We start from the raw sequence: 55,268 nt of genomic DNA on the forward strand, positions 1-55,268 counted from the left end.
CAACGCGGTGAGGCGCTGGCCAGCCACTATGCGTCCGGAGATGTGTTTGTCTTTCCGAGCCTGACCGAAACCTTCGGCAACGTGGTGTTGGAGGCGCTGGCGTCCGGGCTGGGCGTGGTGGCCTATGACCAGGCCGCCGCCGCGCAGCACATTCGCCATGGGTACAACGGTGTGCTGGCAATGCCGGGGGATGAAGAAGCGTTCTGTGAGGGGGCCCGTTGGCTGTTGGAAGAGCGCGAGGCCTTGCGTTGCGTGAGGCTCAATGCGCGCCAACATGCCAGTCGCCAAGGTTGGGCGGCGGTGATCGAGCAATTCGAGGCGCAGTTGCGTGGGGTTTGTGTCGGCGAATCAGTGATACCCGCTGCGCCGACAGTGCGCTGAGTCTTCGGCGATATTGAGATCGCCATCGCGAGCAAGCTCGCTCCCACAGGGGATCTTAGTCGAACACCAGACTCATGTTCGCTGAAGATCAAAATGTGGGAGCGAGCTTGCTCGCGATAGCGTCAGATCAGGCGCCGCTTAAACCAGGGTCATCAACGCCTCGCGACTGAACGGCAAGATCTCCTGCTCCCGTCCTTCGCGCACTTTTTGTGCCCAGTCCGGATCCACCAGCAGCGCACGCCCCACCGCCACCAGGTCGAACTCGTCGTTATTCAGGCGCTCCAGCAGTTTCTCCAGGCTGGCCGGCTGCGCGACTTTGTCGGTGTTGACCATGAACTGCAGGAACTCGCCATCCAGGCCGACGCTGCCGACGGTGATGGTGGGCTTGCCGGTGAGCTTGCGGGTCCAGCCGGCCAGGTTCAGCTCGGAGCCTTCGAACTCCGGCTCCCAGAAGCGCCGCGTCGAGCAGTGGAAAATATCCACGCCCGCCTCGGACAATGGCTTGAGGAATTCGCCCAGGGCTTCAGGGGTCTGCACCAGACGCGCGGTGTAGTCCTGCTGTTTCCATTGGGAGAAGCGGAAAATGATCGGGAAACCCTCGCCCACCGCCGCGCGCACGGCACGAATCAATTCGATCGCAAAGCGCGAACGGTTGGCCAGGCTGCCGCCGTAACCGTCGGTGCGCTGGTTGCTGCCTTCCCAGAAGAACTGGTCCACCAGGTAGCCGTGGGCGCCGTGGATTTCCACGCCGTCCATGCCGATGCTTTGAGCGTCTTTTGCCGCCTGGGCGAACGCGGCGATAATCTCGTCAATGTCCGCCTGGGTCATGCCGTGGACCACCACCTGGCCGTCCTTGAGCTTTTCGCTCGGGCCATAGCCCGGCACGCTGGTGTCCGGCTCAGTGCCGATGCGTCGCACACTGCCCACATGCCACAGCTGTGGAACGATCTTGCCGCCTTCGGCGTGTACCGCATCAACCACTTTTTTCCAGCCGGCCAACGCGGCGTCACCATAGAAATGCGGCACGTTCGGGTAGCCGTTGGAAGCCTTGTGCCCCACCGTCGTGCCCTCGGTGATGATCAGGCCAACCCCGGCCGCCGCACGACGACGGTAATACTCGATCACCTTGCTGTTCGGCACGCCACCCGGCGAAAAGGAACGGGTCATCGGCGCCATCACCACGCGGGTCGGCAGCTCGAGCGTGCCGAGGTGGAAGGGTTTGAACAGGGCTTTTACAGGCATGGGGGCACTCCACGGGACAAGGTCGCAGGTCGATATGACGGCGATAATATGTGCCGTGCCTGGTGCTGGGTAGCACTATTGATTGGAATGATTAAGGATTAAAAGGGAGCCGAGCGGATCGCGATTGGGTGGACTGACCCGACCGCGCAGCCGGATGCAAAACCTGTGGCGAGGGGATTTATCCCCGCTGGGCTGCGCAGCAGCCCTAAAATCTGATATCTCGGTGTGTCAGCCTAATCAAGTTGCTTGCTCTTGGGGCTGCTTCGCTGCCCAGCGGGGATAAATCCCCTCGCCACAGGGGGGGCAGCGCCGGGCTTTCAAGCCAGCGCTTTTTCGATCGCCTGGATCACCGTGGGGTCATCCGGCGCCGTGCGCGGCGAGAAACGCGCCAGCACCCGACCATCCTTGCCGAGGAGGAACTTTTCGAAGTTCCAGGTAATGTCCCCGGGAAACTCGGCCCCCTCGCCCGCCAGCAGGCGGTACAACTGGTGACGATCATGGCCGTTCACGTCCAGCTTGCTGGACAGCGGGAACGTCACGCCGTAGTTGAGGCTGCAAAAGTCCTGGATTTCCTGCTCGGTTCCCGGTTCCTGCCCGGCGAACTGATTGCAGGGCAGGCCCAGCACGCTGAAGCCCTTGGCCTTGTATTGCTGATAGAGATTTTCCAGCGCCGCGTATTGAGGCGTCAGGCCACATTTGGAGGCGACGTTGACCACCAGCACGACTTGCCCCTTGAACGGCGCCAGAGCAAGCTCCTGACCATCCAGGGCTTTGAGTTTAAGGTCGTGGAAAGCACTCATGACGAACTCCAGGTTTGCGGATCTTTTCGAAACAGCCATGGTTGATGCTAACAGCAACCGACTAAAAAGGCGCCGTATGGCGCCTTTCCAGTTCACTGGTCATTTGAGCGTAGCGCACAAATCAGTGGTGATGGCCGCCTTCGCCATGGACGTGACCATGGGCAATTTCTTCTTGGCTGGCGTCACGGATGTCGACGATCTTGACTTTGAAGTTCAAACGCTGGCCGGCCAACGGGTGGTTGCCGTCAACGGTGACGTCGTCGCCTTCCAGGTCGCGAATGGTGACGATCTGCATCTGGCCATCGGGGGCGGAAGCGTGGAACTGCATGCCCACTTCCAGCTCATCAACGCCTTCGAACATGCTGCGGCTCAGGGTGCTGACCAGTTCGGCGGAGTACTCGCCATAGGCGTCTTCCGGCTCGACGGTAACGTCCAGGTCGTCACCGACCGTTTTGCCTTCCAGGGCTTTTTCCAAGCCCTGGATGATGTTGCCTGCGCCATGCAGGTAGACCAGCGGAGCGCCGCCGGCAGAGCTGTCGATGACCTCACCAGCGTCGTTGGTCAGGGTATAGTCGATGGAGACAGCCTTATTGGCGGCGATCAGCATGGGGCGAGACCTTTTGCATAAGAATGAAGAACGGACAAGTCTAAACAAGGATTTGCCCGAAAGCGAACGGAACCCGGACAAACGGACTTGCCCGAACAGACCGACGGTCACCGGTTTTCATCAGGACGAGGACGGGCACTGGGTGGCCGAGCTTTCCTGTGGCCATACCCAACACCTGCGCCACCAGCCACCCTGGCAGTCCCGGGCCTGGGTACTGGACCCTGCGCAACGCATTGAAAAAATAGGCCAGCCCTTTGACTGCGGCTGGTGCGCACAGGCCCCGGTTAGCGATAACCTTGGCGACTGGAATTGATGGTAGATGACCAGTCATAGGTCACACCCTTGCCATGCTCCCTTAGAGAATCCGCATGCAAACTTTTTTTATCGCGCCCACCGATTTTGGTGTGGGCCTGACCTCCATCAGCCTCGGGCTGGTGCGTACCCTTGAACGGGCCGGGCTGAAAGTCGGCTTTTTCAAACCCATTGCCCAACCTCACCCCGGCGACACCGGGCCGGAACGCTCCACCGAGCTGGTGGCCCGCACCCATGGCCTCAAGCCGCCGCAGCCCCTGGGCCTGGCGCACGTCGAGCGCATGCTCGGCGACGGCCAGCTCGATGAGCTGCTGGAGGAAATCATTACCCTTTATCAGCAGGCGGCCATCGGCAAGGACGTGCTGGTCGTCGAAGGCATGGTCCCGACCCGCAACGCCAGCTACGCCGCCCGGGTCAACCTGCACCTGGCCAAGAGCCTGGACGCCGAGGTCATCCTGGTGTCGGCACCGGAAAACGAAGTGCTGACCGAACTGTCTGGCCGGGTAGAGTTGCAAGCGCAGTTGTTTGGCGGGCCGAAGGACCCGAAGGTTCTCGGGGTGATCCTGAACAAGGTCCGCACCGACGAAAGCATGGAGGCGTTTTCCGCACGGCTCAAAGAGCACTCGCCCTTGCTGCGCAGCGGCGATTTCCGCCTGCTCGGTTGCATCCCGTTTCGCCCCGAACTCAATGCCCCGCGCACCCGCGACGTGGCCGACCTGATGGGCGCGCAGGTGCTCAATGCCGGCGACTACGAAACCCGGCGCATGAGCAACATCATCATTTGCGCCCGCACCATGCGCAACACCGTGGAACTGCTCAAGCCCGGCGTGCTGGTGGTGACCCCCGGCGATCGCGACGACATCATCCTGGCCGTGAGCCTGGCAGCGATCAACGGCGTGCCGCTGGCCGGGCTGCTGCTGACCAGCGACACCCTGCCCGACCCGCGCATCATGGACTTGTGCCGCGGCGCCTTGCAGGCGGGGTTGCCGGTTCTGTCGGTAAGCACCGGCTCCTATGACACCGCTAACCTGCTCAACGGCCTGAACAAGGAAATCCCCATTGATGACCGTGAACGTGCAGAGATCATCACCGATTTTGTCGCCAGCCACCTGGACGCCAAGTGGCTGCACCAGCGCTGCGGCACGCCACGGGAAATGCGCCTGTCGCCAGCGGTGTTCCGCTATCAGTTGATCCAGCGCGCCCAGGCCGCCAACAAACGTATCGTGCTGCCCGAGGGCAGCGAACCTTTGACCGTCCAGGCTGCCGCCATTTGCCAGGCCCGGGGCATTGCCCGCTGCGTGTTGCTGGCAAAACCGGCCGACGTCGAAGCGGTGGCCCGCGCCCAAGGCATCGAACTGCCGCCGGGGCTGGAGATTCTCGACCCGGATTCGATTCGCGAACGCTACGTCGAACCCATGGTGAGGTTGCGCAAGAGCAAGAGCCTGAACGCGCCGATGGCTGAGCAGCAATTGGAAGACACCGTGGTCATCGGCACCATGATGCTGGCGCTGGATGAGGTCGACGGGCTGGTGTCCGGGGTCATCCATTCCACCGCCAACACCATCCGCCCGGCCTTGCAACTGATCAAGACCGCACCGGGTTGCACCCTGGTGTCTTCGGTGTTTTTCATGCTGTTTCCCGAAGAAGTGCTGGTCTATGGCGACTGCGTGATGAACCCGCATCCCAGCGCTACGGAGCTGGCGGAGATTGCCCTGCAGAGTGCCGATTCGGCCGCCGCGTTCGGCATCACGCCGCGAGTGGCGATGCTCAGCTACTCCAGCGGTGAGTCGGCCAGCGGCGAAGAAGTGGAAAAAGTTCGCGAAGCCACCCTGCTCGCCCACGAGGCCCAGCACGGCCTGTTGATCGATGGTCCGCTGCAATACGACGCCGCCGCCAACGAAACCGTGGCACGGCAATTGGCGCCCAACAGCCAGGTGGCCGGTCGGGCGACGGTGTTCATCTTCCCGGACCTCAACACCGGCAACACCACCCACAAGGCCGTGCAGCGCAGCGCCGATTGCGTCAGCCTCGGACCGATGCTGCAAGGCTTGCGCAAACCGGTGAATGACTTGCCGCGCGGCGCCCAGGTCGACGACATCGTGTACACCATCGCCCTGACCGCGATCCAAGCCGCCAACCGACCTTTGGACATTTAAATGCTGGACTTTCTGCCTGCCCCCTTGCGCGGCGTCATTGCCTCGCTGCTGTTGGCGCTGAACACCATCGCCTGCTGCACACCGCTGTTCATCGTGGCGATCTTCAAGCTGTTGCTGCCCTTCCCCGCCGCCCAGCGCTTCACCGATTGGCTGATGGGCCACATCCACGAAGCCTGGATCAGCAACAACAAGGCCTGGATGAACCTGCTGCGTCGTACCCGTTGGCACCTCAGCGGCCTGGAGGGCCTGGACTACCAGCATTCGTACCTGATCACCAGCAACCATCAGAGCTGGGTCGATATCATGGTGTTGCAGTACGTGCTGAACCGACGCATCCGGCCGTTGAAGTTTTTTCTCAAGCAGGAACTGATCTGGGTACCGGTGATCGGCCTGGCCTGGTGGGCGCTGGGCTTCCCGTTCATGAAACGCTACTCCAAGGCTTACCTGGAAAAGCATCCGGAAAAGAAAGGCAAGGACCTGGAAACCACCCGCAAGACTTGCGCGAAGTTTCGCGACAATCCCGTGGGTATTTTCAATTTCGTCGAAGGCACTCGTTTCACCGAAGGCAAGCATGCCCAGCAGCAGTCACCGTTTCGCTACCTGCTCAAGCCCAAGGCCGGCGGCATCGCGTTTGTGCTCGACGCCATGGGTGAGCAACTGGAGTCGATCATCAACGTGACGATCCATTATCCGGGCGGGCGTCCGGGGTATTGGGATCTGCTGTGCGGCAAGATGGACGAGGTGGTGGTGCATTTCCAGGAACTGAAGATCCCACCGCAGTTCATTGGCAAGAACTACGATCAGGACGGCGTGTATCGCCTGGAGTTCCAGGGCTGGATCAACCAGTTGTGGCAGGACAAGGATGCGTTGCTTGCGCAGATGCACCGCGAATATCCCTCTAAGTCTTGAGGTGACTGCACTGGCCTCATCGCGAGCAAGCCCACGATAGCGTCCCTCCAGACAACAAAAAGCCCGCCGATGATCACTCACCTGCGGGCTTTTACTTGCCGCTTGCAGCTAAAAACTTAAAGCGGCACCTCTTTATATCGCCCCACGCTTGCGCAGTAGATCCAGCACCTGCTTGACGCTTTCTTCCAGTGTCAGCGACTGGGTGTCGATCACCAGGTCGGCATCCAGCGGCACGTCATACGGGAAGGATTCGCCTGGGATGTTGTCGCCAGCGGCGGCATACAACCCTTGCGGATCACGCTGGGCGCACACCGCTGGCGAGGCCTGGACGTAGACCGTCAACAGACGCTCCTTGCCGATCAGGTCCTTGGCCTGCTCACGCCCTTCGGCATTTGGCGCAACGAACGCGGCGAGGGTCAGCAGGCCGGCTTCGTTGAACTGACGGGCGACGTGAGCCGCACGGCGCCAGTTCTCGGTACGCCCGGCACGATCCTGCGGCAGGCCCTTGTTCAGGTCATGGCGCAGGTTCTGGCCATCGAGGACGAAGACCGCGCGCCCCATGTCGAACAACTTGCGCTCCACCGCATAGGCCAGGGTGCTTTTACCCGCGCCCGACAAGCCGCTGAACAACACCGTGGCCGGCTGCTGGCCAAAGCGCTGGGCACGCTCTTGCACCGACACATGGGCCAGTTTGCCGTGGTGCGTGCTGCTGCCGTGAGCCAGCGGCTGGGCGACGATCATGCCGGCACCGACGGTGCCGTTGGTCAGGCGATCGATGACGATGAACGCACCGGTGGTGCGGTTGCTCTCGTAACCGTCCAGGGCGATCGGCGCATCCAGGGCGATCTTCACTTTGCCGATTTCGTTGAGCTGCAACGCGCTGGCCGGACCCTCTTCAAGGGTGTTCACATCCACCTTGTTGACGATGCTGGCAATCGAGCCCGGCACGTAACTGGTGGCGCGCTTGATGTCGTATTTCTTGCCCGGCAACATCGGCTCTTCGGCCATCCACACCAGCATCGCTTCGAAGCTGTCGGTGACCGGCGGCACGTTGTCGGCATGCACCAACAGGTCGCCACGGGAGATGTCGATCTCGTCTTCCATGGTCAGCGTGACTGCCTGGCCAGGACCGGCGTGTTCCAGCTCGCCTTCGAAAGTGACGATGGATTTGACGCGGCTGCTCTTGCCCGACGGCAGCACCACCACTTCGTCGCCCTTGTGCACGATGCCGCTGGCGAGGGTTCCGGCGAAACCGCGGAAGTTCAGGTTCGGACGGTTGACGTACTGCACCGGGAAACGCAGGTCGGTGAAGTTACGGTCGCCCGCCACTTCCACCGTCTCGAGGATTTCCATCAGCGACTGGCCGGTGTACCACGGCGAGCGCTCGGATTTGTTCACCACGTTGTCGCCCTTGAGGGCCGACATCGGCACGAAGTGCATGCTGGTGGGCTTCATCTTCAAGCCTTCGGCGAACTTCAGATAGTCGGCCTTGATCGACTCGAACACGCCCTGGTCGAAGTCCTTGAGGTCCATCTTGTTGATGGCCACGACGATGTGCTTGATGCCCAGCAACGAGGCGATGAAGCTGTGGCGTCGGGTCTGGGTCTGCACGCCATAGCGCGCGTCCACCAGGATGATCGCCAGGTCACAGGTGGACGCACCGGTGGCCATGTTGCGAGTGTACTGCTCATGGCCCGGGGTATCGGCAATGATGAACTTGCGCTTGGCGGTGGAGAAATAGCGGTACGCGACATCAATGGTGATGCCTTGTTCGCGCTCGGCCTGCAGGCCGTCGACCAGCAACGCCAGGTCGATGTCGTCACCGGTGGTGCCGACTTTCTTCGAATCGCGGGTGATGGCTTCCAGGTGATCTTCGTAGATCATCTTGGAGTCGTGCAGCAGGCGCCCGATCAGGGTGCTCTTGCCGTCGTCGACGTTACCGCAGGTCAAAAAGCGCAGCAGCTCTTTACGCTCGTGCTGGCCCAGGTAGGCGAGGATGTCCTCGCTGATCAAATCAGATTGATGCGACATGACAGCCCCTTAGAAATAACCTTGACGTTTTTTATCTTCCATCGAGCCTGCGCCATCGTGGTCGATGACCCGGCCCTGGCGCTCGGAAGTTCGCGTCAGGAGCATTTCCTGGATGATGTCCGTCAGGCTTTCGGCCTCGGACTCCACCGCGCCCGTCAACGGGTAGCAGCCAAGGGTACGGAAACGCACTTTCTTCTTGACGATACGGGCTTTGTCTTCATCGGACAGGTGCTCGAGGATGCGCTCGTCGTCAATCATGATCAGCGTGCCGTTCTTCTCGATCACTTCACGCTCGGCGGCAAAGTACAGCGGCACGATCGGGATGCCTTCGAGGTAGATGTACTGCCAGATGTCCAGCTCGGTCCAGTTCGACAGCGGGAATACGCGGATCGACTCGCCTTTGTTGACCTTGCCGTTGTAGACGTTCCACAGCTCCGGGCGCTGGTTCTTCGGGTCCCAGCGGTGCTTACTGTCACGGAACGAGTACACGCGCTCCTTGGCACGGGATTTCTCTTCATCGCGACGGGCACCGCCGAACGCGGCGTCGAAACCATATTTGTCCAGGGCCTGCTTGAGGCCTTCGGTCTTCATGATGTCGGTGTGCTTGGCACTGCCGTGGGTGAACGGGTTGATGCCCTGCGCCACGCCGTCCGGGTTCACGTGGGTGATCAGGTCCAGGCCCAGTTCCTCGACCATGCGATCGCGAAACTTGTACATTTCCTGGAACTTCCAGCGGGTGTCGACGTGCATCACCGGAAACGGCAACTTGCCGGGGAAGAACGCCTTGCGTGCCAGGTGCAGCATCACGGCGGAGTCTTTACCGATGGAGTACAGCATCACCGGGTTATCGAACTCGGCGGCCACCTCGCGGATGATGTGGATGCTTTCCGCCTCCAGCTGTTTCAGATGCGTCAGTTTGTCGACCATGGCTACTCACGAAAACTTTCTTATGAACGGCCAGCGGGCCGTGTTCGAGCGGGGAATCCTAGCACAGCGACCTCTTCTAATCAGGGCGCCAACTAGATCGAAACAGCATATGGATATGCCTGGTGGTTCGGGCACTGCTACAGCTTTTTGTGGGGAGCGAGCTTGCTCGCTCCCACAATGGTTATAAGCAGTCAAATGGGATTCGGGCAATCGATGAAGATGTGCTCCAGGGCAAAGCGTCGCGCCAGGTAGTCTCCCAACGCCTGGACGCCATAGCGTTCAGTGGCATGATGCCCGGCGGCGATGAAGCTGATGCCGTTTTCCCGCGCACTGTGGAACGTCTGCTCCGACGCCTCGCCGCTGAGGTACAGGTCGACGCCGGCCAGCACCGCCTGATCGATATAGCCCTGGCCGCCACCGGTGCACCAGCCAACCCGACGGATCATCTGTTCGCCTTCGATCAACAACGGCTCACGCCCCATGACTTCCTGGACCTTGCGCGCGAAATCCCGGGCCGTCATCGGTTCGGACAGGGAGCCGACCAGGCCGACGATCTTGGGATTGTCCGGATCCAGCGGTCCCTCGACCGTGATGTCCAACTGGCGGGCCAGTTGCACGTTATTGCCCACCTCCGGGTGCAGGTCTAACGGCAAGTGATAGGCCAACAGGCTGATATCATGCTTGAGCAGGGTCTTGAGACGACGCTGTTTCATGCCGGTGATGCAAGGGTTTTCGCCCTTCCAGAAATAACCGTGATGCACCAGCACCAGGTCGGCCTCGGCCTCGACGGCAGCGTCAAGCAAGGCCTGGCTGGCGGTGACACCACTGACAATGCGCATCACCTGGGGTGCGCCTTCGACCTGCAGGCCGTTGGGGCAGTAATCGGCAATCCGGCTGCTGGCCAGGTAACGGTCCGCTTCTTCGACCAGGGTGTTCAGGGCTACTGCCATGAAAAGACTCCTAAATATCCCGTTCAGAGGCACGCGCGGCCTCGTATAATGCGCGACATTATGGGCGGTCTCATACCGCCTGCAACCTTTGTAGGACGTGCTTAATGCTCAAGGCGCTGCGTTTTTCCGGCTGGCCGCTGTTGGCCGGCGTGCTTGTCGCTCTACTGATTATCCAGCGCTACCCGGAATGGGTCGGCCTGCCAAGCCTTGATGTCAACCTGCAGCAGGCGCCGCAAACCAAGGCTGTGCAACAGGGGCCGGTGTCCTACGCCGACGCCGTGACCACCGCCGCGCCAGCCGTGGTGAACCTGTACACCACCAAGGTCATCAACAAGCCCAGCCATCCGCTGTTCGAAGACCCGCAATTCCGGCGGTTCTTCGGCGACAACTCGCCCAAGCAGAAGCGCATGGAGTCGAGCCTGGGGTCGGGCGTGATCATGAGCCCGGAAGGCTACATCCTGACCAACAACCACGTCACCAGCGGTGCCGACCAGATCGTGGTGGCCCTCAAGGACGGTCGTGAAACCCTGGCCCGGGTGATCGGCAGCGACCCGGAAACCGACCTCGCGGTGCTGAAGATCGACCTCAAGAACCTGCCGGCCATTACCATCGGCCGCTCCGACAGCATCCGCATCGGTGACGTCGCCCTGGCTATCGGTAACCCGTTCGGCGTCGGCCAGACCGTGACCATGGGCATCATCAGCGCCACCGGGCGCAATCAGCTGGGTCTGAACAACTACGAGGATTTCATCCAGACCGACGCCGCGATCAACCCCGGCAACTCCGGCGGCGCGCTGGTGGACGCCAACGGCAACCTCACCGGGATCAACACGGCGATCTTTTCCAAGTCCGGCGGCAGCCAGGGCATCGGTTTCGCCATTCCGGTGAAGCTGGCGATGGAGGTGATGAAGTCGATCATCGAACACGGCCAGGTGATCCGGGGCTGGCTGGGCATTGAAGTCCAGCCGCTGACCCAGGAGCTGGCGGAGTCGTTCGGCTTGTCCGGGCGGCCCGGCATCGTGGTGGCGGGGATTTTCCGCGACGGTCCGGCGCAGAAGGCCGGCCTGCAACTGGGCGATGTGATCCTGAGCATCGATGGCGAACCGGCCGGCGATGGCCGCCGCTCGATGAACCAGGTGGCGCGAATCAAGCCCACCGATAAGGTGACCATCCAGGTCATGCGCAATGGCAAGGAACTCAAGCTCACCGCTGAAATCGGCCTGCGCCCACCGCCGGCACCGGTAGTGCTCAAGGAAGAGCAGTAGCCGCGAAGCACATCCTGTGGCCTGGCAAAAACCTGTGGCGAGGGGATTTATCCCCGCTGGGTTGCGCAGCAACCCCAAAATCAGACACCGCGGTCCATCAGATGAACCGCACCAACTGGTCTACGGCTGCTGCGCAGCCGAACGGGGATAAATCCCCTCGCCACAAAGATTCCTACCTGCATTTCCAAGTGATCCCCTTGGCAACCCCATCCAGATTTCACTTGAAATTACAGATAGCATAAATTCTCATTAGTAGTGTTATATTGTTTCAATTCTAAGAATTGGAACAATATAACATGCCGCCTTTAAAACGGATTTCCCTCGCAGGCCTGGCCCTGGGCCTGCTGGGCGATCCGGCCTACGCCGAAGACCTCCAGCCTCTGGAGCTGGACGCCATCACCGTGACGTCCGACTACGAATCCCCCACCAGGCCCGTCACAGGCTATCGCGCCACCCGCTCCGCCAGCGCCACCAAAACCGACACCGCTCTGCGCGACATCCCGCAATCGATCAGCGTGATTCCCGCCAGCGTGCTCAAGGACCTGGGCAGCACCAACGTCGAACGGGCATTGGAATACGCCGGCGGTGTATCGAAGCAGAACAACTTCGGTGGCCTGACGCTCTACGAATACAGCGTGCGCGGCTTCACCACATCGGAATTCTACAAGGACGGCTTCAGCGCCAACCGTGGCTATCCGAGCACGCCGGACGCGGCGAACATCGAACGCATCGAAGTGCTCAAGGGCCCAGCCGCCAGCCTGTATGGACGGGGCGATCCAGGCGGTACGGTGAACATAGTCACCAAGAAACCCCAGCCCGAAGCCTTCACCACCTTGCAAACCAGCGCTGGCAGTTGGAATCGCTACCGCACTGCGCTGGACGTCAACACGCCACTGGACGCCGAAGGCAACGTGTTGTCGCGGGTCAATCTGGCGGTCGAGGACAACAATAGCTTTCGCGACCATGTCGGCAGCAAACGTGTTTTCGTTGCGCCTTCCATCAGTTGGCAACTGAACCCCGATACGCGGTTGCTGGTGGAAAGCGAAATCGTGCGCCACAGCTCGACGTTCGACCGCGGCATCGTCGCTCCGAACAATCGCTGGAGCGGCGTATCCCGCTCGACCTTTTTGGGCGAACCCAACGACGGCGACATCGACAATCACAACAACATGCTCCAGGCCGCCCTCGAGCATCAGCTCAACGACACCTGGCAACTGCGCCTGGCCAGCCATTACAAGCAGGGCGAACTCTGGGGCTTCGCTTCCGAGGCGCGCGCGCTGAACGCCGATGGCCACACGGTGAATCGCCGCTACCGCGAGCGTGACAACAATTGGCACGACAGCATCACTCAGTTGGAATTGCGCGGCCTGTTCGACTTCGGTCCCTGGCAGCACGAACTGTTGATCGGCAGCGAATACGAGGACTACCGCAAGAACGAACGCGTGACCAACATCGCCGGCGCTTACCCCATCGACATTTATCAGCCGGTCTACGGCCAGCCAAAACCCACTGGCACGCCCTCCGGCACAGACTTCTTCGAACATGTGCAAAGCCGCGCGCTGAACCTGCAAGACCAGATCGTCTTCACCGACAAACTGCGGGGCATCCTCGGCGTGCGCTATGAGCATTTCGAGCAAAGCATCGACGACCACAACACCCACCTCACCAGCCGCCAACGCCACGACGCCCTGACGCAACGGGCCGGCCTGCTGTATCAGTTGACGCCCGAGGTCGGCCTGTTTGCCAACGCCTCCACCTCGTTCAAACCCAACAATGGCCTGGATGCCAGCGGTAAAGCCTTCGACCCCGAGGAAGGCGTCGGCTATGAAGTGGGGATCAAGAGCGAGTTGTTAGACGATCGCCTGAGCACCACCCTGGCGGCGTTCCATATCGAGAAGGAAAACGTCCTGAACCCGGTCGCCGGCACCGACTTCAGCCGCGCCATCGGCAAGGCGCGGAGCCAGGGCATCGACTTGCAGTTGACCGGGCAGGTGACCGACGCCGTGCGGGTGATCGGCGCCTATGCCTACATCGACGCCGAAGTGACCAAGGGTGACCCGGGAAACCCCACAGGCAGCCGGATCCTCGGCGTCGCTAAACACAGCGGCAGCCTGCTGGGGGTCTACGAATTCCAGGATGGGCACCTGCGCGGCTCGGATGTTGGCGCGGCGTTCACTTACGTCGGCGATCGCTCGGGCGAAGCCGGCAAGGATTTCGAACTGCCGGCCTACCACACCGTGGACCTGCTGGCCCATTACAAGGCCAGCGATGACGTCACCGTGGGCCTGTACCTGAATAACGTCTTCGACGAAAAATACTACGAACGCTCCTACAGCAATTACTGGGTCACTCCCGGCGATCCGCGCAACTTCACTGTCAGCCTCACCCTCGATCTATAAGGAAGTCAGCATGAAATACCCCAAGACCTTCGCTCTGCTCGGCCTGTTCCTGGCCACACAGGCCTCGGCCCATGGCCTGTGGACCGAACAGCGTCGCGGCAACGTCGAAGTGATCTACGGCCACGGTGCCGAAGACAATGCCTTCAAGGCGCAGAAAATCAGCGGTACCTGGGCCTATGACCTGGGCGGCAAGATGATCCCCGTCACCGTAGAGCGCCTGCCGGACCACGCCCGCCTGCAACCACTCAAGCCGCCAGCGGTGCTGGCCGTGGCGATGGACAATGGCATGTGGTCCCAGACGGCCGACAAGAAGTGGATCAACGAAGGCCGCAGCAAAGTGCCCGGGGCGATCGAATCGACCCATACGTTCAAATACAGCCTGGCGATCTATGAACCGGGGGCGAAACTGCCGACGCTTGCACCGATCAAGTTCGTGATCCTGCCGGAAGTCGACCCGCTGACCGTTGGCCCGGGCCTGTCATTGCCGGTACGGGTGCTGCTGGACGGCAAACCGGCGGCTGGTGTGAAACTGGTGGGCGACTACCGCAGCATGCCGAACACCGTCTCGACTGAAACCGACGCAGAAGGCCGAGCCAAGGTACTGGTGCGCAACGAAGGCTTGAATGTGATCGCGGCGCAGATGGAAATTGCGCTCAAGGACAACAAGGACGTGGCCACCCGTGGCGTGTTCACCTCATTGACCTTCCTGGGTGAGCCGCATCACGAGTAACGTTCAGAACCTAATGTGGGAGCGAGCGTGCTCCGGGCGGCGATCCGACGATGAGACCGGCGCAATCACCCCAACGCTCAAGCCGGAGTCAAGCACTCCGGCCCATTGAGTTTCGGATCATTGACCATATTGGCCAATACCCGCTCGCGCAATGGCGCCGGCTCGCTTGCCAGCAGCCCTTGCAAAGCATGCAGTGGTGTCTCGGGGTCGAGCCACAGGCGCTGGCCTTCTTCGTCCAGAATCAACGGCCGGCGCTGACCCGCCGCCGGTTGAGTGATGACCGCCGTGCTCAGCCACACCTGTTCCTGCACCGGATACGCTTCCCAGATCGCGGCGAAAAACAGCGATGAACCCTCCCCCGGCGTCAACCAGTACGGACGCTTGCGCGTACCGCCGCGCCACTCATAGAAACCATTGGCCGGCAGCAGGCAACGGCGCAGGCGCAAGGCCTCGCGGAACATCGGCTGCTCGGCCACGGTTTCGGCCCGGGCATGGGCCGGCGTGCGGGACAGGTCGGTCAACCAAGGCGGCGTCAGGCCCCAGCGCGCCCGGGCCAGTTCACGCTGGCCCTCGGCGTCGGCCCGCAGTATCAGCACCGAATCGTTGGGCGAAATATTCCACTGGGCCTTCTGGTCGGCGGGAAAACCGGGCAGGGCCGCAAAGGAGGGGTTCCAGCGAAACAGGGCATAACGTCCACACATGGGGCAACACGACTCTTGATCGAACAAACGGCCGCCAGCCTAACAGACCAGCGTACCGGGATAGCTGTCCGGTTCATCGCCGGGCAACGGCAGTGCGGCATTGTACGCGGCGATCAACTCCCGGGCGTATTGCGCCTGGTCATCTTCCACTGCCAGTCCCAGCAAGCCCTGCATGGGCAACTCCCCTGCACCGCCCAGCAAATCGCGCCCCACCAGATGTGCCGTGATGCCTTCACTGGCAAGCATGCCTTGCAACAACTCGCCTTCCATCAGGTTTTCCAGCTCGTAGATTCGCCGCATCGGTGTCGCCCCCGTCAGTCGTTTTCGCTGAAGACCTCGAGATGCCATTCCTCGCCATGGACCTGCAACACAAAGGTGATTGGCCGGCAACAGACCTGACAATCCTCGATGTAGGTCTGATCGCCGCCGGACAAGTCCAGGGATGTCTCTACGTCCTCCCCACAATAGGGACATTCATAATGAGCGCTTTCCAGCATCGCGGTCTCCCAGGTGACTTGTGCGTATAATCGCCGGTCTATTTGCAGGGCTATTTTTGTCTGGCTTATCTTCCAGGCCGTGCCCTGTCGTTTTTTCGTCAGAACCTTTACTTACCCTAGCCGTTTCCAACAAGAGAGCATGATGGGCGAATTCGATGCCATCCGACCTTACGACGACAGCGAAGTCCCAGCGGTGCTGGCACGACTGCTCGGCGACAAGGCGTTTCTAGATATCCTCACCCACTTCCGCTTCCCACGCCTGGCCGGCGCCTTCGGCTGGGTGCTCAAACCCCTTATAGCGCAAAGATTGCGCCGTGAGTTCGCCGCAGTGACGTCGGTGGCCACGTTGCAGGACAAAGTGGAGTTCTATGTCGACCACACCATCGAGCGCGCCACCGACGGCGTGACCTATACCGGTGTGGAGCAGTTCAAGTCCGGCAGTGCGTATCTGTTCATCGCCAACCACCGCGATATCGTGATGGACCCGGCCTTCGTCAACTACGCCGTATACCACGCCGGCCTGCCGACGCCGCGCATCGCCATTGGCGACAACCTGCTGCAAAAGCCCTTTGTCAGCGACCTGATGCGCCTGAACAAGAGCTTCATCGTGCACCGCTCCATCACCGGGCGGCGGGAAAAAATGGCGGCATACCAGTTGTTGTCGGCGTACATCAACCATTCGATCCGCAACGACTGCGCCTCGATCTGGATCGCCCAGGCCGAAGGACGGGCCAAGGACGGTGACGACCGGACCGAATCGGCGATCCTCAAGATGTTCCACATGAGCCGCAAGGACGAGCCGTTCGGCGAAGTGATCCAGTCACTGAACCTCACCCCGGTGTCGATCAGCTACGAATACGACCCGTGCGACCAGGCCAAGGCCCGCGAGTTGTACATCCGCGCAACCACCGGCACCTACACCAAGGCTCCGGGCGAGGACGACGTGAGCATCGCCAAGGGCATCACCGGCTATAAGGGCCGGGTCCACGTGAACTTCGCCGCGCCCATCACCGAGTTGTTCGAGGACACCAAGCAACTGGCCCAGGAGATGGATCGGCAGATTCTCGGCGGCTACCGCCTGTTCCCGGTGCACTACCTGGCTTATGCCCAATGGGCCGACGCCGACCCGCAGTTGCAGGTGCCCAAGGCGGCCGAGGTGTTTGGTGCCGAAGAACTGGCCAAGGCCCAGGAAGAATGGCAGCGCCGGCTGGACGCTTGCCCGCCGGAACACCGGCCGTTCCTGGTACTGCAATACGCGACGCCGGTGCGGAATCAGTATCGGGTCAAGGCGGGGTTGGCGCTTTAAGCGACAGGTCTGAGGACACGGTTCCCTGTGGCGAGGGAGCTTGCTGTGGCGAGGGGATTTATCCCCGCTGGGCTGCGCAGCAGCCCCAAACCCTGACAGCTCGGTAAGTCTGGTCGATCACATCAACCTGGTCAGGGCTGCTAGGCAGCCCAAGGGGGATAAATCCCCTCGCCACAGGCCACCATGCCCCGATCAAAACGGTTATCTCATCAGAACTGCGTACTGATCCACGACACCAGCAACGCCAGCGCCAGGCAGCCAAAGCCGAACCGATAGAAGAATCGGTTCATCCGCTGGGTGGCCAGATCCAGCAGCGCTTCGAAGCGTTCGTTGCCATCGCGATTGCGCGCTTCAAGGCAAGCCCGCGCCCGCTGTTCACGGCGGCGCGTCGCATGCAGCACCCAACCGCCCGGGCAGGCAAACAGCAACGCAAGCAAGTTGATCAGTTTGGCGGGGTGGGCGGCGAACAACGAAAGCAGATGCAGCGACATCACGAACCTCAAGCGAAAAACGGACAGGACACGTCCGTGGCCTACGAACAGGGCGCGGATTCTACCGAAAGCCTGCCGCCCTGCACCGTTTTTTCCGACCAGTAACGACCTTCTCCGGCGCCTTCGGATGTTGGCGTAGTGACTTTGTGGCGAGGGGATTCATCCCCGCTGGGCTGCGAAGCAGCCCCGAGCTTTCTACAACCCAAGAGCTTGCGAGTGCTACGCACTCGAACGGGGATAAATCCCCTCGCCACAGGAGAAAGGCCTTAATTCGTCGTAATTCCTTGCGTCACGGTTTCGTCATCTGATTAGGCCACTCTGTCGCCCTTCAAACCTGCCCGGAACCCCTCATGTTGCACGCCGAAAACCAGGATCGCCTGTATCTCATCAGCCCAAGCGACGAACAACAGAACCTCGTCGACAGCCTGTCCTTCAACGTGCAGGACCGACATTGGCTGGTGTATTGCGCCCTCGGCGGCCATCAACATGCCGACCTTCCAGAGACCGACCTGCTGACCGGGATCAGTGTGCTGGAGTTCTATTCCCAGGCCGCCTGAGAACATCGCCCATAAAAAACCCCTGTGGGGCAAGCTCCCACAGGGGTTGTGAGGTTTGTCACTTATTCAGCCAGCACTTGCCCAATGGTCGGATCCTTGAACAGCCGGGTCAGGGCATCGCTCAAGACGTCGCTGACCAGCTTGGTGTTGGTGTCCTGGTTAGGCGCCATGCCGAAACGCTGGTCCAGGGAAGCACCGTAACGACCGCTGTAGCGGCGGTTGGCGTTCTGCACGTCGGAGCGGAAGGTCGCGCCGATGGTGGCCTCGGTCACGTACATGCCTTCCTTGGGTGACTGATACTTGAGCTCGGCCAGGGTTACGGTCAGTTGCGGTGCATTCAAGGCATTGGCGGTCGGCGTGAAGCCCAGCAAACGCACGGCAGCTTCAGCCTGGGCCTGCAGCTTGGGCAGGATCTGCGCGCCCTGCACCGTGATCACACTGGTTTCCGGATACAGCCCGCCACGAGTACCGAGCGTCGGCGACGGACGACCGTCCACCACTCGCACCACCACCGGCTGGCCACGACCCACAGGCGCCAGTTGGGCATTGAGCTTGGGCTCCGGGTTAAGTTGTTGCGGGCTGTGGGCGCAGCCGACGAGGGTCAGACTGGTCACAGCGATCAAACCGAACAACAGGCGTTGCAACATGCTCTTCTCTCCAGAATCGGGCACAAACAGGCCGGCAGTATAGCGGTGCGCCATCGCCGTGAACTAGCGTCGCACGATGAATACTGAAATGTCTGACACGGGCCGTGGTTGCCGGTTCCTGTCACCCCATTGTCACGGTCCTTACACCGGCATGTCATAGCCCGCTGTCAGGCTTGCCCCAAGCTCCCTGACCCGGTATCCGATCATGCGCTTCCTTATTTCCCTATTCACCCCTCGCCCTCATCACCGCAGCTTCGCCTTGCTCGATCGCAACGGCCGTTGCCAGGCGTTCAAGCAGTGCAGCCTGCAACCCATGGGCGAAGGCTGGGTGGAAATCGAAGAGATCCGTCTCAACTGGTTGCACCAGCCATTGCCCGCCAGCGCCCGCGTGCAACCGCTTCCTGCCCGCGCACGTAACCGGCAGCTGTTGACCATCTGACCGGACGGCTAATAAAAGTCATTAAACACGACCATTTCCCTGCGTTTCTTCGATACAATCTCCCCCCGATTATAAGGACGTCTCCTGATCGGGCCTCGCAACACCGCTGATGCGCTGGTATTGGCACCCCGCAACGCCCACAGAGAGCCGCCCACACAGATCGAGTGAAGCTGGCGCGCTTGCTGTTCCTCCAGGCAAATCACCACTTTTCGCGAATCTGCAGAGCTGTCATTACGCTCGGTCACTGAGCTGTCTGCCCGTTTTGCCTGTCATGTACTCCATGGGGGCAACCAAACCGGGCGCAGTGCCAGGCTGGGACAGCCCTTTTTTGAGGTTCACGTCTTCAAAAGAGCGTGAAAAAACGGGTTTTCACAACTTCACGAGAGTGTGGCGAGCAAATGAAGAGTTTTGCGTCTGAACAAGCACCATTAGCGTCTGAAACAGCCCAACGACACAGGACCGGATATCGCTCAAGAACCGGCGCCTGAAGCCTGTCCGCTACGGATTTGGTTGCACGAACGGATGTCTCGGCCATAAGTCGAATTGCCTGCCCGGCGTTTAAATGAGTTCATGTGACTCTTGAGGCCAGGCTGCATGCATCCGCAGTAGGTGCGAAAAATTGCGAAGATTCGGACATGGCGATCCTGGCCATGGATAACTGGGGCGCAACTGACCTGCCCCGCCAATCCTGGCCGCTATGCCGACAATTTGGTGCTGCAGATTTTGGAGACGCGTTAAATGGCGCATAACGAAGCAGTCGATGTAGTTCTGGTAGGGGCCGGCATCATGAGTGCCACCCTGGCCGTACTGCTCAAGGAGCTCGACCCCGCGATCTCGCTGGAAGTCGTCGAGCTGATGGATTCCGGTGCCGCGGAGAGTTCCAACCCATGGAACAACGCCGGTACCGGCCACGCCGGGCTGTGTGAGCTCAATTACACGCCCCAGGCAGCCGATGGCAGTGTCGACATCAAGAAAGCCGTGCACATCAACACCCAGTTCGAGGTGTCGAAGCAGTTCTGGACGTACCTGACTAAAAAAGGCACGTTCGGCTCATCCAAATCGTTCATCGCCCCGGTGCCGCACCTGAGTTTCGTGCAGGGTGAGAAAGGCGTGTCGTTCCTGAAGAAGCGCTTCGAGCTGATGCGCCAGCATCACGCCTTCGCCGACATGGAATACACCGAGGACAAGGCCCGGATGGCAGAGTGGATGCCGCTGATGATGCCTGGCCGGCCGGCCGATGAGGTCATCGCCGCCACTCGCGTCATGAACGGCACCGACGTCAACTTCGGCGCCCTGACCAACCAGTTGCTCAAGCACCTGACCAGCGCCCCGGACACTCAGGTCAAATACTGCAAGCGCGTCACCGGCCTCAAGCGCAACGGCAGTGGCTGGACCGTGAGCATCAAGGACGTCAACTCCGGCAGCACCCGCGAAGTCGACGCCAAGTTCGTGTTCCTTGGTGCCGGCGGTGCGGCGTTGCCGCTGCTGCAAGCCTCGGGCATCGAGGAAAGCAAGGGCTTCGGCGGCTTCCCGGTCAGTGGCCAGTGGCTGCGTTGCGACAACCCGGAAGTGGTCAAGCACCATCAGGCCAAGGTCTACAGCCAGGCCGCCGTGGGCTCGCCGCCGATGTCGGTGCCGCACCTGGACACCCGTGTAGTCGATGGCAAGAAATCCCTGCTGTTCGGGCCATACGCCGGTTTCACCACCAAGTTCCTCAAGCACGGCTCGATCATGGACCTGCCGCTGTCGGTACGTGCCGGCAACATCGGCCCGATGCTGGCCGTGGCCCGGGACAACATGGACCTGACCAAGTACCTGATCAGCGAAGTCATGCAGTCCATGGAACAGCGCCTGGAATCCCTGCGTCGCTTCTACCCCGAGGCGAAAGCCGAGGACTGGCGCCTGGAAGTGGCCGGCCAGCGGGTGCAGATCATCAAGAAAGACCCGAAGAAAGGTGGCGTCCTGCAGTTCGGCACCGAACTGGTGGCGGCCAAGGACGGCAGCCTCGCCGCCCTGCTCGGCGCATCGCCGGGTGCTTCGGTGACCGTGTCGATCATGCTGGAACTGATCGAGCGCTGCTTCCCGGACAAAGCCAAGGGCGAGTGGGCTGCCAAGCTCGCAGAGATCTTCCCGGCCCGGGAAAAAGTGTTGGAAACCGACGCGACGCTGTATCGCAAGATCAACGCGCAGAACAACATTGCGTTGGAGTTGGTTGAAGACAGCAAGGCTCAAAGTTACGCCTGATACTGTGTACTGATAAAAAGCCTCCCGTGCAAACAGGAGGCTTTTTATTACCCGCATTATGACTTCATACTGAACTTGATGCGTGTTCCGCCATGACGAACATAATCATCGTCATCTTCAACCTCTAGTAACTCCGCAACACAGGCACCTGCCGGTTTCGCTTCAACCCAGCGCCGATAAGGCATTGTCTGTCCGTCACTCACCGGCACGCCAGGAATATGCCCGAAACTGAAATGGCAGGTGCGGTTTCCTTGGGTGTAGGTAAATGACTCCCGCTCGGCACGCGCCTGGGGCAAATAATAGGTCAGCTCCTGGCGCTCCCCAGGACTTATCGAAAAGCTGTGACCCGCATTTTCCGGGGCCAGAGACCACGTGAAATCGCTACCCGGCACAATGACCGCTGACGTTGCGTTGAATATTTCCACATTGACGATCTCATCGAACGCATTGGAAACCGAACTTGCCAGACAGCCGATCAGGGCCAATAAACACCCGGCGATACATTTACCTTTATCTTCCATGATAAATAAAACTCCATTTAGCGATTGAAATGAAACCCCTTGGTTTCAACCCAAAAGTAATGGAAATCCAGTTAAAACAAAACAGCCCGAATGGTGACATAACCTTTCGGGCTTAGTTGAGTACGTCATGAAATACTGATGCAGACACTCAAACGTCGTGACGGACGCGGACATGACATTAACGCGATCAGCCACGCGCCTTATTGATCAGTTCAATGTATTCCTCGGCGTTACGCTGGTTCTGGATCAACGCCACGAAATCGTTGCCGTGCTCATCCTTGCCATTAAGGTCGTAACCGGCCTCCACGAAAAACGTCAGGAACCGCTCGAAGTCATCGACCCGCAGCCCACGGTAGGCCTTGATCAGTTTGTGCAGCGACGGCGACGTGGCATCGACCGGTTCGAAATTGAGGAACAGCTTGATCTGTTCATCGCCAATCTCGTCGCCAATCACTTGTTTCTTGTCTTTACGCATTGCCGGCTCCAGCTCGCACAGTTCACGGGGCGGGCAGTTTACCCCCGGCAGGCCTCGCGGCTCAACGCGGGCGTTCGGCACCGGTGTGCAGGTCGGCCCAGATATGACCGTTGGCGTAGGTGAGAAACTGCACGTAGACCGTGTTGTTGCGCAGCAGATCGATGACCACCCGGTACTGAGCCTGAGGATAAGACAGCGTCAGGGTCTTGCTCGCCTCGTCGAAAACCGGTTTCTTCAGGCTTTTGCTTTCGCCGTCGAAGTTAAGGATCACCTGGCTGAGGGTCGCGCCCTTGTTCATCGGCTTGCCCTTGAGACGGACCAGCAAGGGCGAAGTGACCGGTATCGGTTGCTGGTTGGACTGACGCTGGTTACCCAGCACCACCGAATACTCGGTCACTTGCAGCAACTGCTGCTGCTCAGGCTGCTCCTGGCGCACCACCAGGTCATCCGGCGGCAGGAACTGGCTGTGCATCGGCGCGGCCACGGCCGTCAAGGGTAGGCAGGCGATCAACAGTGAAGTGGCGCAGCGGCGGATCGATACACGCATGACAACCTCCAGAATCTTGGCCGGGCACTCTAGCATGAGCAGGAACGCTGGAAATAAACGATCCAGGTCAATACATCCGCGCCATGGGCACGGCATACTCAAGGAGCCATCAGCCCTCGCATCACAGATGCCTCTTGTGGCGAGGGGATTTATCCCCGCTGGGCTGCGAAGCAGACCTAAACCGGATACTCGGTGAATCAGACAGAACACCCCAACCCGATGGGGGCCGCTTCGCAGCCCAACGGGGATAAATCCCCTCGCCACAAGTTGAGTGTTTGCCGGGAATTCGATATTAGCCCCGTTCACTTCGTGGAGTTTCTATGGCCTTCTCCGCCCCACCGATATTTGCCGCCTGGCGCCAGACCTGGCGCGCCGGCTACAACCTGGAACGCCTGCGTGGAGACCTGGTGGCCGGGCTGACCGTCGGCATCATCGCCATCCCCCTGGCCATGGCCCTGGCGATTGCCGTTGGCGTGCCGCCGCAACATGGCTTGTACACGGTGCTGGTGGCCGCGCCCTTGATCGCCCTCACCGGCGGCTCGCGCTTTAACGTCAGCGGGCCGACGGCGGCATTCGTGGTAATCCTGCTGCCCATCACGCAACAGCACGGCCTGGGCGGCCTGTTGTTATGCACCATGCTCGCGGGCCTGATCTTGATCACCCTGGGCCTGATGCGCGCCGGACGGCTGATCCAATACATCCCCTACCCGGTGATCCTCGGCTTTACCGCAGGGATCGGCGTGGTCATCGCCACCTTGCAACTGAAGGACCTGCTGGGGTTGACCACCGTCGGGCAAGCCAAGCACTACATCGAACAGTTGGGCGAACTGATCGTGGCATTGCCCAGTGCCCGGCTCGGCGATGGCATCATCGGCGTCACGTGCCTGGCGGTGCTGTTTGCCTGGCCACGCTGGGTACCGCGGGTTCCCGGGCATTTGGTTGCCTTGCTGGTCGGGGCGCTATTGGGACTGGCGCTGGAGCGCGGCGGTTGGCCGGTGGCGACATTGGGTGAGCGCTTCAGCTACATGGTCGATGGCATCAGCCACCCCGGTATCCCGCCGTTTTTACCGAGCTTCGAGTGGCCTTGGAACCTGCCAGATGGCCAGGGGCATCCCTTGACGCTTTCCTATGATCTGATCCGCCAATTGCTGGGCCCGGCCTTCGCCATTGCCATGCTTGGCGCCATCGAATCGTTGCTGTGCGCCGTGGTGGCGGATGGCATGACCGGCAGCAAGCATGACCCCAATGCCGAGCTGATCGGCCAAGGCCTGGGCAACCTCGTGGCGCCGCTGTTCGGCGGTATCACCGCCACGGCGGCCATTGCCCGCAGCGCGACCAATGTGCGCAGCGGCGCCTCTTCACCGCTGGCGGCGATCATTCACAGCCTTGTGGTGCTGCTGGCGATGGTGTTGCTGGCGCCCCTGTTCAGCTACCTGCCCATGGCAGCCCTGGCGGCGCTACTGGTGATAGTGGCCTGGAACATGAGCGAAGCCGGACACGTGTTGCATACCTTGCGCATCGCCCCGCGCAGCGACGTACTGGTGCTGCTGACCTGCCTTAGCCTGACCGTGCTGTTCGACATGGTCATGGCCGTCGCCGTCGGCCTGCTGCTGGCCGCCGGGCTGTTCATCAAGCGCATGAGCGAACTGACCGACAGCGCCGAACTGCCTCGCCACTTCCACCAGGCCCTGCTGGACATGCCCGAGCATGTGCGCTGCTACGCAATTCGTGGGCCGCTGTTCTTCGGTGCGGCAGAAAAAGCCCTGGACGTGCTGCGCAAGTTCGATCCGGGGGTGCGCGTGGTGGTGGTGGAAATGAGCGCCGTGCCCATGCTGGACATGACCGCGCTGGCTGCGTTTGAAAACATCCTGAAGGATTACCGCAAGCAGGGCATCGGCCTGATCCTGGTCGCGACGGCGCCCAGGGTGCGCCTGAAGCTGCGCCGTGCCGGTATTCATCGCGAGCAGCGGCAATTGGCGTATGTGCAGACCCTGGAGCAGGCGCGGGTCAAGAGCGAGCAGTGGTTGGCCAGCGGCGCGGCTCATCCAAGACTTGCTTGATTCATAGTGAGATCGCTGGTGCACAGCAGATTCATGTGGCGAGGGGATTTATCCCCGCTGGGTTGCGAAGCGACCCCAAACCGATCGACTCGCTCAACCCGGCATACCGAGTCGCCTGATTTCAGGGCTGCTTCGCAACCCAGCGGGGATAAATCCCCTCGCCACAAAAGCTCCGTGCCGGCGACTGATTCGGTGCTCAGTCGAACTGAGCACGCATCCAGGCCCGGTACTCGGCGACGCCTGGCTCACCTTCACGGGGCGCCCAGTGGGCCAGTTCACCTTCGCCCACGGGGCGGTAGGGGCCGGCCTTGCATTCGAACATCAGGCTGTCGGCTTCCAGCACCACCAGTCCGTGATACACGCCGGCCGGCAGGTCGACGCCGAGGCAATCGCCGCCGGCCTGCAAGATGCGCTTGTCCACCACCGCGCCGGCTTCATCGAAGATCAATACCCCCAGCCGGCCCTTGAGCACCAGCAAGGTTTCCGCCTTGTCGGCGCTCAGGTGGCGGTGCGGCGGGATGTAGGTGCAAGGCTGCAAGCCCACCGCCATGCGGTGGCACGGCTCATCCATTTCGTGGAAGTTATGGTGCTGCCGTCCACGAGGGCTGGCCGCGGCTTTTTCGGCCAATCCATCGAACAGTGCATGGTCCAGAAAGCTTGGCCGGGTCATCGACTACATTCCCTTGACGGCGAAAATGCCATTGGCGTTGCGCCAGTAACCTTTGTAGTCCATGCCGTAGCCGAAGATGTAGCGGTCGATACACGGCAGGCCGACGAAATCGGCTTTCAAGTCCGGACGGGCCTTGCGGTCGTGGTCCTTGTCGATCAGCACGGCGGTGTGCACGGCGCGGGCACCGGCGTGTTTGCAGAAGTCGATGATGGCGCCCAGGGTGTGACCTTCGTCGAGGATGTCGTCGATGATCAGCACGTCGCGGTCGATGAACGAAACTTCCGGCTTGGCCTTCCAGAACAAGTCACCGCCGCTGGTTTCGTTGCGATAACGGGTGGCGTGCAGGTAGGACGCTTCCAATGGGAAGTTCAGATAGGTCAGCAGCTTGCCGGAGAAAATCAGTCCGCCATTCATGACGCAGAACACCACCGGATTGGCATCGGCCAGTTGCTCGTTGATTTGCGCACCGACACGGGCGATGGCCGCTTCGACTTCGGCTTCGGTGTACAGGCAGTCAGCCTCTCGCATGATTTGACGGATATGCTCGAGATCAGCGGACATGGCGCTCTCCAGGGGTGGCAGGGTTCGGAAAAGCCGGCAAAGGTACGCATCCCGCCCGGCCAGATCAAGCGTTTGTGGACTAACGTTCTGTATTGTCTATAGGACAACACCCTCGGATAGATTAATCTAGGCCGGTTTTTTTGCCCGCCGCCGGAGCCTTCCCCATGCCCATCCTCGAGATCCGCCATCCGCTGATCAGACACAAACTCGGCCTGATGCGCCGCGCCGATATCAGCACGAAGAACTTCCGTGAACTGGCCCAGGAAGTCGGTGCCCTGCTCACCTACGAGGCCACCAAGGACCTGCCGCTGGAGTCCTATGAAATCGACGGCTGGGCCGGTACGGTCCAGGTGGAGAAAATCGCCGGCAAGAAGATCACCGTGGTGCCGATCCTGCGCGCCGGCATCGGCATGCTCGAGGGCGTACTGAGCCTGATTCCAGGGGCCAAAGTCAGCGCCGTGGGTGTGGCTCGCAACGAGCAGACCCTGCAGGCGCACACCTACCTGGAAAAACTGGTGCCGGAAATCGACGAGCGCCTGGCGATGATCATCGACCCGATGCTCGCCACCGGCAGCTCCATGGTCGCCACCATCGACCTGTTGAAAAAAGCCGGTTGCCGGGATATCCGCGCCATGGTGCTGGTCGCCGCGCCCGAAGGCATCAAGGCCGTGCAAGACGCCCACCCGGACGTGACCATCTACACCGCGTCCATTGACCAGAAACTCAACGAGCACGGTTACATCATCCCGGGCCTGGGCGATGCCGGCGACAAGATCTTCGGCACCAAGCAGAAGGACGCTTGAGCATGCAGGATGAGTTCAACGATCCGCTCTGGCGCCAGGTGCTGTCCGGCGCGCAGATGCTGTTCGTCGCCTTCGGCGCGCTGGTACTGATGCCGCTGATCACCGGGCTGGACCCTAACGTGGCGCTGTTCACGGCCGGCCTGGGAACGATCCTGTTCCAAATCGTCACCGGGCGCCAGGTGCCAGTATTCCTGGCTTCGAGCTTTGCCTTCATCACGCCGATCATCCTCGCCAAGGGCCAGTTCGGCCTGGCCGCGACCATGGGCGGGGTGATGGCGGCAGGTTTCGTCTACACCTTTCTTGGCCTGGCGGTGAAGATCAAGGGCACCGGGTTCATCGACCGGCTGCTGCCGCCGGTGGTCATCGGTCCGGTGATCATCTCCATCGGCCTGGCCATGGCGCCGATTGCCGCCAACATGGCGATGGGCAAGGCCGGCGACGGTACCGAGCTGATTCATTATCAAACCGCGATGCTGATTTCGATGCCGGCCTTGCTCACCACCCTGATCGTGGCGGTGTTCGGCAAAGGCATTTTCCGCCTGGTGCCGATCATTTCCGGCGTGCTGGTGGGCTTCGCCATGGCATTTTTCTTCGGCGTCGTGGACACCGCGAAAATCGCCGCCGCGCCGTGGTTCGCCCTGCCGGCCTTCACCGCACCGGCGTTCAATTGGCAGGCGATCCTGTTCATCGTCCCGGTGGCGCTGGCGCCGGCCATCGAGCACATCGGCGGCGTGATAGCCGTGGGCAGCGTAACCGGTCGCGACTACCTGAAAAAACCCGGCCTGCACCGCACCCTGCTCGGTGACGGCATTGCCACCACCGCCGCCGGCCTGTTCGGCGGCCCGCCCAACACCACCTACGCCGAGGTGACTGGCGCGGTGATGCTGACCAAGAACTACAACCCGAAGATCATGACCTGGGCGGCGATCTTTGCCATCAGCCTGGCATTCATCGGCAAGTTCGGTGCGCTGCTGCAAAGCATCCCGGTGCCGGTGATGGGCGGGATCCTGTGCCTGTTGTTCGGTTCGATTGCGGCAGTGGGCATGAACACCTTGATCCGCCACAAGATCGACCTGGGCGAAGCGCGCAACCTGGTGATCGTTTCGGTCACGCTGGTGTTCGGCATCGGTGGCGTGCTGGTGGGCACCGGCACTGGGCCGGACGACTTCGGTCTCAAAGGCATCGCGTTGTGCGCAGTGGTGGCGATTGCGTTGAACCTGCTGCTGCCAGGCAATGACAGCTGGAAGCACAAGAAGGCGGATGACCCGCTGATTTGATTAGGACTTGATCGCTCCCACGCTCCGCGTGGGAACACCTCTACGGACGCTCCGCGTTCGGCTCTTTGGGACGCGGAGCATCCCCGGCTGCGTTCCCACGCGGAGCGTGGGAACGATCAGCTACAGCGCGATCGGCGCCCGCTCACACAGCGTGCTCAACGCCTTGGCCCACTGCGGCTGGTCATTGAGGCAAGGCACCAGCACCAACTCCTCCCCCCCGGCCTCACGGAACTGCTCGCGCCCGCGATCACCGATTTCTTCCAGGGTCTCGATGCAGTCGGCAACGAACGCCGGGCACATCACCAGCACCTTCTTCACGCCACTTTTAGCCAACTCTTCCAGGCGTGCTTCAGTGTAAGGCTCGATCCACTTGGCACGGCCCAATCGTGATTGGAACGATACCGACCAACTACCATCCGCCAGCCCCATCTGCTCGGCAAACAGTTGCGCGGTGCGAATGCATTGGGCGCGGTAACAGGTCGCCATGACCTCCGGCGGCGCGTTCTTGCAGCAATCGGCGTCTTTGAAGCAATGAAAGCCCGTTGGGTCGAGCTTGGTCAGGTGCCGCTCAGGCAAACCATGGAAACTCAACAACAGGTGATCGTGTTCCTGCATCAGGTACGGCTTGGCGCTGGCCACCAGGGCGTCAACGTATTCGGGCTGATCGTAGAAAGGCTGGAGAATCGAGAACTGCACATCGAGTCTCTTTTCCCGCACGACCCGCTTGGCCTCCTCGATCACCGTGGTCACGGTGCTGTCGGCGAACTGCGGGTACAACGGCGCCAACGTGATCTTCTTGTGCCCCTGGCTCGCCAGCCGCACCAACGCCGACTCAATGGACGGCTCGCCATAACGCATTGCCAGCTCTACCGGTCCCTGGGTCCACTGCGCGGTCATGGCCTGTTGCAGCCGGCGGCTGAGCACCACCAACGGCGAACCCTCCTCCCACCAGATCGAGGCATAGGCATGGGCCGACTGCTCGGGACGCTTGATCAGGATCAGCGACACCAGCAAGCGCCGCACCGGCCATGGCAAGTCGATGACATAAGGATCCATCAGGAATTGATTGAGGTAGCGGCGCACATCGGCCACCGAAGTGGAGGCAGGCGAACCCAGATTCACCAGAAGCAACGCGTGATCGGTCATGCAACGTCCTATTTCAAAGGCGGCTGGACAAGTCTTCCAAGGCCGCAGGCAAATCGGTGAACCGGAATGTGAAACCCGCCGCTTGCAATCGGGCTGGCGTGGCGCGCTGGCTGCCGAGCAACAGCAAGGACAGTTCCCCCAGCGCGATTTTCAACGCAAGCTCCGGCATCGGCACCACGGCTGGCCGATGCAATACATGCCCCAGGGCCTTGGCAAAATCGCGGTTGCGCACCGGGTTCGGAGCGCACGCATTATAAGGACCGCTGACATCAAAGCGGTGCAGAAGAAAATCAATCAGGGCGATTTGATCGTCAATATGAATCCATGGCATCCACTGCCGACCATTGCCGATACGCCCGCCCAGCGCCAGTTTGAACGGCAGCAGCAGCCGCGACAAAAAGCCGCCCTCGGCAGACAGGACCAGGCCGGTACGAACCAGCACCACGCGTATGCCCAACGCCTCGGCCCGTTGCGCGGTTTCTTCCCAGGCGATACACAACTGGCTGGCGAAATCTTCACTCACCGGCCCCGACTCCTCAGTCAACTCACGCTCGCCACCGTCGCCATACCAGCCCACCGCGGAACCGGAAATCAACACCTGCGGTTTCTGCTCGCAACGCTCCAGCCACGCTAGCAAAACCTCCGTCAACGTGATGCGACTGCTCCACAACAACATCTTGCGCTTGTGACTCCAGGGCCGGTCGGCAATCGGCGCTCCCGCGAGGTTGACCACTGCGTCCACCGGCTCGACAACTTCATCGAGCCTGGCAACGCCTCGTACATTTGCCCCACAGATTTTCGCCACCTCTTCGGGCCGGCGACTCCATACCGTCAAGCGATGTCCCTGCCCCAACCAGAGGCGGCAGAGCTGACGTCCGATCAAACCAGTACCGCCGGTCAGCAATATGTGCATGAGATGTTCCTCGCATCGCGTTTTACCCGGCCCATTAGTCTATTTTTATAAGCAGGGATTTTTCGTATCGGACAGGGTCTGTGTTTAACAATAGGACAAGCTGTCCAAACGCGAACGGTAAAACTTATACCAAAAACCCGAATTGTACAGGTTTAAACGACGGCGTAGTCTGTACAGAAAGGTAAACGAGGCCCTCATGACTGTACCTATCGCAATCATCGGCACCGGCATCGCCGGACTTTCAGCCGCCCAGGCCCTGACGGAGGCCGGGCATATCGTTCAACTCTTCGATAAAAGCCACGGCAGCGGCGGACGCATGTCGAGCAAACGCAGCGACGCCGGCGCATTGGACATGGGCGCGCAATACTTCACCGCCCGTGATCGCCGCTTTGTCACGGAGGTCCAGCGCTGGCAAACCAACGGCTGGGCGGCGGAATGGAACCCGCAACTCTACAACTTCCAGAACGGACAACTGAGCCCATCGCCGGACGAACAGACCCGCTGGGTCGGCACACCGCGCATGAGCGCCATCAGCCGCGCCTTGCTCGACAAGTTGCAGGTGCAGTTTTCCTGCCGGATCACCGAGGTGTACCGCGGCCAGGAACACTGGCATTTGCAGGACGCCGAAGGCTTCACCCACGGCCCCTTCGGCCAGGTGGTGATCGCCACGCCCGCGCCCCAGGCCACCGCGTTGCTGGCGGCCGTACCGAAGCTGGCCGCAGTGGCCGCTGGCGTGAAGATGGACCCGACCTGGGCCGTGGCGCTGGCCTTCGAAACACCGCTGGATACGCCCATGGAAGGCTGCTTCGTACAGGACAGCCCCCTGGATTGGCTGGCGCGCAACCGCAGCAAGCCGGGACGCGACAACACGCTCGACACCTGGGTACTGCACGCTACCAGCGACTGGAGCCGGCAGCACATCGACCTGTCCAAGGAAGCGGTGATCGAACATCTGCATGGCGCCTTCGCCGAACTGCTGCACAGCGCGATGCCCGCACCGAGCTTCAGCGTGGCCCATCGCTGGCTCTACGCCCGCCCCGCCGGCAACCACGAGTGGGGCGCCTTGGCCGATGCCGACCTGGGCCTGTATGTGTGCGGCGACTGGTGCCTGTCCGGCCGGGTCGAAGGCGCATGGCTCAGCGGCCAGGAGGCCGCACGCCGCCTGCACGCAAGCCTGCAGTAAGCGCATCACCCATCGATATTCGCTGCTGTCGAAAGAGACAGCAGCCTGCCTGCGACACAGATTGACGTCGCCTCGCCACACAATCCGGTTGACTTGTGCACGTTCGGACCTATGATGAAAATATTGTACAGAAATACAAATCTGTACAAGATTTAGCAATCAGAGGTCGCCTATGTCCAGCACAGCCATCGCCAAACCCAGAATCGCCATCAGCGCCTGCCTGATGGGGGCCGAAGTTCGCTTTAACGGCGGGCACAAGCAATCGCAGTTGTGCAGCCGCACCCTCGTCGACTATTTCGATTTCGTGCCGGTGTGCCCCGAAGTCGCCATCGGCCTGGGCATCCCCCGGGAGCCGATTCGCCTGGTGGGCGACCCCAAACATCCCGAGGCGCTCGGCACGGTGAATCGCGAGCTCAACGCGACCCGGCCACTGGCCGATTACGCAAAGCAAATGGCTGGGGAACTGGATGACATCTGCGGCTATATCTTCATGCAGAAATCGCCGTCCTGCGGACTGGAGCGGGTCAAGGTCTATGACCACAACGGCGTGCCCCAGGACGGCGGCGGCCGCGGGATCTATGCCCAGGCCTTCTGCGAACGCCACCCCGACCTGCCGGTGGAGGAAGACGGTCGCCTCAACGACCCGGTGCTGCGCGAGAACTTCCTGACCCGGGTGTTCGCCTATGCCGCCTGGCAACTTTTGCGTCGCGACGGACTGAGCCGTCGCGACCTGATCGAATTCCACTCGCGCTACAAATACCTGCTGATGGCCCACAACCCAGTGCAATACAAGGCCCTGGGCAATTTGCTGGGCAACATGGGCAAGGCCGACCCCAATGAGTTGGGCCCACGCTATTTCAGCGCATTGATGGCCGCCTTGAAGAAATGCGCCACCCGCCGCACCCACACCAACGTGCTGCAACACCTGAGCGGTTACCTCAAGCGCGCCATCGACGCCGATGACAAACAGGAAGTACAGCATCTCATCGGGCAATATCGCCTCGGCATCGTGCCCTTGGTGGTGCCACTGACGTTGCTCAAGCATCACCTGCGCCAGCACCCCGATCCTTACCTGACGCAGCAGGTCTACCTGCAACCACACCCGGAAAACCTCAGCTTGCGAAACGCTATTTGATGAAGAACGAACCCGACTCCAGCGCCAGCGAAGACCTGGGGGCCGACTTTGCCAAGGCCTTGGCGCAAGGCTGGCTGCCCATACGCGAGGTCGCCCGGCAAACCGGTGTCAACGCCGTCACGCTGCGAGCCTGGGAACGCCGTTATGGCCTGATCGTGCCGCACCGTACCCCCAAGGGCCACCGACTGTTCAATGCCGACCATGTGCAACGGATCCTGAGCATTCTCACCTGGATCGACCGTGGCGTTGCGGTGAGCAAGATCAAGCCTTTGCTGGACACACCGCAGCCACCGACCGAACCCACACAGGTGCCGGAGAATGACTGGCAGCGCCAGCGCCACGCCTTGGTGCTGGCGGTGACGCAACTGGCCGAGCGCCAGATCGACGACCTGGTCAACCAGGCGATGGCGCTGTACCCACCCTGGACCGTGTGCGAGCAGTTGCTCTTGCCGTTGCTGGCCGAGTTGCACCTGCGCTGGCAAGGCCAGTTCGGTGCGCAGCTGGAACGGGTCTTCCTGTACTCGTGGCTGCGCAGCAAGTTCGGCAGCCGGATCTACCACAACAACCGTCAGTTGCGTGGCGCGCCACTATTGCTGGTCAATCATTCGGACTCGCCCCAGGAGCCGCACTTATGGCTCACCGCCTGGCTGGCCAGCAGCGCCGACTGCCCGGTGGAAGTGTTCGACTGCCCTCTACCGACCGGCGAACTGGCCCTGGCGGTCGAGCACCTCAAGGCCCGCGGCGTCCTGCTGTATTCCAGTCACGCACTCAACCTGTCCCAACTGCCCAGGCTGCTGGGCGGAATCGATTGCCCGATCGTCATTGCCGGCCCGGCTGCGTCGATCCACCAAGCCAGGTTATCCACAGGCGTGTCGATGATTGACGTGTCCTGGGCCGAAGATCCGTTATCGGCTCACCGCGAACTGAGTCGCCGAGAACTCCTTTAGATGGAAGACAGCATGCAACTGATCTGGCTGCGCAGCGACTTGCGCCTACACGACAACACCGCCCTCACGGCGGCCGCAGCCCAAGGCCCCTGCGTGGCGGTGTACCTGACCAGCCCCGAACAATGGCGCGCCCATGACGACGCACCGTGCAAGATCGATTTCTGGTTGCGCAACCTCAGCGCGTTGAGTGCGGCCCTGGCCGAATTGAACATCCCACTGCTGATCCGCGCCGCTGCGCATTGGCACCAGGCACCGCAGGTACTGCTCAAGCTGTGTCGCGAACTGAACGTCGACGCCGTGCATGTCAACGAAGAGTACGGCCTGAATGAAACACGACGCGACGCCGAAGTCGCCCGCACGCTGAATGACCAGGGCGTTGAATTTCACAGCCACCTCGATCAATTACTGTTCAAGCCTGGCAGCGTGCTTACCAAGACCGGCAATTATTTCCAAGTGTTCAGTCAGTTCCGCAAAGTCTGCTACAGCCGTCTGCACCTCTCATTGCCGAGCCTGGTCGCCACGCCGGCCCGGCAGGCCTCCACCGGCATTGCCCGCGACCCGGTGCCGATACAAGTCGATGGGGTCGCCCCGCCCAGCGAAGCGCTACGAGCCCTCTGGCCCGCCGGGGAAACCGAAGCCCGTCGGCGCCTGGACACCTTCGTCGACCAGCACATCGACGATTACCAAGGCGAACGGGATTACCCCGCCAGGCCCGGCACCAGCCAGCTCTCGGCTTATCTGGTGGCCGGCGTGGTGTCGCCGCGTCAATGCCTGCACGCCGCACTGCAAGCCAACCAAGGTGAATTCGAGAGCGGAAATGCCGGCACTATGACCTGGATCAATGAATTGCTCTGGCGCGAGTTCTATAAACATATTCTGGTGGGCTATCCACGCGTGTCGCGCCATCGTGCGTTTCGCCCCGAAACCGAGGCGCTGGCATGGCGCAAGGCCCCCGCAGAGTTGGAAGCCTGGAAGCAGGCACGCACCGGCCTGCCGATTATCGATGCAGCCATGCGTCAAATGCTGGAGACCGGTTGGATGCACAACCGCTTGCGGATGGTCGTAGCCATGTTCCTGACCAAGAACCTGTTGATCGATTGGCGCGAAGGCGAGCGCTTTTTCATGCAGCACCTGATCGACGGCGACCTCGCCGCCAACAATGGCGGCTGGCAATGGAGCGCCTCCACCGGCACCGACTCGGCGCCCTGGTTCCGCATCTTCAATCCGTTGAGCCAGTCGGAAAAATTTGACCGCGAGGGCTTGTTCATCAAGCACTGGTTACCTGAACTGAACGATCTGGACAGGCAACAGGTCCATAGCCCAAATACCCAGGGCGGCTTGTTTGGCGCCGTGGATTATCCGGCACCGATTGTCGACTTGAGCCAATCCAGGGCGCGTGCGCTGGCAGCGTTCAGAAACCTGCCAACGCGACAGGATGCAGCCATTGAAGGGGTGGGCGATTAGCGAACACGAAATTGCCGGTCGACGGGATGCATCATTTACCCGATAACATATAGTCTTACTAATCGTACGGACTCTACTGAAAAGCCACGGATCAGTATGCTGTCCAATCGAAAGGAGTAGGGAATGGGTCTAAGACTGCCACGGCGCTATTGGCTCACTGGGGCGGGCAACGGAATCGGCGCTTCGTTGGCTGAAGCGATACTGGAGACAGGTGCATACCTGGCCGTCAGTTCGCGCTCGACCCGATCATGCGAAACCCTTTCGGTACGTTATCCAGGACAAGTGCTGGCCGTGCCCGGCAATTTGACCGACAGCCAGGCCGTGCGCGAGATCGGCGAACAGATCGCCCGGCAATGGGGCGCCCTGGATCAGGTGATCGTCAATGCCGGGACGGCTGAGTACGTTGACGGGCAGCCGGCTGATCACACATTGATCGAGCATATTGTGCGCAGCAATCTGCTGGCTGCCAGTTTCTGCATCGAAGTGGCCATGCCCTTGTTGCGCGCCGGGACCGAACCTCATCTGGTGGGTATTGCCAGCCCGGCGACTTACCTGCCGCCTTCGCAAACCGAAGCGGGTGGCAGCGGGATGCGTCACCTGTTCGAATCGGCTCGGGCAGACCTGGCGCGCGCGGGTGTTGATGCGACGTTGGTACACCCTGGCTACGACGGCCCATTGCAGGGGGCCGAAGACTGCCTCCCAACCCCGGCTCACTGGTCGGCGGACGAAGCAGCGCGACATGTGCTGAATCAGTTGGTCGAGCGCCCGCGGGAAGTCGCGCTCCCCATTGCGTCCATGACCGTACTCTGGCCTTTGCCTTCGTCGACCGAAACCGTGCCGCCCGATGTTGACTCATGCCAGGCGAAAAACGGCTATCCGATCAAGGGACAACCCTGAGCCGCCGATTGCCTTACACTGCGCGCCATGAAAACCATCCCTGTCCATGAAATCCCGGCACCGGCAGTCACGTGCTCGACGTGCGCGGCGTGCTGCTGCCAGTTGGAAGTGATGCTGATCACCGACACCGGGGTTCCAGAGCGTTTTATCGACACGGACGACTGGGGTGGAGAGGTGATGCTGCGGCTTGATGACGGTTGGTGCGCGGCCTTGGATCGCGACAGCATGATGTGCACCATCTACGAAAAGCGCCCGCTGATCTGCCGAGAGTTCGAGATGGGCGCACCGGAGTGCCTGGAAGAACGCCAAGGGATTGCGACGGCGTATCGGTAGGAAATAGACCCGTTTTTTGTGGGAGCGGGCATGCTCACGAAAGCGTCGGATCAGCCAGCACTGAAGCGATTGACACTACGCTTTCGCGAGCAAGCCCGCTCCCACAGTATTTAAGTGTTACAGCGGCATCGTGTAGTGCAGCGCGTAGCTTTCTACACCATCGTTGGTCGACTTGATGCCGGCGTTGGAGTAATGAGTGGCGCGAATGCCCACTTCATGTCCACCGTTGAAGCGCAGGCCGAAGCCGATACGATCTTCAAATTGGAAAGCCGTACCGAGCTTGTTGTCTTCCACTTCGGTATTGGCGAACAACGCCACACCGACACCCGCCTCGATGTAAGGCTTCACGTTCTGGCCGGAAAATTCATACACAAACACAGGCGAAAACGACAGGCTGTGATTGCTGGAGGTCTCGTCCCCCTCCCAGTAGGTATAGGCACCGCTCCAGTAGCCGGTCAGGCGACCGACATCACTTTGCAGCCAACTCTTGTCCCAGTCGAACTGCATGCCCAGGCGATAGGTCATGGTCGAATCGCTGGTCTGGCCAACCCCAAATTCCACACCCGCTGCTTGTGCAGTGTAAGTGTGCCCCAACAATGCAGCCGCAAACGCGGCAAAGCAGAATAAGCGCTTCATTAGAAACATCCTTTTCCGAACAGACTTAGTTGATTTTGTTACAAACAGACAAAGCTATAGAAATCTGCCCCCAAACAGAAGTTCAGCCCGTTTCACACGGTTTTCACATTTTTCTTACAGATCGAAGCTTCGCACAACGCCGGACGAATGCCATAGCGTAGGTAGGATTTTTCTTAAATGTATCGGGTCTGCACTCGTCCAGAAATACGTTTCGCCGGCTGGTCCCTCAGCCAGCAGCTCTCGCTCAGCCAAAAGACGCTGAAGTTGCCGGGCCACGGCGGCACCGGTGTCGATCAGGCTGATGTGCTCCGGAATCATCCGCGCGAGCAATGGCTTGAGGAACGGATAGTGCGTGCACCCCAGGATCAGCGTATCGCAGCCGGCTGCCAGCAAGGGGTCGACGTAATGTTGCAGCAATTGATACAAGGCCAGGCTGTGCAAATCACCCGTCTCGATCAGTTCAACCAGGCCCGGACACGGTTGCGTGATGACTCGCACATCGGTGGCGAAACGGTCGAGCAAAGCGGCGAACTTGGCGCTCTGCAAGGTGCCGGTAGTGGCCAGCACACCGACGATACCGCTGCGGGTCGCGGCAGCCGCGGGCTTGACCGCCGGCTCCATCCCGACGATGGGCCAATGGGGGAAATCACGGCGTAGATCGGCAACGGCAGCAACCGTTGCGGTGTTGCAGGCGACAACCAGCGCCTTGGCGCCCTGGCCCAGGAGAAAGTCGGCAATGATCGCGCAGCGTTGCCGGATGTATTCCGGGGTCTTCTCGCCGTAGGGAATATGCCCACAGTCTGCCACATACAACAGCGACTCATTGGGCAGCAGCTGGCGAATTTCCCCCAGCACCGACAACCCGCCGACACCCGAGTCAAGTACCCCTATCGGCGTTTCACTCATGTTGGCCACCGCAGACGCTGCAACCTGGGTCGCGCTTGACCCGCAGTTCACGGAAACGCGTGCCCAGGGCATCGATCAACAGCAAGCGCCCCACCAGCGGCTCACCGAAACCGGCCAGCAACTTCAAGGCTTCAAGGGCTTGCAGGCTGCCCACCAGTCCCACCAGCGGTCCGATCACACCGGCCTCGCTGCAGGTCAGCTCGGCTTCGCTGCCGTGGCCATAAAGGCAGTGGTAGCAAGGGCTTTCGGGGCGGCGCGGGTCGAACACCGACAACTGCCCTTCCAGACGAATCGCCGCGCCACTGACCAGCGGCTTACCCGCCGCGACACAGGCCGCGTTCACCGCTTCGCGGGTCGAGAAATTGTCGGAGCAGTCGAGCACCACATCCACTGTCGCGACTGCCGCGACCAGGCTGTCTTCGTCCATGGCCACCCGGTGAGGCATCAGCCGAACCTCAGGGTTGATCGCCCCCAGGCGTCGCATCGCCGAATCGACCTTGCTCAGACCGACGCTGTCAGTGTCGTGAATGACCTGGCGTTGCAGGTTGGTCAGGTCGACGGTGTCGAAATCCGCCAGGTGCATCTCCCCCACCCCAGCGGCGGCCAGGTACAACGCTACCGGGGCGCCGAGACCACCAAGGCCGATGATCAGCACGCGGCTTTGCTTGAGACGCAATTGACCGTCGATGTCGACGTGCTGCAACAGAATCTGCCGGCTGTAGCGCAACAACTCCTGATCGTTCAGCACGGCAGGCACCCCAGGCTGATGCGTTCATGACCACCCAGGTCCTTGCGGCTGTGAACTTCGACAAAGCCGTGGGTGCGCAGCAAGTCGCGCACTGCTTCGGCCTGGTCGTAGCCGTGCTCGAGCATCACCCAGCCACCTGGCTCAAGGTGAGCCGGGGCCTGGGCAACGATCTGGCGCAAATCATCGAGCCCGTCCGGCCCGGCAACCAGGGCGCTGGACGGCTCGAAACGCACGTCACCCTCCGCCAGATGCGGATCGCTGGCTGCAATGTACGGCGGGTTGCTGATGATCAACTCGAAACGCGTGTCTTCCAACGCACTGAACCAGTGGCTGCTCAGCACCGTGACGTTGTGCAGATCCAGGCGCTGGCGATTGCGTTCGGCCAGGGCGACGGCCTCCAGCACCCGGTCGACCGCAGTGACTTTCCAGGCAGGGCGCTCGCTGGCCAATGCCAGGGCAATCGCACCGCTGCCGGTGCCCAGGTCCAGGACCCGGGCCGGTGTAGCCGGCAACAACGCCAGCGCGGTTTCCACCAGCAGCTCGGTGTCGGGACGCGGGATCAAGGTATGAGGCGCGACTTCCAGGTCGAGTTTCCAGAAACCCTGTTGCCCGAGGATGTACGCCACCGGCTCGCCGGAGCGACGCCGCCGCAGGTATTCGGAGAACAGCAACGCTGCCTCACTGGGTACGATCCGCTCGGGCCAGGTGTGCAGGAAGCTGCGGGACTTGCCCAAGGCTGCGGCAAGCAACAACTCGGCGTCCAGCCGTGCCGTGGGCGAATCCGGCAGCTCGGCGGCGCGTAACAGACTGGCGATGATGGTCATTTATTCACCTGTGCTTACTCGCCAATCGCCGCCAACTGGTCGGCCTGGTATTCGGCCAGCAATGGCTCGATCACCGCATCGACTCCACCGGCAAGAATCTCGTCCAGGGAATACAGGGTCAGGTTGACGCGATGATCGGTGACCCGGCCCTGGGCGAAGTTGTAGGTACGGATCCGCTCGGAACGATCCCCCGAGCCCACCAGCAATTTGCGCTCACTGGCGATGGCGTTGGCCGCTGCGCTGGTCTGCTGGTCGTTGAGCTTGGCCGACAACCAGGCCATGGCCCGCGCGCGGTTCTTGTGCTGGGAACGCTCTTCCTGGCACTCGACCACGATGCCCGAGGGCAAGTGCGTGATGCGGATCGCCGAATCAGTCTTGTTGACGTGCTGGCCGCCCGCGCCGGAGGAGCGGTAAGTGTCGACCCGCAAGTCCGCCGGATTGATCTCGATGGCTTCCTGCTCGTCCGGCTCGGGCAATACCGCCACGGTGCAAGCCGAGGTGTGGATACGCCCTTGGGATTCGGTGGCAGGCACACGCTGCACACGGTGGGCACCCGATTCGAATTTCAGCTTGCCGTAGACATTATCGCCTTCGACCCGGGCGATGACTTCTTTATAGCCGCCGTGTTCGCCTTCGTTCTCCGAGAGGATCTCCACGCGCCAACCGCGACGCTCGGCATAACGCGAATACATGCGGAACAGGTCGCCGGAAAAAATCGCCGCCTCGTCGCCGCCGGTACCGGCACGGATTTCAAGAAACACATTGCGCCCGTCATTCGGGTCCTTGGGCAACAGCATGCGCTGCAGGTTGCTTTCCAGTTCAACCAGTTGATCCTTGGCTTCGCGGACTTCCTCCACGGCCATTTCGCGCATGTCCGGATCGCTGTCCTTGAGCAGCGCCTGGGCGCCTTCGAGGTCGCCCTGCACTTTGAGCAACTGCTTATAGGTGGCGACAATCGGCTCGACTTCCGCATATTCCTTGGAATAGGTGCGGAATTTGTTCTGGTCGGCAATGACTTCGCCATCGCCCAGCAAGGCGGTCAGTTCTTCGAAACGGTCCTGGAGGATATCCAGCTTGTTGAGCAGTGACGCTTTCATTGCAGTTTTTTATCCGAAAAGCTATCCGGTGAGCCCTCACCGAGGGCGAAGAGTTCCTGGGCCATGGCCAGCGCATCGAGGCGGCCTTCAGCGGTCAGCTTCTTGAGCTGGACACTGGGGGCGTGGAGCAATTTGTTGGTCAGGCCGCGGGCCAGTTGCACCAGCACCTCTTCGGCACTGCCGCCGTTGGCCAGCAAGCGCTGGGCCTTTTGCAGCTCCTCGTCGCGCAGGCGTTCGCTCTGCTGACGATACGCCTTGAGCACATCCACCGCCGCCAGCTCGCGCAGGCGCACCATGAAGTCCTCGGCGCCGACGGTGATCATCTCTTCCGCCGCCTGGGCCGCGCCCTGCCGGCTCTTGAGATTTTCGGCGACCACCTCGTGCAGATCGTCGACGCTGTAGAGATACACGTCATCCAGCTCGCCGACTTCAGGCTCGATGTCCCGGGGAACAGCAATGTCCACCATGAAGATCGGCTTGTGCTTGCGCAGTTTCAGGGCACTTTCCACCGCGCCCTTGCCAAGGATCGGCAACTGGCTGGCGGTGGAACTGATGACGATGTCGCTGTGCACCAGCTCCGCGGGAATGTCCGACAACAGCACCGCATGGGCGCCGAACTGCTCGGCCAGGGTACTGGCCCGCTCCAGGGTCCGGTTGGCGACGACTATGCGCTTGACCCCCAGGTCGTGGAGATGGCGGGCGACCAGGGTGATGGTCTCACCGGCACCGATCAACAGCGCCTGGCTGCGTTGCAGATCGCTGAAGATCTGCTTCGCCAGGCTGACGGCGGCAAACGCCACGGACACCGGGTTTTCGCCGATGGCGGTGTCGGTGCGTACTTGCTTGGCGGCATTGAAGGTGGCCTGGAACAGACGGCCCAACAACGGACCGACGGTGCCGGCCTCGCGGGCCACAGCGTAGGCCGACTTCATCTGGCCGAGAATCTGCGGCTCGCCCAACACCAGCGAGTCGAGGCCCGATGCGACGCGCATCATGTGACGAACGGCCGCATCGTCTTCATGCACATAGGCACTGGCGCGCAGTTCTTCGAGGCTCAGGTCGTGATAGTCGGCCAGCCAGCGCAGAATCGAATCCGCCGAAACGTGGTCCTGTTCTATATAAAGCTCGCTGCGATTGCAGGTGGAGAGGATCGCAGCTTCGCGGCTGTCGGTGAGTCGGCAGAGCTGCTGCAGGGCCTCAACCAGCTGCTCAGGCGTAAAGGCCACGCGCTCGCGGACGTCTACTGAAGCAGTCTTGTGGTTAATACCAAGTGCAAGGAAGGCCATTCAAGGTCGCTGATAGTGACGTGAAGCCGGCAATTGTCCTACTTCGTCAGATTCAGAACAACCACTCGATCTCTATCGCCCTGCCCTGGGTTGTAAATCGACGGGGCGGTTATGTTTGACCCAAGGCTTGTGTCATGATGATCTGACCGCAGGTTAGTCGTCCTCTTCCTATATGAATAGATCTTCCGCGTTGCTCCTCGCTCTTGCCTTGCTCAGCGGCTGCCAGTCCATGGCCCCCGTTTCGACGGACGGTACGCCGCCGGTCGAAGACAGCGTGCAGGTACCTGAAAAACCCAAGGTCTACGGCTCGTTCAGCGAAGAAACCATCTTTAGCCTCTTGAGCGCCGAACTGGCAGGCCAGCGCAATCGCTTCGACATTGCGCTGGACAACTACGTGACCCAGGCCATCAATACCCAGGACCCGGGAATCTCCGAACGGGCATTTCGCATTGCCGAATACCTGGGCGCCGACCAGCCCGCGCTCGATACCGCGCTGATCTGGGCCAGGAACGCCCCCGATGACCTGGAAGCGCAGCGCGCCGCCGCCGTGCAACTGGCCCGGGCCGGGCGCTACGACGACTCCATGATGTATATGGAGAAGGTCCTGCTGGGCAAGGGCGACACCCATTTCGACTTCCTGGCGCTGTCCGCCGCCGATACCGACCAGGAAACCCGCAACGGCCTGATGAAAAGCTTCGATCGCCTGTTGCAGCGCCACCCGAACAACGGCCAGCTGATTTTCGGCAAGGCCCTGCTGTTGCAACAGGATGGCGACACCCAGGGCGCCCTCACGCTCTTGGAGGACAACCCGCCGGAAGCTGGAGAAGTGGCGCCGATCCTGCTGCGCGCACGTCTGCTGCAAGGCTTGAACCGCGGCGACGAAGCACTGCCGCTGCTGGAAAAAAGCATCAAGAAGTACCCGGACGACAAACGCCTGCGCCTCACCTACGCCCGCATGCTGGTGGAAAACAACCGCATGGACGACGCCAAGGTGGAGTTCTCCAGCCTGGTCCAGCAATACCCGGAAGACGACGAGTTGCGCTATTCCCTGGCGCTGGTCTGCCTGGAAGCCAAGGCCTGGGAAGAGGCCAAGGGTTACCTGGAAGACCTGATCGCCCGGGAAAGCCACGTCGACTCGGCCCATCTGAACCTGGGGCGCATCGCCGAGGAACGCAATGACCCTGAGAGCGCACTGATCGAGTACGCCCAGGTTGGCCCGGGCAACGACTATCTGCCGGCGCAGTTGCGCCAGGCCGATATCCTCATCGGCAACGGCAAGACGGCCGAAGCCCAAAGCCGCCTCGCGGTACAACGCGACTCCCAACCGGACTACGGCATCCAGCTGTACCTGATCGAAGCCGAGACCTTGTCGGCCAACAACCAGGGCGACAAGGCCTGGAACGTGCTGCAACAAGCCTTGAAGCAGTACCCGGACGACCTGAACCTGCTGTATACCCGCGCCATGCTGGCGGAGAAACGCAATGACCTGGCCCAGATGGAGAAAGACCTGCGCCTGATCATCCAGCGCGACCCGGACAACGCCATGGCCCTCAACGCCCTGGGCTATACGTTGTCGGATCGCACCACCCGTTATGACGAAGCCAAGCTGCTGATCGAACAGGCCCACCAGATCAATCCGGAAGACCCGGCGGTGCTCGACAGCCTTGGCTGGGTGAATTTCCGCCTGGGCAATCTCGACGAAGCCGAACGCCTGTTGCGCCAGGCCCTGGAGCGCTTTCCCGACCAGGAAGTCGCCGCTCACCTGGGCGAGGTCCTGTGGGCCAACGGCAAACAACGCGAAGCCCGGCAGATCTGGAGCCGATTCCTCAAGGATCAGCCTGACAGCCCAATCTTGCGCAGCACCATCAAACGCCTGACCGGATCCGAGACTCTTTAAGATTATGTTTTTGCGCCATCTCATCGTTTTCAGCTTCATTGCCCTGCTCGCCGGCTGCGCGGGCTTCGGCGCCCGTGAATCCGTCCAGGGCCAGGGCAACCAGACCCAATGGCGCGAGCACAAGCAACAACTGAGCGGCCTCGACGGCTGGCAGATCGACGGCAAGATCGGCATTCGCGCCCCGAAAGACTCCGGCAGTGGCACGCTGTTCTGGCTGCAACGCCAGGACTACTACGACATTCGCCTCTCGGGCCCACTGGGTCGCGGTGCGGCCCGCCTGACCGGTCGGCCGGGCCAGGTATCGCTGGAAGTCGCCAACCAGGGACGCTACGAGGCGCCCACGCCCGAAGCGTTGTTGGAAGAACAATTGGGCTGGAAGCTGCCGGTTTCCCACCTGACCTGGTGGGTTCGCGGGCTGCCGGCACCGGACAGCAAAAGCCGCCTGACCCTCGATGCCGACAGCCGCCTGTCCAACCTGGAACAGGATGACTGGCAGATCGAATACTTAAGCTATGCCCAGCAGAACGGCTATTGGCTGCCCGAACGCATCAAGCTGCACGGCAGCAACCTCGACGTCACGCTGGTGATCAAGCAATGGCAGCCGCGCAAGCTGGGGCAATGACATGAGCGCCGCACGCCTGACCCTGCCCTCCCCGGCCAAACTCAACCTGATGCTGCACATCCTCGGTCGTCGTCCGGACGGCTACCACGAGTTGCAGACGATTTTTCAGTTCCTGGACTACGGCGACGAAATCACCTTTGCCGTACGCGACGACGGCGTGATTCGCCTGCACACCGAATTCGAAGGTGTTCCCCATGACGACAATCTGATCGTCAAGGCCGCGAAAAAACTCCAGGCGCAATCCGGTTGTCCGCAGGGCATCGATATCTGGATCGACAAGATCCTGCCCATGGGGGGCGGCATCGGTGGCGGCAGCTCGAATGCGGCGACGACTTTATTGGGCCTCAACCATTTGTGGCAGCTTGGCTGGGACATCGATCGCCTGGCTGCCCTGGGCTTGACACTGGGCGCCGACGTGCCGGTTTTCGTGCGTGGCCACGCCGCTTTCGCTGAGGGCGTAGGGGAAAAACTCACCCCGGTGGACCCTGAAGAACCCTGGTACTTGGTACTGGTGCCGCAAGTCTCTGTAAGTACAGCAGAAATTTTTTCAGATCCACTGTTGACACGTAACTCTCCTCCCATTAAAGTGCGCCCCGTTCCCAAGGGAAACAGTCGAAATGACTGCTTACCGGTGGTAGCAAGGCGTTATCCAGATGTTCGTAACGCTTTGAATTTGCTAGGTAAATTTACCGAAGCAAAACTCACCGGAACTGGAAGTTGTGTGTTTGGGGGCTTCCCAAGCAAAGCTGAAGCTGATAAAGTCTCGGCCCTTCTGACAGAGACCCTTACAGGGTTTGTAGCAAAAGGAAGCAACGTTTCGATGTTGCATCGCAAGCTGCAAGACCTGCTCTAAAAGGAATCGAGTGCTGGGCACTCGCAGCAACAGATACAGGGGCGTCGCCAAGCGGTAAGGCAGCAGGTTTTGATCCTGCCATGCGTTGGTTCGAATCCAGCCGCCCCTGCCATTTTCCTATACTCATCCAGGTATACCCTCAGCCTTCAGGTACTGCGCGTGTCCAAGATGATGGTCTTTACGGGGAACGCTAACCCCGATCTGGCTCGGCGTGTTGTACGTCAGCTGCATATCCCTCTCGGTGACATTTCTGTCGGTAAGTTTTCCGACGGCGAAATCACTGCCGAGATCAATGAAAACGTTCGCGGTAAAGACGTCTTCATTATTCAGCCGACTTGCGCCCCGACCAACGATAACCTGATGGAACTCGTCGTGATGGCTGATGCCTTCCGTCGCTCCTCGGCTACTCGTATCACTGCTGTTATTCCTTACTTTGGTTATGCCCGTCAGGATCGCCGTCCGCGTTCCGCACGTGTGGCAATCAGCGCAAAAGTCGTGGCTGATATGCTGACCGTAGTCGGCATCGACCGTGTCCTCACGGTTGATTTGCATGCTGACCAGATTCAGGGTTTCTTCGATATTCCCGTGGATAACATCTACGGCTCCCCGGTCCTGGTGGATGATATTGAAGATCAGCGCTTCGAAAACCTGATGATCGTGTCCCCGGACATTGGCGGCGTCGTGCGTGCACGAGCAGTTGCCAAATCCCTGGGCGTGGATCTGGGTATCATCGATAAACGCCGTGAGAAAGCCAATCACTCCGAAGTGATGCATATCATCGGCGACGTCGAAGGGCGCACCTGTATTCTGGTCGATGACATGGTCGATACCGCCGGCACCCTGTGCCACGCGGCCAAGGCCCTGAAAGAGCATGGCGCTGCCAAGGTCTTTGCCTACTGCACACACCCTGTGCTGTCGGGTCGAGCGATCGAGAACATTGAAAATTCCGTGCTGGACGAGCTGGTGGTCACCAATACCATCCCGCTGTCCGCTGCAGCACAAGCCTGTGTGCGTATCCGCCAACTGGATATCGCACCGGTTGTTGCCGAGGCGGTTCGCCGCATCAGCAACGAAGAATCGATCAGTGCGATGTTCCGCTAAGGGCCCTGCCCTTTCCAGGACATCTCGTTGACGAAAAGCGCCCCGCCCCGGCATTACCTGTCGGGGCGGGGCTTTTTTGCCCATATCGCCTTAAGCGCTGGTCGCAAGCGCTGGGGTGAATGTGGTTACTTTGGAGATACAACATGAACGATTTTACTCTGAATGCTGAAGTGCGTTCCGACCTGGGGAAAGGTGCGAGCCGCCGCCTGCGTCGTCTCGCAAGCCTGGTTCCAGCTGTAGTCTACGGTGGCGAGAAAGCCCCTGAGTCCATCAGCATGCTGGCCAAAGAAGTTGCCAAACTGCTCGAAAACGAAGCGGCCTACAGCCACATCATCGAGCTGAACATTGGCGGCACCAAGCAGAACGTCGTGATCAAGGCCCTGCAGCGTCACCCGGCCAAAGGCCACGTGATGCACGCTGACTTCGTCCGCGTTGTTGCCGGTCAGAAGCTGACTGCTGTTGTTCCAGTGCACTTCATCAACGAAGCTGCTCCGGTCAAGAAAGGCGGCGAAATCTCGCACGTGACTTCCGAGCTGGAAGTGTCCTGCCTGCCGAAAGACCTGCCTGAATTCATCGAAGTCGACCTGGCTAACGCCGAAGTCGGCACGATCATTCACCTGTCCGACCTCAAGGCTCCTAAAGGCGTTGAGTTTGTTGCTCTGGCACACGGCGATGACAAGGCTGTTGCCAACGTCCACGCTCCACGTGTTGCTCCAGAAGCTACTGAAGAAGGCGCTGCAGAGTAATTTCACTCTGTCGCCGGAGTGGCCGGAAACATCGCGGACTGGAACGTAGCGAGACAGCGGGCGAGAACGCGAAGTTTACTTAACGGTAAATCCGCCATTTTCGTCCACTGCCGCAACACCGCCTGATTGCGACATCGTTATCCACACTCCAGGAAGGGCCCCTATCGTGACTGCCATTAAACTGATCGTTGGCTTGGGAAATCCAGGCGCTGAATACGAACAGACCCGGCATAACGCAGGGGCCCTTTTTGTTGAGCGCATCGCGCAAGCACAAGGCGTCAGCCTGGCAGCCGATCGCAAGTATTTCGGCCTGACCGGTCGCTTCTCGCACCAGGGTCAGGATGTTCGCCTGTTGATTCCCACCACCTACATGAACCGCAGCGGCCAGGCCGTAGCGGCATTGGCCGGTTTCTTTCGCATCAAGCCTGAAGAAATCCTGGTGGCCCACGACGAACTCGACCTGCCTCCGGGCGTTGCCAAGCTCAAGCAAGGCGGCGGCCATGGCGGTCACAACGGGTTGCGCGACATCATCGCGCAACTGGGTAATCAGAATACCTTTCACCGCCTGCGGCTCGGCATCGGCCACCCGGGCGTTGCCAGTATGGTTTCAAACTTTGTCCTGGGTCGTGCGCCTCGCGCCGAACAGGAAAAACTCGATGCCAGCATCGACTTCGCCCTCGGCGTGCTGCCGGATATCCTCGCCGGTGAATGGAACCGCGCGATGAAAAACCTGCACAGCCAGAAGGCCTGACACTTATCCGAGGGGAAACACCATGGGATTCAATTGCGGCATCGTCGGCCTGCCTAACGTCGGCAAGTCCACCCTGTTCAACGCCCTGACCAAATCCGGTATCGCGGCCGAAAACTTCCCCTTCTGCACCATCGAGCCGAACAGCGGCATCGTGCCGATGCCCGATCCGCGCCTGGAAGCCTTGGCAGCTATCGTCAATCCCAAGCGCATCCTGCCGACCACCATGGAATTCGTCGACATCGCAGGCCTGGTGGCCGGCGCGTCGAAGGGCGAAGGCCTGGGTAACAAGTTTTTGGCCAACATCCGTGAAACCGATGCCATCGCCCACGTGGTGCGCTGCTTCGAAGACGAGAACGTGATTCACGTCTCCAACAGCGTCGACCCGAAACGCGACATCGAAATCATCGACCTGGAACTGATTTTCGCCGACCTCGACAGCTGCGAAAAACAACTGCAGAAAGTCGCCCGCAACGCCAAGGGTGGTGATAAGGACGCGGTCGTCCAGAAAGGCCTGCTGGAGCAGTTGATCGCCCACTTCACCGAAGGCAAGCCTGCGCGCAGCCTGATGAAGAACATGAGCACCGACGAGAAGCAGGTGATCAAAGGCTTCCACCTGTTGACCACCAAACCGGTCATGTACATCGCCAACGTCGCTGAAGACGGCTTCGAGAACAACCCGCACCTGGACGTGGTCAAGGCCATTGCCGAAGAAGAAGGCGCCGTGGTCGTTCCGGTCTGCAACAAGATCGAAGCGGAAATCGCCGAACTGGATGACGGTGAAGAGAAAGACATGTTCCTCGAGGCCCTCGGCCTGGAAGAGCCTGGCCTGAACCGCGTAATCCGTGCTGGCTACGAGATGCTCCACCTGCAGACCTACTTCACCGCCGGTGTCGAAGAAGTCCGCGCCTGGACCGTCCGCGTCGGTGCCACCGCACCGCAAGCCGCTGGCGTGATCCACACCGACTTCGAAAAAGGCTTCATCCGTGCCGAAGTCATCGCCTACTCGGATTTCATCCAGTACAAGGGTGAAGCGGGCGCCAAGGAGGCGGGTAAATGGCGTCTGGAAGGCAAGGAGTACATCGTCAAGGACGGTGATGTGATGCACTTCCGCTTTAACGTCTGACGGTTTTCCGTGGCTCTCCACGGTACTTGATGGACCTCAGCCCCCGTCATCGTTAAACGATACGGGGTTTCGCGTCTAAGCCCCACCATCCCCATCCATTGAGATCCGAGCGTTGCCAGTAGAGATTCACATAACCGACATTCAGCCCGTACAGTTGTGCTTTCGACCTAACTGCTCCTCCAAACCGAATCCAGTACGAATGTCGCTGCTGATAAGCTCGCCCAGTGCTTTATCGACGGCTGCCAATGCGCCCTCCATGTAGCCGCCTTGATCGCCACCTACCTCGCTGCCGATCAAATGAAATATATCGCTCCATGGTGAATCGAGGGACAGCGTGAACTCATGCCGTCCGTGCCACCCCAGCGAAACCTGATCCTCGTCTGTCGCAGTAAATGGATCGGTTGCCCAGTCGTGTATGAAGTCCTCAATTGGATTGAGCGCTTCATCGCCAAAGAGACGCTTCAGTTGTTCCCGGCATAACGCCTTCAAATCCGACATATTCATGCTTTGGCGTCGAGCCGCATTCATACTTAGAAAACCGAAGAGTGCTGCCCCGCTTTCATTACAGGCGTCGTGAACTTCACCTAGTGGGCCAACACCGCTGAACGCATCGCCCGAGAGATCGTGCTCACGCCAGAATGGCCTGGCATATCGTGCAACGTATTTAGCGTGTGACGCCATCCATGTCGGCATGCTGTTCATCTGCTGCAATTTTTGCCGAGAGAGGGGCGGCGTAAAATGAATTTTCCCTGTTAGCCGAGGAGGTATAGCCAGCCAAATCTGTGAGTAAATCGAAGAGTGAACTCGGCCTTCAGAGAGCGTTAAGCGTATAGCCTGATCGTCGATTTGGATGTCCGTCAGCGCTGCATCGACGTGGACAGATGCTTGTGGCAATGAAGCCGCGAGCGCTTTAACCAAGCGGCCTGTTCCCCCTTCTATACGCATCGAAACGTTGCCCGAGCGATACCCCTCTCTACGAACCAGATCAGTGGCCCAGCGCTCTACCAGCGCATCCCCTTCTTCGTGTTGCTGAAACGTAGGTAAGCCCAACTCCTCGACCAGGCTTTGCATGCGAGGCTGGCAGTCTGGCCAGAACCACGTCGGCCCGAGATCAAAGCCACCCACCTCCGTTGAAAGAATTCTTCCACCAAGTCGACCTTGTGCTTCGAACAGATCGAAGCCTATGCCAAGACCACGAAGGCGATAGGCTGCATAAACACCAGCCAGACCTCCTCCAATGATGGCAATTTTCTGTGTAGTCATGGGTGCCGTAGTCATGGGTGCCCTCCGGGACGAAAAAAGGGCGCCATCCGGCGCCCAGTTATATCAGTGTTTCTCGAAGGCAGACACGGCATCGAATACCCGCGCGGTGTAAGTCAGTGCCGCCCCAGCATTGAGCGAGATGGCTACGCCCAGCGCTTCAGCGATTTCTTCGCGGGTTGCGCCATGCTTGAGCGCAGCCTGGACGTGGGAGGCAATACAGCCGTCACAGCGTGTGGTGATTGCCACGGACAAGGCGATCAGCTCATGGATCTTCGGCTCCAGGTGCTTAGCCGGGGCGCTGCCGATGGCGTGGAAGCCACGCATGGTTTCCGGGGCCAGTTTGGCGAACTCACTGACGTTACCCATCAGGCCCGCAAAATACTCATTCCAGTTCATCATGCTGCATCTCTCCTGATTAGTTACGACCGGCAGTCACGCCGCCATCGACTGGCAATACAGTGCCGGTGATCCACGAGGCTTCATCCGAGGCGAGGAACAACATCGCTTGGGCCACATCTGCTGGCTGACCGTTGCGGCCAAGCGGGTGGAAAGCGTTGAAGGTCGGTAAGACTTCCTTGACCTGATCAGCGTCCATGAAGGTCCCGTAGACCGGAGTTTCAACCACTGCGGGCGCCACCGTGTTAATGCGGATGCTGGAGCCGGCCAGCTCAAGCGCCAGGTTGCGAGTAAGGGCGTGGACGCCCGCATTCGCGGCGGAATAGGCAGCCGAGGGCGTCGCGCCGATGGCCTGGATCGCCCACAATGAACCGGTCTGGACGATTGCGCCGCCGCCGCGCTTCAGCATGGCTTTGGCCGCAGCCTGGGCCATGAAAAACTTGCCTTTGAGGATAATGTCCAGAAACGCGTCATATTCCTCCGGGCTCACCTCAAGAAATGGCTTAGGGTTGAAGATGCCGGCGTTGTTGATGAGGATGTCTACGCCGCCGAAGCTGCTCGCTGCGAGGTCAACCAGTGCTTGCGCGGTGGCAGGCTTGGCGATATCCCCCGCATGAAAGCGGACCTTTTGACCCGAGGCATCAATTTCCTGGGCAACCTGGGCCAGTTTCACAGCATCTCGACCACCGATGACAACACTGGCGCCCGCTTCAACGAGCCGTTTGGTTACTTCCTTACCAATGCCTGAACCACCGCCGGTAACAATCGCAACCTTGTTAGAAAAACTATTCATGCTTTGATCTCCTCAGTGACACTGAGCGCAAGGGGTGAGAAACAACTACGCCTTGGAATTGCCCCTGTTTCTGCTATCTTCTGGGTACTAATCCGTTGGCTTGGTGTGCATTCTTCACGGCTGCGCTCACAGCGACAACGCAGAAGATTTTGTTTTAAGAGATAGAAAAACTATCAATGACCACTCCCGCTTATCTAAACGCCCTGCGTGCATTCGAAGCCGCCGCGCGGCACCAAAGCTTCTCCGCAGCCGCCGCCGAACTGAACGTCACGCCAGCCGCCGTGGGGCAACAGGTCCGTAACTTGGAGTCGTGGCTGGGTATTTCCCTGTTCACGCGCGCGAGTAGCGGTACTGCGCGCCTGATGCTCACGGACGTCGCCCGAGTGGCCTTGCCGGATATCAGAGAGGGGTTTGATCGGCTGTCGATTGGTCTCGCCCGGCTAAAGGATGCCAGCGTATATGCCGGGCTTACGGTCACGGTGAGCCCGGCCTTCGCATCCAAGTGGCTACTGCCACGAATCGAGCGCTTTCAGCAGGACCACCCGGATCTGGATGTACTGCTGGACACGAACGCTCGATCCGTGGATTTTCAGGTCGAGCGCATCGATGTCGGAGTGCGATACGGTGCAGGAAAGTGGCCAGGTCTCATCGCCGTGCACTTGATGGATGAGGTGATGTTCCCCGTCTGCGCGCCCGACTTCCCTCTGCTCAAGGACGGCAAGCTGATAGCCGAGGCTTTGGCCGATTGCACGCTGATCCATGATCTATCCATGGCCAACGATCGTGACTATCCCACGTGGCGAATGTGGCTGGACGCCTCTGGTTTTACGCACATCAAGTCTGACCACGGATTGCGGATCAACAACTCGGCTTCAGTCCTGCAAGCCGCGATAGACGGCCAAGGCTTGGCGCTCGCCCGCAGCGTGATGGTGCGCGATGATTTGTCGACGGGCCGCCTGATACGGCCGTTTGCGGACAAAGGGCTGGACTGCCCGTTGACCCAGGCCTATTACGTCGTCTACCGCGCTGAGTGCAGTGAACTACCGAAAATCCAAGCCTTCCGGGACTGGTTGATTGCCGAGGCAGAACAAGCCGGATCACACGCCTAGATCTGGCGAAGCATCCTTGATCCAGACGCGAGCACCTTGCGTGCCCGCTTTCACCACAAAGTGTTCGCCCTGCGGTAAACGCAACCAACTGAGTGGTTGCAGCAGGAAACCTTCGCCTATCAATTCGCCCTCCAGCACCAGCAACTCCAGTCCTCTGTGATTAGCTCGAGTCTGCAGGGTTCCAGCCGGTATAGCCTCCACCCAGACGCGCTCATGCTCACTCTCGTACAGAAGCTGATTGTTTTGAGTTCCAATACGCAAGACTACCGGGTGCCGGTCTGCGGGATGGAACTGGCGCAAGCGAACAAAGATTGTGCAGCCGCAGCTCGCTCCTGGAGCGTGCCGGCTGCCAGGAGGATTACGTACATAAGTACCTGCGGGATATCGGCCGTGTTCATCTTCAAAGACACCCTCCAACACCAGGAACTCCTCTCCGCCCGAGTGAACATGCGCGCTGAACGCACTGCCGGGAGCGTACCGCACCATTGAAGTTGCCCGCGCCTGTTCGCCACCGACCCGATACAAAGGGCGCCGATCCACTCCTGCGATCGGGCTATGAATCCATGGCAGCGTAGAGCTATGCACAATTGCCCTTTTTTGGCGGTCGTCGTTAACAAGCTCCTTCATCACAACTCTGCCCTGCCACCATCGACGACTACTTCAGCACCCAGCATGTAGCTTGAAGCATCACTGGCTAAAAAGAGCACCGCCGCCGCAACTTCCTCAGCGCGCCCCATACGGCCGATGGGCGCTTGCGCACCCACTCGCTCGGCATAAGCACGGTACTCCTCTTCACTTTGGTTTGGCTGATGGTGAATCGGGGTTTCGATAGCACCGGGGCTGACCGCATTGACTCGAATGCGGCGCTCCAACAACTCTGCCGAGAGGGTACGCGCGAAACAGCGGACAGCAGCCTTGGAAGCCGATAACAGCGTCCGGCCCGGTGTACCAACCTGATTGAGCCAGGATGTGGAAAGGATGATAGAGCCGCCCGGGCGCATGATCGGCTCAATGGCTTGTACCGAGAAGAAAACGCCCTTCACGTTGATATCCATAAGCCTGTCGTACTGCTCTTCGGTCGTGCTGGACAGCGGCGTTCCAAACGCGACTCCAGCATTGGCGAAGAAGATGTCCAAGCCGCCGAACTCCTGCTCGACAACCTTCGCCATTTGCCGGAGTTGCTCGCTTGAACTTACATCAGCGACCAACGTGATAACACCTGGGCCAAGCTCTCTGCGCGCCGCCGCCAATTTATCCGCATCGCGGCCGGTGATCGCAACGCGCGCACCGTGAGCCAGAAACACCTTCGCCGTGGCCAGGCCGATGCCTGAGTTACCGCCAGTGATCAACGCTGTTTTACCGGTGAGCATATAAGACTCCTGTTGCGAGCTGGGCTATGTAGGGGGGGGCATTCAGCTCGAATGAAGTCATGGTGTGAAAACAAACGCCGCATCGCGACTGATTAAATCTACGCATCCGACATAGAAAATCTTCGTTGTGGAGAACCCTACTGATCTCCAAAGATTCCATTAGCTCTGAATTGTTGAGCTCAATTTCGGCAACTACAGAGCAAGTCAGTAAAGTTTTTCTATTGGTTGGAGCGTTTGCCTGATGACTGCGATAACTGACCCAGACCGCAATGAAACCAGCCGTTCGATCTGGGCATTGCAGGCGATTCTGTGCCTGGTTGCCTTCGCAGCAAATTCGATTTTTTGCCGCCAGGCACTGATGAACGGTCAAATTGACCCCGATTCATTCACGGCGATTCGGTTACTCAGTGGCGGGGTATTTCTGCTGCTCTTGATCAGGCGTCGTAATCCTCGTCCAAGCATCGGCGGTAGCTGGAGGGGTGGCCTTTCTCTTTTTCTTTACGCCTACCTTTTCTCCATTGCCTATGTTCAGCTAGGTGCAGGCGTGGGCGCCCTGATCCTGTTTGGAGCGGTGCAAATCACGATGTTCATCCTTTCCTGGCAAGAAGGAGAGCAGATTCAGAAAAAAGTGCTGATAGGCATGATAACGGCGTTCTGCGGTCTGCTTGCAATGTTGCTGCCGGGCGCTGATGCGCCGCCTATTGGCAGCGCATTGCTCATGGCGATGTCGGGAGTGGCGTGGGGCATTTACTCGGTGCTCGGCAAAAGGTCCGCCAACCCGCTCGCCGACACCACGGGCAATTTTGCAAGAAGCCTTCCGTTGCTGTTTTTGCTTGGCCCCGGCATGGCTTTCGGAAGTGGTGCTCACATGAGTTCGCCTGGCGTGCTGTACGCGCTGGCTTCAGGTGTATTGGCGTCAGGTTGCGGCTATGCGCTCTGGTACGGCACGGTTAAGCAAATCAGCTCGCAGCAAGCGGCAACCCTTCAATTAAGCGTACCCATCATTGCTGCGTTGGGGGGCGTCTGGCTCTTGAGCGAGCCTATGTCGATCCGCTTGTTGATGGTCTCAGCCGTGGTACTGGGGGGCGTCGCGCTGGCTTTGCCGGCGAACCGTCACCACGGCAATTGATCCATACGAACCATCACGCATGGGCAGCCTGCATGAGCTGTTTATTAGATTCTTCTTGCCAGTATCGGCCGCCAGTAGCCCTTACCGCAGAAACG

The 55,268-nt window shown here is 60.4% G+C and carries 58 protein-coding genes and 1 tRNA gene (1 of these 59 cut by a window edge); 30 read left to right on the forward strand and 29 right to left on the reverse strand.

Features of this window, described 5'->3' with window-relative positions; genetic code table 11:
* Nucleotides 1-381, forward strand: partial view of a glycosyltransferase family 4 protein gene (locus tag BT116_RS13485; protein WP_072344390.1) — the 3' portion only. 819 nt of this gene lie to the left of the window's left edge; 381 of the gene's 1,200 nt are visible here — the last part of the coding sequence; its start codon lies off the left edge, out of view; it ends in the stop codon at nt 379-381.
* A 138-nt stretch (nt 382-519) separates the two neighbouring features.
* Here BT116_RS13485 and BT116_RS13490 read toward each other — a convergent pair whose 3' ends face one another.
* The 3 genes from BT116_RS13490 to BT116_RS13500 form a co-directional block, all read right to left on the reverse strand.
* Entirely contained in the window at nt 520-1,623 is a 1,104-nt protein-coding gene (locus BT116_RS13490; protein WP_072344393.1) for an NADH:flavin oxidoreductase, read from the reverse strand.
* A gap of 317 nt (nt 1,624-1,940) precedes the next feature.
* Nucleotides 1,941-2,423 carry a glutathione peroxidase gene (locus tag BT116_RS13495; protein WP_072344396.1) on the reverse strand — a complete coding sequence of 161 codons (483 nt, stop codon included), beginning with the start codon at nt 2,421-2,423 and terminating at the stop codon, nt 1,941-1,943.
* Nucleotides 2,424-2,544: 121 nt separating this feature from the next.
* Nucleotides 2,545-3,030: an FKBP-type peptidyl-prolyl cis-trans isomerase gene (locus BT116_RS13500; protein WP_003178049.1), complete on the reverse strand. Its 486-nt coding sequence runs from the start codon at nt 3,028-3,030 to the stop codon at nt 2,545-2,547.
* Here BT116_RS13500 and BT116_RS13505 point away from each other — a divergent pair.
* From BT116_RS13505 to BT116_RS13515, 3 genes are read left to right on the forward strand one after another with little or no spacing between them, the layout of a single operon-like run.
* Nucleotides 2,999-3,343, forward strand: coding sequence for a DUF3565 domain-containing protein (locus BT116_RS13505; RefSeq protein WP_072344588.1), 345 nt, complete (start codon nt 2,999-3,001; stop codon nt 3,341-3,343). The genes BT116_RS13500 and BT116_RS13505 overlap by 32 nt on opposite strands.
* A gap of 55 nt (nt 3,344-3,398) precedes the next feature.
* Nucleotides 3,399-5,498: a phosphate acetyltransferase gene (gene pta, locus BT116_RS13510; RefSeq protein ID WP_072344399.1), complete on the forward strand. Its 2,100-nt coding sequence runs from the start codon at nt 3,399-3,401 to the stop codon at nt 5,496-5,498.
* The gene (locus tag BT116_RS13515) at nt 5,499-6,407 is read left to right on the forward strand and encodes an acyltransferase (RefSeq protein WP_072344415.1); all 909 of its coding nucleotides are present in this window, start codon (nt 5,499-5,501) and stop codon (nt 6,405-6,407) included.
* 132 nt (nt 6,408-6,539) lie between these two features.
* Here BT116_RS13515 and cysN read toward each other — a convergent pair whose 3' ends face one another.
* The 3 genes from cysN to BT116_RS13530 form a co-directional block, all read right to left on the reverse strand.
* A complete protein-coding gene (gene cysN / locus BT116_RS13520) occupies nt 6,540-8,438 on the reverse strand; it encodes a sulfate adenylyltransferase subunit CysN (protein WP_072344418.1) in 1,899 nt (632 codons plus the stop codon).
* 9 nt (nt 8,439-8,447) lie between these two features.
* Complete coding sequence (gene cysD / locus BT116_RS13525) at nt 8,448-9,365, reverse strand: sulfate adenylyltransferase subunit CysD (protein WP_003178041.1); 918 nt, start codon at nt 9,363-9,365, stop codon at nt 8,448-8,450.
* A gap of 191 nt (nt 9,366-9,556) precedes the next feature.
* The gene (locus BT116_RS13530) at nt 9,557-10,315 is read right to left on the reverse strand and encodes a Nif3-like dinuclear metal center hexameric protein (RefSeq protein ID WP_003205474.1); all 759 of its coding nucleotides are present in this window, start codon (nt 10,313-10,315) and stop codon (nt 9,557-9,559) included.
* 104 nt (nt 10,316-10,419) lie between these two features.
* Between BT116_RS13530 and algW the strand changes: the two genes are divergently transcribed.
* The 3 genes from algW (at nt 10,420) to BT116_RS13545 (ending at nt 14,709) form a co-directional block, all read left to right on the forward strand.
* The gene (gene algW, locus BT116_RS13535; protein WP_072344423.1) at nt 10,420-11,580 is read left to right on the forward strand and encodes a Do family serine endopeptidase AlgW; all 1,161 of its coding nucleotides are present in this window, start codon (nt 10,420-10,422) and stop codon (nt 11,578-11,580) included.
* A gap of 296 nt (nt 11,581-11,876) precedes the next feature.
* A complete protein-coding gene (locus BT116_RS13540) occupies nt 11,877-13,979 on the forward strand; it encodes a TonB-dependent siderophore receptor (protein WP_072344427.1) in 2,103 nt (700 codons plus the stop codon).
* Nucleotides 13,980-13,989: 10 nt separating this feature from the next.
* Entirely contained in the window at nt 13,990-14,709 is a 720-nt protein-coding gene (locus BT116_RS13545; protein WP_072344430.1) for a DUF4198 domain-containing protein, read from the forward strand.
* Between the two features lie 77 nt (nt 14,710-14,786).
* Here the strand turns inward: BT116_RS13545 and BT116_RS13550 are convergent, their stop codons facing one another.
* From BT116_RS13550 to BT116_RS13560, 3 genes are read right to left on the reverse strand one after another with little or no spacing between them, the layout of a single operon-like run.
* A complete protein-coding gene (locus BT116_RS13550; protein WP_072344433.1) occupies nt 14,787-15,410 on the reverse strand; it encodes an SOS response-associated peptidase in 624 nt (207 codons plus the stop codon).
* Nucleotides 15,411-15,449: 39 nt separating this feature from the next.
* A complete protein-coding gene (locus tag BT116_RS13555) occupies nt 15,450-15,710 on the reverse strand; it encodes a putative signal transducing protein (RefSeq protein ID WP_072344436.1) in 261 nt (86 codons plus the stop codon).
* Nucleotides 15,711-15,724: 14 nt separating this feature from the next.
* Nucleotides 15,725-15,907: a CPXCG motif-containing cysteine-rich protein gene (locus BT116_RS13560; protein ID WP_072344439.1), complete on the reverse strand. Its 183-nt coding sequence runs from the start codon at nt 15,905-15,907 to the stop codon at nt 15,725-15,727.
* 139 nt (nt 15,908-16,046) lie between these two features.
* On the opposite strand from BT116_RS13560, the gene BT116_RS13565 reads away from it, so the two are divergent.
* On the forward strand, nt 16,047-17,213 hold the full coding sequence (locus tag BT116_RS13565) for a 1-acyl-sn-glycerol-3-phosphate acyltransferase (RefSeq protein ID WP_072344443.1): 1,167 nt from the start codon (nt 16,047-16,049) through the stop codon (nt 17,211-17,213).
* Between the two features lie 209 nt (nt 17,214-17,422).
* Here the strand turns inward: BT116_RS13565 and BT116_RS13570 are convergent, their stop codons facing one another.
* Complete coding sequence (locus BT116_RS13570; RefSeq protein WP_072344446.1) at nt 17,423-17,704, reverse strand: hypothetical protein; 282 nt, start codon at nt 17,702-17,704, stop codon at nt 17,423-17,425.
* 350 nt (nt 17,705-18,054) lie between these two features.
* Here BT116_RS13570 and BT116_RS13575 point away from each other — a divergent pair, with 350 nt between their 5' ends.
* The gene (locus tag BT116_RS13575; RefSeq protein ID WP_003185312.1) at nt 18,055-18,261 is read left to right on the forward strand and encodes a hypothetical protein; all 207 of its coding nucleotides are present in this window, start codon (nt 18,055-18,057) and stop codon (nt 18,259-18,261) included.
* Between the two features lie 62 nt (nt 18,262-18,323).
* Here BT116_RS13575 and BT116_RS13580 read toward each other — a convergent pair whose 3' ends face one another.
* Nucleotides 18,324-18,908 carry a YajG family lipoprotein gene (locus BT116_RS13580; protein WP_003205489.1) on the reverse strand — a complete coding sequence of 195 codons (585 nt, stop codon included), beginning with the start codon at nt 18,906-18,908 and terminating at the stop codon, nt 18,324-18,326.
* A 205-nt stretch (nt 18,909-19,113) separates the two neighbouring features.
* On the opposite strand from BT116_RS13580, the gene BT116_RS13585 reads away from it, so the two are divergent.
* On the forward strand, nt 19,114-19,347 hold the full coding sequence (locus BT116_RS13585) for a hypothetical protein (RefSeq protein WP_072344449.1): 234 nt from the start codon (nt 19,114-19,116) through the stop codon (nt 19,345-19,347).
* 738 nt (nt 19,348-20,085) lie between these two features.
* Nucleotides 20,086-21,591: a malate dehydrogenase (quinone) gene (mqo, locus tag BT116_RS13590; protein ID WP_072344452.1), complete on the forward strand. Its 1,506-nt coding sequence runs from the start codon at nt 20,086-20,088 to the stop codon at nt 21,589-21,591.
* Nucleotides 21,592-21,647: 56 nt separating this feature from the next.
* Here the strand turns inward: mqo and BT116_RS13595 are convergent, their stop codons facing one another.
* The 3 genes from BT116_RS13595 to BT116_RS13605 all read right to left on the reverse strand — a co-directional run bounded on the left by BT116_RS13595 (nt 21,648) and on the right by BT116_RS13605 (nt 23,134).
* Entirely contained in the window at nt 21,648-22,112 is a 465-nt protein-coding gene (locus BT116_RS13595; RefSeq protein ID WP_072344455.1) for a hypothetical protein, read from the reverse strand.
* Between the two features lie 187 nt (nt 22,113-22,299).
* Complete coding sequence (locus tag BT116_RS13600) at nt 22,300-22,587, reverse strand: PA4642 family protein (RefSeq protein WP_072344458.1); 288 nt, start codon at nt 22,585-22,587, stop codon at nt 22,300-22,302.
* A 61-nt stretch (nt 22,588-22,648) separates the two neighbouring features.
* Nucleotides 22,649-23,134 carry a hypothetical protein gene (locus BT116_RS13605; protein ID WP_072344462.1) on the reverse strand — a complete coding sequence of 162 codons (486 nt, stop codon included), beginning with the start codon at nt 23,132-23,134 and terminating at the stop codon, nt 22,649-22,651.
* Nucleotides 23,135-23,454: 320 nt separating this feature from the next.
* Here BT116_RS13605 and dauA point away from each other — a divergent pair, with 320 nt between their 5' ends.
* Nucleotides 23,455-25,194 (forward strand): C4-dicarboxylic acid transporter DauA, encoded by a 1,740-nt coding sequence (gene dauA / locus BT116_RS13610; RefSeq protein ID WP_072344465.1) that lies wholly within the window; start codon nt 23,455-23,457, stop codon nt 25,192-25,194.
* A gap of 196 nt (nt 25,195-25,390) precedes the next feature.
* On the opposite strand, the gene BT116_RS13615 is transcribed toward dauA, so the two are convergent.
* Entirely contained in the window at nt 25,391-25,864 is a 474-nt protein-coding gene (locus BT116_RS13615) for a WbuC family cupin fold metalloprotein (protein WP_072344470.1), read from the reverse strand.
* A gap of 3 nt (nt 25,865-25,867) precedes the next feature.
* On the reverse strand, nt 25,868-26,425 hold the full coding sequence (locus BT116_RS13620; RefSeq protein WP_053125250.1) for a hypoxanthine-guanine phosphoribosyltransferase: 558 nt from the start codon (nt 26,423-26,425) through the stop codon (nt 25,868-25,870).
* Between the two features lie 164 nt (nt 26,426-26,589).
* On the opposite strand from BT116_RS13620, the gene upp reads away from it, so the two are divergent.
* The gene (upp, locus tag BT116_RS13625; protein WP_003185330.1) at nt 26,590-27,228 is read left to right on the forward strand and encodes a uracil phosphoribosyltransferase; all 639 of its coding nucleotides are present in this window, start codon (nt 26,590-26,592) and stop codon (nt 27,226-27,228) included.
* Nucleotides 27,229-27,230: 2 nt separating this feature from the next.
* Nucleotides 27,231-28,505 carry a uracil-xanthine permease family protein gene (locus BT116_RS13630; RefSeq protein ID WP_072344472.1) on the forward strand — a complete coding sequence of 425 codons (1,275 nt, stop codon included), beginning with the start codon at nt 27,231-27,233 and terminating at the stop codon, nt 28,503-28,505.
* A 120-nt stretch (nt 28,506-28,625) separates the two neighbouring features.
* Here the strand turns inward: BT116_RS13630 and hemH are convergent, their stop codons facing one another.
* Both hemH and BT116_RS13640 read right to left on the reverse strand, forming a co-directional pair.
* Nucleotides 28,626-29,651 (reverse strand): ferrochelatase, encoded by a 1,026-nt coding sequence (gene hemH, locus BT116_RS13635; protein WP_072344475.1) that lies wholly within the window; start codon nt 29,649-29,651, stop codon nt 28,626-28,628.
* A gap of 13 nt (nt 29,652-29,664) precedes the next feature.
* A complete protein-coding gene (locus BT116_RS13640; protein WP_072344478.1) occupies nt 29,665-30,564 on the reverse strand; it encodes a TIGR01777 family oxidoreductase in 900 nt (299 codons plus the stop codon).
* Between the two features lie 196 nt (nt 30,565-30,760).
* Here BT116_RS13640 and BT116_RS13645 point away from each other — a divergent pair, with 196 nt between their 5' ends.
* The 6 genes from BT116_RS13645 to BT116_RS13670 all read left to right on the forward strand — a co-directional run bounded on the left by BT116_RS13645 (nt 30,761) and on the right by BT116_RS13670 (nt 36,523).
* A complete protein-coding gene (locus BT116_RS13645; protein WP_072344481.1) occupies nt 30,761-31,747 on the forward strand; it encodes an NAD(P)/FAD-dependent oxidoreductase in 987 nt (328 codons plus the stop codon).
* A gap of 172 nt (nt 31,748-31,919) precedes the next feature.
* Nucleotides 31,920-32,882, forward strand: coding sequence for a YbgA family protein (locus tag BT116_RS13650; RefSeq protein ID WP_072344484.1), 963 nt, complete (start codon nt 31,920-31,922; stop codon nt 32,880-32,882).
* Nucleotides 32,882-33,829: a MerR family transcriptional regulator gene (locus BT116_RS13655; protein WP_072344487.1), complete on the forward strand. Its 948-nt coding sequence runs from the start codon at nt 32,882-32,884 to the stop codon at nt 33,827-33,829. The genes BT116_RS13650 and BT116_RS13655 overlap by 1 nt, the downstream gene beginning before the upstream one ends.
* 12 nt (nt 33,830-33,841) lie before the next feature.
* On the forward strand, nt 33,842-35,293 hold the full coding sequence (gene phrB / locus BT116_RS13660; protein WP_072344591.1) for a deoxyribodipyrimidine photo-lyase: 1,452 nt from the start codon (nt 33,842-33,844) through the stop codon (nt 35,291-35,293).
* A gap of 123 nt (nt 35,294-35,416) precedes the next feature.
* A complete protein-coding gene (locus tag BT116_RS13665) occupies nt 35,417-36,190 on the forward strand; it encodes an SDR family NAD(P)-dependent oxidoreductase (protein ID WP_072344490.1) in 774 nt (257 codons plus the stop codon).
* A gap of 27 nt (nt 36,191-36,217) precedes the next feature.
* A complete protein-coding gene (locus tag BT116_RS13670) occupies nt 36,218-36,523 on the forward strand; it encodes a YkgJ family cysteine cluster protein (protein WP_003205513.1) in 306 nt (101 codons plus the stop codon).
* A 117-nt stretch (nt 36,524-36,640) separates the two neighbouring features.
* Here BT116_RS13670 and BT116_RS13675 read toward each other — a convergent pair whose 3' ends face one another.
* The 6 genes from BT116_RS13675 to hemA form a co-directional block, all read right to left on the reverse strand.
* A complete protein-coding gene (locus tag BT116_RS13675) occupies nt 36,641-37,159 on the reverse strand; it encodes an acyloxyacyl hydrolase (protein ID WP_025215451.1) in 519 nt (172 codons plus the stop codon).
* 114 nt (nt 37,160-37,273) lie between these two features.
* Nucleotides 37,274-38,065 (reverse strand): glutamate racemase, encoded by a 792-nt coding sequence (gene murI / locus BT116_RS13680; RefSeq protein ID WP_072344493.1) that lies wholly within the window; start codon nt 38,063-38,065, stop codon nt 37,274-37,276.
* Entirely contained in the window at nt 38,058-38,813 is a 756-nt protein-coding gene (locus BT116_RS13685; RefSeq protein WP_072344594.1) for a molybdopterin-synthase adenylyltransferase MoeB, read from the reverse strand. Before BT116_RS13685 ends, murI begins: the two co-directional genes overlap by 8 nt.
* A complete protein-coding gene (gene prmC, locus BT116_RS13690; RefSeq protein WP_072344496.1) occupies nt 38,807-39,637 on the reverse strand; it encodes a peptide chain release factor N(5)-glutamine methyltransferase in 831 nt (276 codons plus the stop codon). The genes BT116_RS13685 and prmC overlap by 7 nt, the downstream gene beginning before the upstream one ends.
* A 14-nt stretch (nt 39,638-39,651) precedes the next feature.
* Complete coding sequence (gene prfA, locus BT116_RS13695; RefSeq protein WP_072344498.1) at nt 39,652-40,734, reverse strand: peptide chain release factor 1; 1,083 nt, start codon at nt 40,732-40,734, stop codon at nt 39,652-39,654.
* Nucleotides 40,731-42,020: a glutamyl-tRNA reductase gene (gene hemA / locus BT116_RS13700; protein WP_072344503.1), complete on the reverse strand. Its 1,290-nt coding sequence runs from the start codon at nt 42,018-42,020 to the stop codon at nt 40,731-40,733. Before hemA ends, prfA begins: the two co-directional genes overlap by 4 nt.
* Nucleotides 42,021-42,192: 172 nt before the next feature.
* On the opposite strand from hemA, the gene BT116_RS13705 reads away from it, so the two are divergent.
* From BT116_RS13705 to ychF, 8 genes are all read left to right on the forward strand, one after another.
* Nucleotides 42,193-43,917, forward strand: coding sequence for a tetratricopeptide repeat protein (locus tag BT116_RS13705; protein WP_072344506.1), 1,725 nt, complete (start codon nt 42,193-42,195; stop codon nt 43,915-43,917).
* Between the two features lie 4 nt (nt 43,918-43,921).
* Entirely contained in the window at nt 43,922-44,539 is a 618-nt protein-coding gene (lolB, locus tag BT116_RS13710) for a lipoprotein insertase outer membrane protein LolB (RefSeq protein WP_072344509.1), read from the forward strand.
* Between the two features lies 1 nt (nt 44,540).
* The gene (gene ispE, locus BT116_RS13715; protein WP_072344512.1) at nt 44,541-45,392 is read left to right on the forward strand and encodes a 4-(cytidine 5'-diphospho)-2-C-methyl-D-erythritol kinase; all 852 of its coding nucleotides are present in this window, start codon (nt 44,541-44,543) and stop codon (nt 45,390-45,392) included.
* 37 nt (nt 45,393-45,429) lie between these two features.
* Nucleotides 45,430-45,504 (forward strand) — tRNA-Gln (locus tag BT116_RS13720).
* Nucleotides 45,505-45,551: 47 nt separating this feature from the next.
* Nucleotides 45,552-46,493: a ribose-phosphate pyrophosphokinase gene (locus BT116_RS13725; protein ID WP_003205529.1), complete on the forward strand. Its 942-nt coding sequence runs from the start codon at nt 45,552-45,554 to the stop codon at nt 46,491-46,493.
* A 143-nt stretch (nt 46,494-46,636) separates the two neighbouring features.
* Nucleotides 46,637-47,239 carry a 50S ribosomal protein L25/general stress protein Ctc gene (locus tag BT116_RS13730; protein WP_072344514.1) on the forward strand — a complete coding sequence of 201 codons (603 nt, stop codon included), beginning with the start codon at nt 46,637-46,639 and terminating at the stop codon, nt 47,237-47,239.
* 166 nt (nt 47,240-47,405) lie between these two features.
* Complete coding sequence (gene pth / locus BT116_RS13735) at nt 47,406-47,990, forward strand: aminoacyl-tRNA hydrolase (protein ID WP_003205533.1); 585 nt, start codon at nt 47,406-47,408, stop codon at nt 47,988-47,990.
* Between the two features lie 22 nt (nt 47,991-48,012).
* Nucleotides 48,013-49,113, forward strand: a complete 1,101-nt coding sequence (ychF, locus tag BT116_RS13740) for a redox-regulated ATPase YchF (RefSeq protein ID WP_072344518.1) — start codon at nt 48,013-48,015, stop codon at nt 49,111-49,113.
* A gap of 141 nt (nt 49,114-49,254) precedes the next feature.
* On the opposite strand, the gene BT116_RS13745 is transcribed toward ychF, so the two are convergent.
* From BT116_RS13745 to BT116_RS13755, 3 genes are read right to left on the reverse strand one after another with little or no spacing between them, the layout of a single operon-like run.
* Nucleotides 49,255-50,391 carry a flavin monoamine oxidase family protein gene (locus BT116_RS13745; RefSeq protein WP_072344520.1) on the reverse strand — a complete coding sequence of 379 codons (1,137 nt, stop codon included), beginning with the start codon at nt 50,389-50,391 and terminating at the stop codon, nt 49,255-49,257.
* Nucleotides 50,392-50,439: 48 nt separating this feature from the next.
* On the reverse strand, nt 50,440-50,775 hold the full coding sequence (locus tag BT116_RS13750) for a carboxymuconolactone decarboxylase family protein (protein ID WP_072344523.1): 336 nt from the start codon (nt 50,773-50,775) through the stop codon (nt 50,440-50,442).
* 16 nt (nt 50,776-50,791) lie between these two features.
* Nucleotides 50,792-51,565, reverse strand: coding sequence for an SDR family NAD(P)-dependent oxidoreductase (locus BT116_RS13755; RefSeq protein WP_072344525.1), 774 nt, complete (start codon nt 51,563-51,565; stop codon nt 50,792-50,794).
* Between the two features lie 176 nt (nt 51,566-51,741).
* On the opposite strand from BT116_RS13755, the gene gcvA reads away from it, so the two are divergent.
* Entirely contained in the window at nt 51,742-52,674 is a 933-nt protein-coding gene (gene gcvA / locus BT116_RS13760; RefSeq protein ID WP_072344528.1) for a transcriptional regulator GcvA, read from the forward strand.
* Here gcvA and BT116_RS13765 read toward each other — a convergent pair.
* Nucleotides 52,663-53,301, reverse strand: a complete 639-nt coding sequence (locus tag BT116_RS13765; RefSeq protein WP_072344530.1) for a cupin domain-containing protein — start codon at nt 53,299-53,301, stop codon at nt 52,663-52,665. The genes gcvA and BT116_RS13765 overlap by 12 nt on opposite strands.
* Nucleotides 53,301-54,044, reverse strand: coding sequence for an SDR family oxidoreductase (locus BT116_RS13770; RefSeq protein ID WP_072344533.1), 744 nt, complete (start codon nt 54,042-54,044; stop codon nt 53,301-53,303). The genes BT116_RS13765 and BT116_RS13770 overlap by 1 nt, the downstream gene beginning before the upstream one ends.
* Nucleotides 54,045-54,282: 238 nt before the next feature.
* Between BT116_RS13770 and BT116_RS13775 the strand changes: the two genes are divergently transcribed.
* Nucleotides 54,283-55,173, forward strand: coding sequence for a DMT family transporter (locus BT116_RS13775; protein ID WP_371856168.1), 891 nt, complete (start codon nt 54,283-54,285; stop codon nt 55,171-55,173).
* Nucleotides 55,174-55,268 lie beyond the last annotated feature (95 nt).

Source organism: Pseudomonas sp. NFACC16-2 (genome assembly GCF_900119205.1).
Taxonomy (GTDB): Bacteria; Pseudomonadota; Gammaproteobacteria; order Pseudomonadales; family Pseudomonadaceae; genus Aquipseudomonas; species Aquipseudomonas fluorescens_Q.

Bases quoted from the DNA above. Each gene is read 5' to 3' on its own strand.
- BT116_RS13530 (WP_003205474.1), bottom strand. From the start codon at position 10,315: ATGGCAGTAGCCCTGAACACCCTGGTCGAAGAAGCGGACCGTTACCTG.
- dauA (WP_072344465.1), top strand. From the start codon at position 23,455: ATGGCCTTCTCCGCCCCACCGATATTTGCCGCCTGGCGCCAGACCTGG.
- BT116_RS13705 (WP_072344506.1), top strand. From the start codon at position 42,193: ATGAATAGATCTTCCGCGTTGCTCCTCGCTCTTGCCTTGCTCAGCGGC.
- gcvA (WP_072344528.1), top strand. From the start codon at position 51,742: ATGACCACTCCCGCTTATCTAAACGCCCTGCGTGCATTCGAAGCCGCC.
- BT116_RS13605 (WP_072344462.1), bottom strand. From the start codon at position 23,134: ATGCGTGTATCGATCCGCCGCTGCGCCACTTCACTGTTGATCGCCTGC.
- BT116_RS13730 (WP_072344514.1), top strand. From the start codon at position 46,637: ATGAACGATTTTACTCTGAATGCTGAAGTGCGTTCCGACCTGGGGAAA.
- BT116_RS13505 (WP_072344588.1), top strand. From the start codon at position 2,999: ATGGAGACAGCCTTATTGGCGGCGATCAGCATGGGGCGAGACCTTTTG.
- BT116_RS13645 (WP_072344481.1), top strand. From the start codon at position 30,761: ATGACTGTACCTATCGCAATCATCGGCACCGGCATCGCCGGACTTTCA.
- BT116_RS13570 (WP_072344446.1), bottom strand. From the start codon at position 17,704: ATGTCGCTGCATCTGCTTTCGTTGTTCGCCGCCCACCCCGCCAAACTG.
- BT116_RS13585 (WP_072344449.1), top strand. From the start codon at position 19,114: ATGCGCTTCCTTATTTCCCTATTCACCCCTCGCCCTCATCACCGCAGC.
- murI (WP_072344493.1), bottom strand. From the start codon at position 38,065: ATGAGTGAAACGCCGATAGGGGTACTTGACTCGGGTGTCGGCGGGTTG.
- phrB (WP_072344591.1), top strand. From the start codon at position 33,842: ATGCAACTGATCTGGCTGCGCAGCGACTTGCGCCTACACGACAACACC.
- hemA (WP_072344503.1), bottom strand. From the start codon at position 42,020: ATGGCCTTCCTTGCACTTGGTATTAACCACAAGACTGCTTCAGTAGAC.
- BT116_RS13750 (WP_072344523.1), bottom strand. From the start codon at position 50,775: ATGATGAACTGGAATGAGTATTTTGCGGGCCTGATGGGTAACGTCAGT.
- BT116_RS13495 (WP_072344396.1), bottom strand. From the start codon at position 2,423: ATGAGTGCTTTCCACGACCTTAAACTCAAAGCCCTGGATGGTCAGGAG.
- prmC (WP_072344496.1), bottom strand. From the start codon at position 39,637: ATGACCATCATCGCCAGTCTGTTACGCGCCGCCGAGCTGCCGGATTCG.
- ispE (WP_072344512.1), top strand. From the start codon at position 44,541: ATGAGCGCCGCACGCCTGACCCTGCCCTCCCCGGCCAAACTCAACCTG.
- BT116_RS13575 (WP_003185312.1), top strand. From the start codon at position 18,055: ATGTTGCACGCCGAAAACCAGGATCGCCTGTATCTCATCAGCCCAAGC.
- ychF (WP_072344518.1), top strand. From the start codon at position 48,013: ATGGGATTCAATTGCGGCATCGTCGGCCTGCCTAACGTCGGCAAGTCC.
- BT116_RS13550 (WP_072344433.1), bottom strand. From the start codon at position 15,410: ATGTGTGGACGTTATGCCCTGTTTCGCTGGAACCCCTCCTTTGCGGCC.
- BT116_RS13490 (WP_072344393.1), bottom strand. From the start codon at position 1,623: ATGCCTGTAAAAGCCCTGTTCAAACCCTTCCACCTCGGCACGCTCGAG.
- BT116_RS13620 (WP_053125250.1), bottom strand. From the start codon at position 26,425: ATGTCCGCTGATCTCGAGCATATCCGTCAAATCATGCGAGAGGCTGAC.
- cysN (WP_072344418.1), bottom strand. From the start codon at position 8,438: ATGTCGCATCAATCTGATTTGATCAGCGAGGACATCCTCGCCTACCTG.
- algW (WP_072344423.1), top strand. From the start codon at position 10,420: ATGCTCAAGGCGCTGCGTTTTTCCGGCTGGCCGCTGTTGGCCGGCGTG.
- prfA (WP_072344498.1), bottom strand. From the start codon at position 40,734: ATGAAAGCGTCACTGCTCAACAAGCTGGATATCCTCCAGGACCGTTTC.
- BT116_RS13600 (WP_072344458.1), bottom strand. From the start codon at position 22,587: ATGCGTAAAGACAAGAAACAAGTGATTGGCGACGAGATTGGCGATGAA.
- BT116_RS13595 (WP_072344455.1), bottom strand. From the start codon at position 22,112: ATGGAAGATAAAGGTAAATGTATCGCCGGGTGTTTATTGGCCCTGATC.
- BT116_RS13630 (WP_072344472.1), top strand. From the start codon at position 27,231: ATGCAGGATGAGTTCAACGATCCGCTCTGGCGCCAGGTGCTGTCCGGC.
- BT116_RS13765 (WP_072344530.1), bottom strand. From the start codon at position 53,301: ATGAAGGAGCTTGTTAACGACGACCGCCAAAAAAGGGCAATTGTGCAT.
- BT116_RS13580 (WP_003205489.1), bottom strand. From the start codon at position 18,908: ATGTTGCAACGCCTGTTGTTCGGTTTGATCGCTGTGACCAGTCTGACC.
- BT116_RS13500 (WP_003178049.1), bottom strand. From the start codon at position 3,030: ATGCTGATCGCCGCCAATAAGGCTGTCTCCATCGACTATACCCTGACC.
- BT116_RS13540 (WP_072344427.1), top strand. From the start codon at position 11,877: ATGCCGCCTTTAAAACGGATTTCCCTCGCAGGCCTGGCCCTGGGCCTG.
- BT116_RS13515 (WP_072344415.1), top strand. From the start codon at position 5,499: ATGCTGGACTTTCTGCCTGCCCCCTTGCGCGGCGTCATTGCCTCGCTG.
- BT116_RS13545 (WP_072344430.1), top strand. From the start codon at position 13,990: ATGAAATACCCCAAGACCTTCGCTCTGCTCGGCCTGTTCCTGGCCACA.
- BT116_RS13555 (WP_072344436.1), bottom strand. From the start codon at position 15,710: ATGCGGCGAATCTACGAGCTGGAAAACCTGATGGAAGGCGAGTTGTTG.
- BT116_RS13655 (WP_072344487.1), top strand. From the start codon at position 32,882: ATGAAGAACGAACCCGACTCCAGCGCCAGCGAAGACCTGGGGGCCGAC.
- BT116_RS13640 (WP_072344478.1), bottom strand. From the start codon at position 30,564: ATGCACATATTGCTGACCGGCGGTACTGGTTTGATCGGACGTCAGCTC.
- upp (WP_003185330.1), top strand. From the start codon at position 26,590: ATGCCCATCCTCGAGATCCGCCATCCGCTGATCAGACACAAACTCGGC.
- BT116_RS13675 (WP_025215451.1), bottom strand. From the start codon at position 37,159: ATGAAGCGCTTATTCTGCTTTGCCGCGTTTGCGGCTGCATTGTTGGGG.
- BT116_RS13560 (WP_072344439.1), bottom strand. From the start codon at position 15,907: ATGCTGGAAAGCGCTCATTATGAATGTCCCTATTGTGGGGAGGACGTA.
- BT116_RS13770 (WP_072344533.1), bottom strand. From the start codon at position 54,044: ATGCTCACCGGTAAAACAGCGTTGATCACTGGCGGTAACTCAGGCATC.
- BT116_RS13650 (WP_072344484.1), top strand. From the start codon at position 31,920: ATGTCCAGCACAGCCATCGCCAAACCCAGAATCGCCATCAGCGCCTGC.
- BT116_RS13745 (WP_072344520.1), bottom strand. From the start codon at position 50,391: ATGACTACGGCACCCATGACTACACAGAAAATTGCCATCATTGGAGGA.
- cysD (WP_003178041.1), bottom strand. From the start codon at position 9,365: ATGGTCGACAAACTGACGCATCTGAAACAGCTGGAGGCGGAAAGCATC.
- mqo (WP_072344452.1), top strand. From the start codon at position 20,086: ATGGCGCATAACGAAGCAGTCGATGTAGTTCTGGTAGGGGCCGGCATC.
- hemH (WP_072344475.1), bottom strand. From the start codon at position 29,651: ATGACCGATCACGCGTTGCTTCTGGTGAATCTGGGTTCGCCTGCCTCC.
- pta (WP_072344399.1), top strand. From the start codon at position 3,399: ATGCAAACTTTTTTTATCGCGCCCACCGATTTTGGTGTGGGCCTGACC.
- BT116_RS13615 (WP_072344470.1), bottom strand. From the start codon at position 25,864: ATGACCCGGCCAAGCTTTCTGGACCATGCACTGTTCGATGGATTGGCC.
- BT116_RS13565 (WP_072344443.1), top strand. From the start codon at position 16,047: ATGATGGGCGAATTCGATGCCATCCGACCTTACGACGACAGCGAAGTC.
- lolB (WP_072344509.1), top strand. From the start codon at position 43,922: ATGTTTTTGCGCCATCTCATCGTTTTCAGCTTCATTGCCCTGCTCGCC.
- BT116_RS13670 (WP_003205513.1), top strand. From the start codon at position 36,218: ATGAAAACCATCCCTGTCCATGAAATCCCGGCACCGGCAGTCACGTGC.
- BT116_RS13755 (WP_072344525.1), bottom strand. From the start codon at position 51,565: ATGAATAGTTTTTCTAACAAGGTTGCGATTGTTACCGGCGGTGGTTCA.
- BT116_RS13665 (WP_072344490.1), top strand. From the start codon at position 35,417: ATGGGTCTAAGACTGCCACGGCGCTATTGGCTCACTGGGGCGGGCAAC.